The following is a 57,671-nucleotide window of genomic DNA, read 5'->3' on the forward strand; positions in this document are numbered from 1 at the left end:
GGAACATGGCGAGTTCCTGGTCCCTGTCCTCCCGTCTCCGCGGCCTGTTCCAGCGGAAGACCATCGACGAGACCACGTGGGACGACCTCGAGACCGCGTTGATCGGTGCGGATTTCGGCCCCGACATCGCGGACGAGGTCATCGAGGACCTGCACGCGCGCGTCGACCGGTACGGCACGACCGACCCGGCGGACCTGCAGCGCATGCTCCGCGAGGTGCTCGAGGAGCGCCTGTCGAAGCTCGACACCACGCTCAAGCTCAGCGCCCGTCCAGCCGTCGTGCTGGTCGTCGGCGTGAACGGCGTCGGCAAGACGACCACCATCGGCAAGTTCGCGAAGTTCCTCAAGACGTACGACCGCACCGTGCTCGTCGGCGCGGCGGACACGTTCCGCGCGGCCGCCGTCGAGCAGGTCGCCACGTGGGCCCAGCGCGCCGGCGTGGACGTCGTGCGCCCGGCGCAGCCCGGTCAGGACCCGGCTTCGGTCGCGTACCAGACGGTCGAGAAGGCCATCCACGACGGCACCGAGATCGTCGTCATCGACACCGCCGGCCGACTGCACACCAAGGCCGGGCTGATGGACGAGCTCTCGAAGATCAAGCGCGTGGTCGAGAAGCAGACCGAGATCGCCGAGGTGCTGCTCGTCCTCGACGCCACGACCGGGCAGAACGGCCTGACCCAGGCGCAGGCGTTCATCGAGGGCGCCGGGGTCACCGGGCTCGTCATCACGAAGCTCGACGGCTCCGCGAAGGCCGGGTTCGTGCTCAGCGTGCAGGAGAAGACCGGGATCCCGATCAAGCTCATCGGTCAGGGCGAGGGGATCAACGACCTGACCGGCTTCACCCCCCACGTCTTCGTGCAGAACCTGGTGGGCTAGATCCGGGTACCGTCTCCGCCGTACTGCCCGCCAGAACTAGGAGACACCCCATGCCCGCTCTGCTGATCATCGCGATCATCGTCGGCCTCGTCCTGCTCTTCAGCGGCATCTTCGTCGGTGCCCTGAAGTTCCTGCTGTGGGTCGGCATCGTCATCGTCCTGCTGGCCGTCATCGGTTGGCTGCTGCGGAGCATCCGCGGCCGCGCGTAGCGACGACCGGTCGCGTCGGCGGACGTCAGACGGCCTGGCGCCCTGGCGTCGCGTCGAGCAGGTGGGACAGGTGCGGCGGCACCGAGCCGCCACGCGCCACCGTCGCACGGGCCCACAGCCGCCCGGCGCGGTAGGACGACCGCACGAGGGGGCCCGCGAGGACGCCGGCGAACCCGATCCGCTCGGCGACCTCGCGGAGATCGACGAACTCCTCCGGCTTGACCCACCGCGCGACCGGCAGGTGCCGGGGCGACGGTCGGAGGTACTGGGTGAGGGTGATGATGTCGGTCCCCGCGTCGTGGAGCTGCTGCAGGGCGTCCTCGACCTCGGCGCGCTCCTCGCCCATCCCGAGGATCAGGTTCGACTTCGTCACGAGTCCCGCGTCGCGACCCTGCGTGATGACGTCGAGTGACCGGTCGAAGCGGAACGCCGGCCGGATGCGCTTGAAGATCCGCGGCACGGTCTCGACGTTGTGCGCGAAGACCTCGGGGCGGGCGTCGAACACCTGACCGAGCTCGTCGGGGCGTCCGTTGAAGTCGGGGACGAGGATCTCGACGCCGGTACCGGGGGAGTGCTCGTGGATCGCGCGGATGGTCTCGGCGTAGAGCCACGCGCCGCCGTCGTCGAGGTCGTCGCGGGCGACACCCGTCACCGTGGCGTACTTCAGGCCCATCTCGGCGACCGAGTCCGCGACCCGTCGGGGCTCGTCGCGGTCGAGGGGTTCCGGCCGACCGGTGTCGATCTGGCAGAAGTCGCAGCGCCGCGTGCACTGCGAGCCGCCGATCAGGAAGGTGGCCTCGCGGTCCTCCCAGCACTCGAAGATGTTCGGGCAGCCGGCCTCCTGGCAGACGGTGTGCAGCTGCTTGTCGCGGACCAGGCCGGACAGCTCGCGGAACTCGGGGCCCTGCACCGCCCGCGTCTTGATCCAGGCGGGCTTGACCTCGATGGGCGTCTCGGCGTTGCGGGCCTCGACGCGGAGCATCCGGCGGCCTTCGGGGGCGAGGGTCATGCGGCGACCTCCTGTCGCGTGCTGGTGGGACCGGCGTGACCGGCCGTGCTGATGCGGGCGCCGGCGTGCATGCCCGCGACGGCCTGTTCGATGCGGTGCCCGACCGCGGCGGCGACCTCGTCGACGGTGACGTGCCGTCCGGTCGCTCGGCTCAGGGTCGTGACCCCGGCGTCGGCGATGCCGCACGGGACGATCGCGGCGTACGGGGTCAGGTCGTTGTCACAGTTCACCGCGATGCCGTGGCTCGAGACGCCCTCGGCGACGTGCAGGCCGATCGCGCCGACCTTGTCGAGGGTGCGGCCGTGCCGGTCGTCGCCGGCGCCGTCGGACCCGGCGCCGGGTCCGTCCTCGCCCGGTCGTGGCAGCCACACGCCGCTGCGCCCGGGGACCCGTTGCGCGCTGAGCCCGACGGACGCCGCGGTGTCGAGCACCACCTGCTCGAGGTCCCGCACCCACGCGACGACGTCGAGCGGTGCGGGCAGTCGGACGATCGGGTAGGCCACGAGCTGCCCGGGACCGTGCCACGTGATGCGCCCGCCCCGGTCGACCTCGACCACTGGGGAGCCGTCCGTCGGCAGGTCGGACGGCTCGGTCCGGCGACCGGCGGTGTACACCGACGGGTGCTCGCACAGCACGACGACCCCGGGCGAACGGCCCGCGACGACGTCGGCGTGGTACGCGCGCTGCAGGGCGACGCCTTCCTCGTAGTCGAGGAGTCCGGGCCACCGGATGATCTCGAGTTCCTCCACGGGGAGCACGCTACGGCAGTTCCTGGACTGCGTCCAACAACCCGTGCGGGAGTGCAGTGGACGGACATCGTCCGCGGTCCGGGGGCCCGGCGGTGCGGCCTGTAGAATCGACGGATCATGGCGCAATTCGGCTCACTCTCCGATCGGCTGACCGAGACCTTCCGCAACCTGCGGACCAAGGGTCGTCTGTCCCCGTCCGACGTCGACGGCACCGTCCGCGAGATCCGCCGGGCCCTGCTCGACGCGGACGTCGCGCTCGAGGTCGTCAAGTCCTTCACCGCATCCATCCGCGAGCGCGCGCTCTCGGACGAGGTCAACAAGGCCCTCAACCCGGCGCAGCAGGTCGTCCAGATCGTCAACGAGGAGCTCGTCGGCATCCTCGGCGGACAGCAGCGTCGGCTCGAGTTCGCCAAGCGGCCGCCGACGGTCATCATGCTCGCGGGCCTGCAGGGCGCCGGCAAGACGACCCTCGCGGGCAAGCTCGGCAAGTGGCTCAAGAAGGACGGCCACACGCCGATGCTCGTCGCGGCGGACCTGCAGCGTCCGAACGCCGTGCAGCAGCTGCAGGTCGTCGGCGAGCAGGCCGGCGTGCACGTCTTCGCCCCGGAGCCCGGCAACGGTGTCGGCGACCCGGTGAAGGTCGCGAAGAACGCGATCAAGGCCGCCGTCGACCAGCAGTACGACACCGTCATCGTGGACACCGCCGGTCGTCTCGGCGTCGACGCGGAGCTCATGAAGCAGGCCGCGAACATCCGCAAGGCGGTCGACCCGGACGAGGTCCTGTTCGTCATCGACGCGATGATCGGACAGGACGCCGTGAACACCGCGCGCGCCTTCCAGGAGGGCGTCGACTTCACCGGTGTCGTCCTGTCGAAGCTCGACGGCGACGCCCGCGGTGGTGCGGCCCTGTCGGTCGCCAGCGTCACCGGCCGCCCGATCATGTTCGCGTCGACCGGCGAGTCGCTCGACGACTTCGAGCCGTTCCACCCGGACCGCATGGCGAGCCGCATCCTCGACCTCGGCGACATCCTGTCCCTCATCGAGCAGGCGCAGCAGGCGTTCGACGAGGACGAGGCGCGCAAGGTCGCCGAGAAGATCGCGAGCGACTCGTTCACGCTCGACGACTTCCTCGGGCAGATGCAGCAGCTCCGCAAGGCCGGCTCGATCAAGGGCATGCTCGGGATGCTCCCGGGTGCCAAGGGCATGCGCGAGGCGCTCGACAACTTCGACGAGCGCGAGATCGTCCGGACCGAGGCGATCATCCAGTCGATGACGAAGCAGGAGCGCCAGCTCCCGAAGCTCCTCAACGGCTCGCGGCGGCTCCGCATCGCCAAGGGCTCCGGCACGACCGTCACCGAGGTCAACGCCCTCGTGAACCGCTTCGAGCAGGCGGCGAAGATGATGAAGACCGTCGCGCGCGGCGGTGTGCCGCAGATGCCGGGCATGGGTCCGATCCCGGGCATGCACGGCGGCAAGAAGAAGCAGCAGCAGGGCGGCGCCAAGAAGAAGAAGGTCGGCAACCCCGCCAAGCGCGCGGCGCTGGCGTCGGGTGCCGCGGCGCAGCCGCAGCAGCAGACGCCGAGCGGCTCGGGCTTCGGGTTCGGCGGGTCGAAGAACCCCAAGGCTCCCACCGAGGAAGAGATGGCGAGCCTGCAGAAGTTCCTGGGTCGCTAGTCGCGACCGGATGACGGACAGGAGGCCCGTGGCGATCCCGCCACGGGCCTCCTGTCCGTTCGCGGGTTGCGTCTAGAGCGAGTCGCGCAGCTCGGTGACCAGGTGGCGGACGACGGCGCGGAGGTCGCCGCCGTGCTCCTGCGCGATCCGGAGCTGGCGCTGGTACGAGGCGCCGTCCGCGATCATCGTGTCGAGGTGGTGCAGCTCCTGCTGGCAGCCGAGCCGCTCCGCGATCGGGTCGAGCCGCTCGACCAGGTCGTGCACCTCATCGGTGACCAGGCGCTCGTCGCCGGCCGCGTTCGTGATGATCTCGGCCTCCATGCCGTAGCGGGCCGCGCGCCACTTGTTCTCGCGGATGAACCAGGGCTGCATCGACGGCAGCGTCTCGCCGCGGTCGAGCCGGTCGGACAGTGCGGTGACCAGGCACTGCACGAACGCGGTGACCGCGCCGACCTCGTGCAGGGTGGAGACGCCGTCGGACACGCGGTTCTCGAGCGTGCCCCAGCCCGGCGAGGGCCGGATGTCCCAGCGGAGGTCCTTGAACCCGTCGATCACGCCGGTCTTCGTCAGGTCGTCGACGACGGTCTCGAAGCCGGACCACGCGCCGATCGAGGGTGGGAGGCCGCCGGTCGGGAGCTGCTGGAACATGAGCGCGCGGTTCGACGCGTAGCCCGTGTCGGTGCCGGCCCAGAACGGGCTCGACGCGGTGAACGCCTGCAGGTGCGGGACGTACGCGAGCATCGCGTTCATGATCGGCACGGCCTTGTCGCGGTCGTCGATGCCGACGTGCACGTGGACACCCCAGATGAGCATCTGCCGGCCCCACCAGCGCGTCCGCTCGATGAGCGTCGTGTAGTGCTCGCTGTCGGCGGTGATCTCCTGCTGGTCCCACACCGCGAAGGGGTGCGTGCCGGAGCACATCACCTGGGCGTCGAGGGGTTCGGCCGCGTCGATGACCTCGCCGATGATCCCGGAGAGCTCGGACGTGGCACCGCCGACGGTCTCGTGGACACCCGTGACGACCTCGACCGTGTTCGTGAGGAGCTCCTCGGTCACCCGGTCGTGGTCCCCGAGGCGCTCCTGCACGGCGGCGATGACGGCGGGGGCGCGGGGCGCGAGGTCGCCGGTGTCCCGGTCGACCAGCGGGAGTTCCCACTCGACGCCGATGGTCGACGGGCGGGACTCGGTGAAGCGGATGTCCATGCGGCCATCCTGCCCGTGATGTTGGAGGGTCGGCACAAGGAACACGGCGCCCGGCGCGGCGTCCGGCAGAGTGGTGGCATGCGCAACGTTGCCGTGCCCGAGCTCGCCGTCGTCTCCTCGCCGTGGACCCTGGGGCCGCTGCGCCTGTCGAACCGCGTGCTCATGGGGTCGATGCACACCGGGCTCGAGGTGCTGGACGACGGCGGCGCTGCGATGGCCGCGTTCTACCGGGAGCGGGCGGCGGGCGGTGCCGCGTGCATCGTGACCGGCGGCATCGCGGTGAGCGACGAGGCCCGTGGTGGCCCGGACTTCGCGGTGTTCGGCGCCGAGGGAGCGGACGAGCGCTTCCGGGTGGCCGTCGCCGCCGTGCACGACGAGGGTGGGACGATCCTCGCCCAGCTCTTCCACGCGGGGCGCTACGCCCTGGTGCAGGGCGTGCTCGACCGGCACGGGCGGCAGCAGCGCGCGGTGGCACCGTCGGCACTGCCGTGGGCGGCCGCACGCGGGGTCGTGCCCGAGGAACTGACGGCGGCCGAGGTCGAGCGGACCGTCGAGGACTTCGCCGCGGCGGCCCGGTCGGCGCGGGCGATCGGGTTCGACGGTGTCGAGATCATGGCGTCCGAGGGGTACCTGATCAACCAGTTCCAGTCACCGCTCACGAACCTGCGCGACGACGCGTGGGGCGGGACGCCGGAGAAGCGCCGGCGGTTCGCGGTCGAGGTCGTCCGTGCGGTGCGCGCCGCGGTGCCCGACCTGGCCGTGACGATCCGGCTCTCCGGGGCCGACCTGATGCCGGGGTCGACGACCGACGCCGAGGTGGACGCGCTCGTGCACGACCTGCTGCCCCTCGGGCTCGACGGGATCTCGGTCGGCATCGGCTGGCACGAGTCCCGGACGCCCACCGTGCAGGCCGCGGTGCCGCACGGGGCGTGGCTCGCGTACGCCGAACGCATCGCCCGGGTCGTCCGGGCGTCCGCGTTCCCCGACGTGCGGGTCATCGCCTCGAACCGGATGACCGACCTGCGCGACGGCGAGGCGGTCCTCGCCGACGGCCTGCTCGACGCAGTCGCCCTCGCGCGGCCGTTCCTCGCCGACCCCGCGCTCGTCGACCGGTCCCTCGGCGGTCGATTCGACCTCGTCAACACGTGCATCGGCTGCAACCAGGCGTGCCTGGACCGGTCGATCGTCGGTGCGCCGGTCTCGTGCCTGGTGAACCCGCGCGCGGGCCGTGAGCTCGCGTTCCCGTCCCGCCCGACGGACGAACCGAAGCGGGTCGACGTCGTCGGCGGCGGTCCGGCCGGCCTCGCCGCGGCCGTGGACGCCGCGCGCCGGGGGCACCGCGTCACGGTGTGGGAGGCCGACGACCGGCTCGGCGGCCAGTTCGACCTCGCGGCGCTCGTCCCGGGCAAGGAGGACTACGCCGCGACGGTCCGGGCCGCCCGTGCCGAGCTCGAGGAACGGGGCGCCGTGGTCCGCACCGGACACGCCGCGGACGTGTCGGACCTGCTCGGCAGCGACGCCGTCGTGGTGGCGGTCGGGGTGGTCCCGCGCACCCTCGACGTCCCCGGGGGCGACCTGCCGCACGTCGTGAGCTACGAGCACGCGCTTCGGCACGGTGTCCCGGCCGGGACCGTCGCGCTCGTCGGGGGTGGCGGCATCGGCGTGGACACGGCGGCGTTCCTGGTCGAGTCGCCCGACGAGGTCGTCCGGGCACGGGAGTTCGGCGAGCGGTGGGACGTCGCGGTGTCCGACGAGGTCCTCGGCGACGTCCCGCAGCGCGAGCCGGCCGCCGAACGGGTGCTCCGGCCGGGGTCGGACGTCACGGTGCTGCGGCGGTCCGGGAAGTTCGGGCAGGGGGTCGGCATCACCTCCCGGTGGGTGGCGGTCGGACGGCTGCGGGACGCCGGCGTCCGGATGGTCGGCGGGGTGCAGGAGTACCTCCGCGTCGAGCCGGGGCGGCTCTGGATCCGCGACGAGGACGGACAGGAGCGCGCCGTGCCGGCCGACCACGTGGTGGTGTGCGCCGGGCAGGAACCGAGCCCGGCCGCAGCGGCGACCGCCGCCGACGGACTGGTGCCGCGCCTCCGCGTCGCCGGTGTGCCGTTCGCGGTGGTGGGCGGCGCCCGGGACGCGCGCGGTGTGGACGCCGTCCGGGCGACGAGCGAGGCGCTGGAGGCGGTCCGCCGACTCGCACCGTGACGATCTCCGGCGCGTCTCGGCTCGCTTCTCAGCCGGAGATCTGCAAGAATGAACGGTCGAATCGCGTCTGCTCGACCCTCTATCCAGCAGTGCGCGACTCCCTTCGAGCTTCCGCCGCGCGTGCCCCCACGCCCGCGGTTCCGGTTCAACCACAACAACACGCAACAGGAGCAATTGTGGCTGTCAAGATCCGTCTCAAGCGTCTCGGTAAGATCCGTGCGCCGTACTACCGTGTCGTCGTCGCCGACTCGCGCACCAAGCGCGACGGTCGCGTGATCGAGGAGATCGGCAAGTACCACCCCACCGAGGAGCCCTCGGTCATCGAGATCAACTCGGACCGTGCCCAGTACTGGCTCGGTGTCGGCGCGCAGCCGACCGAGCAGGTCGCGGCGCTCCTCAAGCTCACGGGCGACTGGGGCAAGTTCAAGGGCGAGGGCAACACCGAGTCCGTCGTCAAGGTCGCCGAGCCGAAGCAGGCCTTCGTGGCCGACTCGGCCAAGAAGCCGGTCCTCAAGCCGAAGTCGGAGAAGAAGGCCCCCGAGGCCCCTGCTGCCGACGCATCGGACGACGCCGAGACGACCGAGGCCTGATTCCTTGCTCGAATCCGCGCTGACGCACCTCGTCAAGGGGATCGTCGATCACCCGGACGACGTGCGCGTCGCCAGTTCCACCTCCGCGCGGGGCGAGGTCCTCGAGGTGCGTGTGCACCCCGAGGACCTCGGCCGCGTGATCGGTCGCGCCGGACGGACCGCGAAGGCGCTCCGCACCCTCGTCTCGGCTCTCGCCGACGGCAAGCGGGTGCGGGTCGACGTGGTCGACACCGATTCCTAGGGAGACGACCCAGCTCCGGGTGGGTCGAATCACGAAGGCGCACGGGCTCAAGGGCGGCATCAAGCTCGAGCTCTACACCGACGACCCGGATCGTCGGTTCACGCCAGGAGCGGAGTTCACGCTCCAGGTTCCTGCGGAGTCCCCGTGGTCGGGCAAGACGATCACGCTGGACGAGCTCCGCTGGTACAACGGCCACCCGGTCGCCTTCTTCGAGGGCATCGGGGACCGCACCGCGGCCGAGACCCTCGCACGGGCGATCCTCTGGGTCGAACAGGACGCCGACGCCGACACCGGCGAGGACGACGCCTGGTACGACCACCAGCTGGTCGGCCTCCGCGTCCTGCGGGACGACGTCGAGGTCGGGACGGTCGCACGCGTCGACCACCTGCCGGCGCAGGACCTGCTCGCGATCGACACCGCGGACCGCGGCGAGGTACTCGTACCGTTCGTCTCGGCGATCGTGCCGTCGGTCGACATCGAGGCCGGCACGGTGACCGTGACGCCGCCGACCGGCCTGTTCGAGGACCCCGAGGACACCTCGCGGCCCGAGACGATCTCCTAGGCCGCCGTGCGCATCGACATCGTCACGATCTTCCCCGAGTTCTTCTCGGTCCTCGACGTCTCCCTGCTCGGCAAGGCGCGCGTCGACGGTCTGCTCGACGTGCACGTGCACGACCTGCGGCAGTGGACGACCGACCGGCACCGCACCGTCGACGACACGCCGTACGGCGGCGGCGCCGGCATGGTGATGAAGCCGGAGCCGTGGGCCCAGGCGCTCGAGTCGGTCCTGCGCGGGGACGGCTCGTCCACCCTCGTCGTGCCGACCCCCGCCGGGACCCCGTTCCGGCAGTCGATCGCGCGGTCGCTCGCGTCGACGTCGGAGCACCTCGTGTTCGCCTGCGGGCGGTACGAGGGCATCGACGCGCGAGTGTTCGCGTGGGCGGCGTCCCGCTGCTCGGTGGTGGAACTCTCGCTCGGCGACTACGTGCTGAACGGCGGCGAGGTCGCGGCCATGGCCATGATCGAGGCCGTCGGACGCCTGGTCCCCGGCGTCGTCGGCAACCCGGAGTCCCTCGTCGAGGAGTCCCACGAGGACGGCCTGCTCGAGTACCCCTCGTACACGAAGCCCGCCGTCTGGCGGGACCTCGAGGTCCCGGACGTCCTGCTCAGCGGGCACCACGCCCGCGTCGCCGCGTGGCGGCACGAGCAGCAGGTGGAGCGGACGCGGCGCGTCCGTCCGGACCTGCTGCCGGACGCGTAGGCCGGTCGCGATCGACGGACAGGAGGCACAGTGCCGGCTGGCACCGCGCCTCCAGTCCGTCAGTGGGTGGCGTCGGACCGTTGCGCGCGACGCAGGGTGAGGACCTCGGGACCCGCGTCGGTGACGGCGACCGTGTGCTCGACGTGCGCCGCGCGCGAGCCGTCGACGCTCTTCAGCGTCCAGCCGTCCTCGTCCTGGACCAGCTCGTCGGTGCCCTGCATGAGCCACGGCTCGATGGCGACCACGAGTCCCGGTCGCAGCTTCAGTCCGCGCCCGGGTCGTCCGTCGTTCGGGACGTGCGGTTCACCGTGCATGGTGCGGCCGACGCCGTGTCCACCGAACTGCGTGTTGACGCTGTAGCCGGCGTCCTTCGCCACCCGGCCGATCGCGTACGAGACGTCGCCGAGCTTGTTGCCCGGCCGGAACTGCTCGATGCCGGCCGCGAGTGCACGCTCGACGGTCGTGACGAGGTGCTGGTCCTCGTCGCGGGGTGTGCCGACCTGCACCGTCACCGCGGAGTCCGCGACCCAGCCGTCGACGCTCGCGGCGAAGTCCAGGCTGACGAGGTCGCCGTCCACGAGCACGCGGTCGTACGGCAGCCCGTGGAGCGCCGCGTCGTTGACCGACGTGCAGAGGTTCTTGCCGAAGGGGGAGTTGCCGAACGACGGGTGGTAGTCGACGTAGCAGCTCACCGCGCCCCGGTCGGCGATCATCCGGGCCGCGACGCGGTCGAGGTCGAGCAGGGTCATCCCGACGTCGACCGTCGTGAGCAGTTCGTCGAGGACGTCGGCGACGAACCGGCCGGCGGCGCGCAGGCCGTCCAGTTCGGCGGCGGTACGGAGTTCGATCATCCGTCCATCCTGCACCGGTTGGCGGGGTCCGCGGTTCTGTGGCAAGATTGATCGCTGTGCCCTGGCTGGACTCTGCCACGGGGGAGTCGCCGTTTCCGGGTACACACCATTCTTTCCACAACCGATCCGCGGCGACCCGTGCGCGTCCGCAGAGAGTGAACCCATCATGAGCCAGCTCCTCGACCACGTCGACGCAGCGTCGCTGCGCACCGACGTCCCGGACTTCCGCCCCGGCGACACCATCAAGGTGCACGTCAACATCATCGAAGGCACGCGCTCGCGCGTCCAGGTCTTCCAGGGCGTCGTCATCGCGCGTCAGGGCCACGGCCTCGGCGAGACCTTCAAGGTCCGCAAGGTGAGCTTCCAGGTCGGCGTCGAGCGCTGGTTCCCGGTGCACTCGCCGATCATCGACCACATCGAGGTCGTCACCCGTGGTGACGTCCGTCGCGCGAAGCTGTACTACCTGCGCGAGCTGCGCGGCAAGGCGGCCCGCCGCAAGATCAAGGAGAAGCGCGACGCCTGATCGCCTTCACAGTGAGCCCCGCGAGGCGGGTGCCGCTGCGGGCCCCTCGTCCATGTACGGTTGTGCATCGACGGGGGGCCCTTTCCCGTCGTCCGGGAAGTCGTCCACCGGCGACCCGGACTGCAGTACCTGCTCGCTCCGGCGCGCACGGGTGTGAACGAGAGCGGACATGACGGACACGACGCAGGGATCGGGCCGGCGCCCGCGGACCGAGAAGAAGAAGGCGAACGGAGTCCTCACCTTCCTCCGCGACCTCGTCATCATCTTCGTCGCCGCGCTGCTCGTCTCGTTCCTCGTCAAGACGTTCCTGATCCGGTCGTTCTACATCCCGTCGGCGTCGATGGAGAACACCCTGCAGATCAACGACCGGGTGATCGTCAACGAGCTCGTGCCGGACGTCGTCAGCCTGAAGCGCGGGGACGTCGTCGTCTTCAAGGACCCGGGCGGATGGCTCAGCGGCGCCGACGTGCCGAAGGTCGCTCCGGACACGCAGCCTGCGAAGGCCATCGACTGGCTCCTGACGCAGGTCGGACTCGGCACCGGGGACAGCGACGACCACCTCATCAAGCGGGTGATCGGTCTGCCCGGCGACAAGGTGTCCTGCTGCAACGAGCTCGGGCAGATGTCGGTCAACGGCGTGCCGATCAAGGAGCCGTACCTCAAACTGCCGGTGGGGGAGACCCGCGCGTCCGGCACGAACTTCTCGGTGACCGTCCCCGAGGGCACCATCTGGGTGATGGGCGACAACCGCTACGACTCGAAGGACTCCCGGTACAACGGCGACACCCCGTCGAAGGGCTTCGTGCCGCTGTCCGACGTGACCGGACGCGCCTTCGTCATCTCGTGGCCGACGAGCCGTTGGACGTGGCTCGACGACTACCCCGACGTCTTCGCCGGCGTGGAGCAGCGGGACGAGTGACCGCCGTCCGTCCCTCCCTCCGCGTCGAGAAGCGGCTGCTGTCGGCCGGTCGCGTCACCGTGATCGGCATGGACGAGGTCGGTCGCGGCGCCATCGCCGGACCGGTCGCGGTCGGTGTCGCCGCCGTCACGCTCGACGTCGGGCGCGTGCCGCAGGGGCTCGCGGACTCGAAGCTGCTGTCGGCCGCCCGCCGGATCGAACTCGTCCCCGTCGTCCGGCGGTGGGCGCGGACCGCGGTGGGGATGGCCTCGGCGCAGGTCGTCGACGAGCAGGGCATCGTCCCGGCGCTCGGGCAGGCCGGGGCTGCCGCGCTCGGGTCGCTCGTCGCGGACGGTCTCGACCTCGAGGGCGCGGTCGTCGTGCTCGACGGGTCGTTCGACTGGCTGTCCCGCGCCGTGCCGCCGACGATGCACCCGGCGACGGGACCGCTCGACGTGGTCGTGCGGGTCAAGGCCGACCGGGACTGCGCCTCCGTCGCCGCGGCGTCGGTCGTGGCGAAGGTCGAACGGGACAGCCTGATGACGACCGCGCACGAGGACGCACCGCACTACGCGTGGGCCTCGAACAAGGGCTACGGCTCGACCGCGCACTACGACGCGATCCGCGCGGTCGGGGCGCACGAACTGCACCGCAAGAGCTGGCTGCACCAGGCCTCGGCGGTGGCGCTCGACGGCTTCGACGGACTCGAGCTCGTCGGACGCTGAGCCGGCGCGACGGTCGCCCCGTGTCGCCGTAGACTGTCGGAGCGATGGATGACGACGAATTCGACGACTACGACCGCGAGGTCGAACTGGCCCTGTACCGCGAGTACCGCGACGTCGTGTCGCAGTTCCGCTACGTGGTCGAGACCGAGCGGCGTTTCTACCTGGCGAACGAGGTCGAACTCGTGCGCCGTGACACCGAGCACGACTTCTACTTCGAGTTGTCGATGAGTGACGTGTGGGTCTGGGACGTCTACCGTTCCGACCGGTTCGTGAAGTCGGTGCGGGTGCTCACGTTCAAGGACGTGAACGTCGAGGAACTCACGTCGCGTGAACTCGAATTGCCGAAGGAACTCGCACTCGACGAGTGAACGTCGTTTTCTGTCGGAGAATGTTCTCCGGGAGAAATGCAGTGTCACGTCGGACATTCGGCGGCGCATTCCGCTAACCTGCAGTGGAAACATCCACTGACAACAGGAGCAGACATGGCACAGAAGGTCACCGTCCAGCTCGTCGACGACCTCGACGATTCCCCCATCGCCGCGGGTGAAGGCCGCACGGTCGAATTCGCGTTCGATGGTTCGAACTACGAGATCGACCTGTCCGACGACAACGTCGACAAGTTCCGCGAGGCCATCTCCGACTACGTCGCGGCCGCCCGCAAGGTGTCCGGCCGTCGCTCCGGTTCGGGCTCCGCCTCGGCACCGAAGTCGGCACCGAAGCGTGGCAACTCGGAAGAACTCGCGAAGATCCGCGAATGGGCCAAGGAGAACGGGTACGAGGTCTCGAGCCGCGGCCGTATCTCCACCCAGGTGCAGGAAGCCTACGCAGCAGCGCACTGAGTTCCAGTGCACTGATACTCCCCGGAACCCCGGACGACCTCGTGTCGTCCGGGGTTCCGTCGTTCCTCCACAACGCATTCCTGGCGCGGTGTTCTCCACCGATCCGGGAACGACCGCCGCGAGGTGATCAGTCGCCGTCATCGTGAATGGCGGAGGTGACGCCGTGGAACGGACGAACACAGGTCGCAGGGCGATCGGAGCGACGGGGGAAGCGCTGGCCGTCGACTGGCTGGTGGCGAAGGGATACCGGATCGTCGACCGGAACTGGCGGTGTCGGTCCGGTGAGGTCGACGTCGTCGCGTGGGATCGGGGCACGCTCGTCTTCGTCGAGGTGAAGACCCGCACCGGGCCGACCGCCGGACACCCGTTCGAGGCGATCACGCCGGCGAAGGCCGCCCGGCTGCGGCAGCTCGTGCCGCAGTGGTTCCGCGAGCACCCGGAGACGAGTGCGCCGTTCATCCGCATCGACGCGGTGGCGGTGCACCTCGACGGCGACCGTCACGGCGTCGAGCACGTCGAGGGCGTGCTGTGAGCGGGGTCGGACGGACGACCGCGATCGCGCTGCTCGGGGTGCGGGCGCGGTGCATCGAGGTCGAGGCGCACCTCACGAGCCAGCTGCCGGGCTTCAGCATCATCGGGTTGCCGGACACCTCGCTCGGCGAGGCCCGGGAGCGCGTGCGGGCGGCCGCGGCCAACGCCGGGTCGCCGCTCCCGGCCCGGCGGATCACGGTGAACCTGACCCCGGCCGCGATCCCGAAGCGCGGGTCGGGGTTCGACCTGGCGATCGCGATGGCCGTGCTCGCCGCCGCCGAGGTGGCACCGGACGTGTCCGAGCGGACGGCCTACGTCGGGGAGCTCGGGCTCGACGGCCGCGTGCGACCGGTGCACGGGGTCATCCCGATGCTGCTCGCCGCGCGCGAGGCCGGCATCGAGCGGGTCGTGCTGCCCGTGGGCAACCTGGCCGAGGCGCGCGTGGTCTCCGGCGTGCAGGTGGTCGGCGTGGACTCGCTGCGCGCGGCGGCGATCGCCGGGGGAGCGTTGCTGCCGCCCGTAGAGGTGGACCCGGTGCTCGCGCCCGAGCTCCCGGCCGCACCCGCCCCGGCAGCGGAGCTCGCGGACGTGGTCGGCAACCCGATCGGCGTACGGGCGGTGATCGCCGCGGCGGCCGGGGGCCACCACGCGCTGCTCCTCGGGCCTCCGGGAGCGGGGAAGACGATGCTCGCCGAGCGCCTGCACGGGATCCTGCCGGACCTCGACGACGAGGCTGCGCTCGAGCTCGCGACGGTCCGGTCGGTCGCCGGTGCCGGAGCGGCCTCGTGGACCACCCGGCCGCCGTGGGAGGCGCCGCACCACTCGGCGTCCGCGGTGTCGTTGATCGGCGGGGGCAGCGGGACGGTCCGCCCGGGCGCGGTGTCGCGCGCGACCCGAGGGGTGCTGTTCCTCGACGAGGCGCCGGAGTTCCCGCGCGCGGTGCTCGACGCCCTCCGGCAGCCGCTCGAGTCCGGCACGGTGACGGTGCACCGGGCGGCGGGCGCCGCGGAGTTCCCGGCGCGGTGTCAGCTCCTGCTCGCGGCGAACCCGTGTCCGTGCGGGAACGCCGGACAGGGCACGCAGCCGTGCGAGTGCCCGCCGTCCACCGTCCGGCGCTACCTCGCCCGGATGTCCGGTCCCTTGCTCGACCGGCTGGACATCCGGGTCCGGGTGCCACGTGTCACGACGGCGTCCATCCGGGCGGCGGACGGCGGGACACCGACGAGCGCCGAGGCCCGGACGCTCGTGGTCGGTGCGCGGGACCGAGCACGTGCGCGGCTCGACGGGACGGGATGGACGAGCAACGCGCAGGTGTCCGGGGCCTGGCTCCGCGGGGCCGGGCGGTCCGAGCCTGGTTCGACGGCGACGCTCGACCGGGCGCTCGACCTCGGCACGCTGACCATGCGGGGGTGGGACCGGACCATGCGACTCGCCTGGACGCTCGCCGACCTCGAGGGTGCCGAGCGGCCTGCGACCCACCACGTGCACGAGGCCCTCGCGCTCAGGGGTGCGCTCTGATGCGGCAGCAGGCATGGCGGGACCTGGTCGGCACCGCCCTCGGGCCCGGGGTCCACGGGGTCGACCTCGGAGAGGCGGCGGCCCGCGTGGTGTGGTCCGCGCTCGTGGAGCCCGGCGACGGCGTGGCGGGCGCGCTGCTCGCTGCGTGCGGGCCGGAGCGCGCCCTCCGCGCCGTCGAGGGGGCCGTCGGGACGGGGGACGCCGGACTCCGGGGACTCCTGTGGACCGCCCTCGAGGACGACGTCGCGGGTGCTGACGATCCCGACGCCCTCGGGACGGCGCTCCGGGCGGCCGTCGGACGTTGGGGACCGCGACTCCGGGCGCGACGTCCTACCGACACGGTCGGTGCGGCGCTCGCGGTCGGGGCGCGACTGCTCGTCCCAGGGGCTCCGGGGTGGCCGGATCGGGTGGACGACCTCGGACCGCACGCGCCGGTCGTGCTCTGGGCGATCGGCACACGGGCTGACGACCCGGCGACGCTCGCGGTCGTCGGGTCCCGCGCGAACACGGTCGCGGGCGCAGAGGCGGCGGCCGAGATCACCTCCGCCGCGGCGGACTCGGGGTGTGCCGTCGTCAGCGGAGGTGCCTACGGGATCGACGCCGTCGCGCACCGCGTCGCCCTGGCTGCGGGGGCGACCACCGTCGCGGTGCTCGCCGGAGGCATCGACCAGCTCTACCCCGTCGGCAACACCGACCTGCTCCGGACCGTCGCCCGGCAGGGCCGTCTGCTGGCGGAGTCACCGCCGGGGACCAGGCCGAGTCGCTGGCGGTTCCTGGCGCGGAACCGGTTGATCGCTGCGCTGGGCGACGCCACCGTCGTGGTCGAGGCGGGCGCTCGGTCGGGGGCGCTGAACACCGCGCACCACGCCGCGCAGCTCGGCCGGCCGGTCTTCGCGGTCCCCGGGGCGTTCTCGTCGTCGGCGTCGGTGGGGTGTCACCGGCTGGTCGCCGACGGGCGGGCCCAGATCGTCGTGCGTCCGGACGACCCGGTCCGCGCGGTCGTGGCGGAGACCTCTGTCGCTGACGTCCCGGCGCCGGGGTCGTGCTCGCCCGACGGCCGGGAGCACGACGACCCGCACCGTGCCGGGACCGCCCGCCACCGCGCTCGGACCGACCCGCTCGTCGGGGCGCGGACGGATCCCGAGGTGCTCCGTGTCCTCGACGCGCTCGGCCGGCGTCCGCTCGTCGAGCCGGAGATCGTCGTCCGTTCGGGGATGTCGCAGGCCGAGGTCGCCGACGCGCTGGCACTGGCAGAGCTGCAGGGGCTCGTGGTGCACATCGGCGGCGGGTGGGCGCGGGCGTGACGGGGATCGCGCCTACGCTGGGGCCGTGGCGGAGCAGACGGACGACCGACTCGTCGTGGTCGTGGAGGCGTTCCTCACGCACGTCCGCGCGGCCCGTGGGCTCAGCGAACAGACGGTCCGCGCGTACGCGAGTGACCTCGAGCAGCTCGTGGCCTTCGCGGACGACCGTGGCATCGCGACCCTCGACGGCGTCGGACTCGAGCTCCTCCGCGACTGGCTCTGGGAGGCAGACCAGCGTGGGCTCGCGCGGTCGACCATCGCGCGGCGCTCGTCCTCTGTCCGAGCGTTCACCCGGTGGGCGAGCGAGTCCGGGGTGCTGCCGACCGACCCGGGGGCGCGGCTCCGGGCGCCGAAGAGCGCGGCCCACCTGCCGCGGGTCGTCGGGTCCGACCAGGTGCGCGTGCTGCTCGACGGGCTCGCGAGTCGGGCCTCTGGCGACGACCCGGTGGCGCTCCGCGACCTCGCGGTGGTCGAACTGCTGTACGCCACCGCGATCCGTGTGGGGGAGCTGGTGGGGATCGACCTGACCGCGGTCGACCGGTCCCGGCTGACCGTGCGGGTGCTCGGAAAGGGCGGCCGCGAGCGCGTGGTGCCCTTCGGGGTGCCCGCCAGGGATGCCCTCGAGGCCTGGACCAGCCGCGGTCGTCCGGTGCTGGCCGCACGGGCGGCAGCGCGCACCGACGCCGCGGTGTCGTCGCCGGGGCCGGGGCCGGGGCCGGGGCCGGGCGTTCGCCCGCCGAGGCCGGGCGTCCGCGCATCGCCGCCGCTGGATCCGGATCGGACGGTGCGCTGTTCCTCGGGGACCGGGGTGGCCGACTCGGCACCCGTGGCGCCTACCGGATCGTGGCCCGTGTGCTCGAGGACCTGCCGGGGGAGGGTCCGAGCGGGCCGCACACCTTCCGGCACACGGCGGCGACGCACCTGCTGGACGGGGGAGCGGACCTCCGCGCCGTGCAGGAGCTGCTCGGGCACGCGAGCCTCGGCACGACGCAGATCTACACGCACGTCTCGTCGGCGCGCCTGCGGGAGGTCTACCGCACGGCCCATCCGCGCGCCTGATCCGGCGTCGCCGCGGAGCAGATCCGGGCCGGGCAGACCCGGCCCGAGCAGACCAGCCCGCCGAGGCTCGGCCCGAGCACGCTCGGCCCGAGCACGCTCGGCCCGAGCACGCTCGGCCCGAGCACGCTCGGCCTGAGCACGCCCGGCCCGAGCACGCCCGGCCCGCTCGTGTCACCCCGGCCAGGCGTCGTCCGGCAGCAGCACCGGCCACTCGGCGGCCGGCAGGTACGGCAGAGGGTCGACGTACCGACCGTCGACCCTCGCGCCGAGGTGCAGGCACGGGGCCGACGCCGGACAGTGCCCGACCGAGACGGTGCCGACGGTGCTGCCCTGATCAACCGCGTCCCCGGTGGAGACCGACGGGTCGACCGAGTCCAGGGTGGAGACGAGCCCGCCGCCGTGGTCGATCGACACCACGCCGCGGCCGGCCACCGAACCGGCGAACGACACCGTGCCGGAGGCCACCGCCACCGCGGGCGTCCCGATCGACGCGGCGACGTCGATCCCGCGATGCCCCGGTGAGTAGTCGTCGGCCGGGGCCTCCCACCCGCGCTCGACGATCCGTGAGCCGGTCGGCCACACCCACGGCGCCTCGTCCTGCGCGTCCGCCGCCCGCACCGCCGCTCCCGGGGACCCCGGCGCGAGCACCGCCGCACCGACCGACCGCAGCGACCCGACCGGCACCGACCCGACCGACACCGATCCGACCGGCACCGACCCGACCGGCACCGATCCGACCGGCACCGACCCGACCGGCACCGACACGCCCAGCACTGCTCCGACCAGTACCGTCCCCGTGAGTGACCCGCTCCACCGCATGCACCGAGGGTCGCAGCGCCGGACGCGATCCGCGCACGGCGCTGGCGGTCTGTGGAACGGGAGCCGCGCCTCCCGTCCGGTGGAGGAGTGGGCCGACCCGCCCGCGCACCCCGGTTGTGCCCGCGCCCCGAACGGGGAGTAGGGTCTGGGGCGCTCCGGAACACGCAACGCCGCTCGGACGGCGAACCAGCCGACCGCCGGGGCACCGTGCGCCACCCAGCACGGCGGCAAGAACCTGGAGCACCGTGTCGAACACGTCCACCCAGCACGGCGAGGACCGTGCGTTCAAGGGGAAGGTCACCCTGTTCGCCATCGCGGCGGCGGTCGGTGGCTTCCTCTTCGGATTCGACTCCTCCGTCATCAACGGAGCCGTCGACGCGATCAAGGGCGAGTTCGGCCTGTCCGAGGCCGCCAGCGGCTTCGCGGTCGCCTCGGCCCTGATCGGCTGCGCCTTCGGTGCGTACTTCGCCGGCCGCCTGGCCGACCGCTGGGGCCGCACCCGCGTCATGTTCTGGGCAGCGGTGCTGTTCTTCGTCAGCTCGATCGGCAGCGCCTTCGCGTTCGCGACCTGGGACCTCGTGATCTGGCGTCTCGTCGGCGGTCTCGGCATCGGCACCGCGTCGGTCATCGCCCCCGCGTACATCTCCGAGGTGTCCCCGAAAGCGATCCGCGGTCGGCTGGCGTCGTTCCAGCAGCTCGCGATCACCCTCGGTATCTTCGCCGCGCTGCTGTCCGACCAGATCTTCGCGGTGACCGCCGGCGGTGCGTCGGAGCAGGTGCTCGGGCTCGCCGCGTGGCGCTGGATGTTCCTGGTCGGCGTGATCCCCTCGGTGGTCTACGGCGTGCTCGCGATCACGCTCCCGGAGTCCCCGCGCTTCCTGCTCGCACAGGGCCGCAAGGAGGACGCCCGCGACGTGATGGGCAAGATCGTCCCGCGCGACACGGTGAACACGAGCCTGGAGGAGATCCAGGACGGCATCGAGAAGGAGTCCAAGGAGAAGAAGGGCTCCATCCGGGGCAACCGCTTCGGGCTGCAGCCGATCGTCTGGGTCGGCATCATCCTCGCCGTCCTGCAGCAGTTCGTCGGCATCAACGTGATCTTCTACTACTCGACGACGCTCTGGCAGGCCGTCGGGTTCAAGGAGAGCGACTCGTTCCTCATCTCGACGATCACCTCGGTGGTGAACGTCGCGGTGACCTTCATCGCGATCTTCACGGTCGACAAGCTCGGGCGGAAGCCGCTGCTGGTCGCCGGCTCCGCGGGCATGTTCGTGTCGCTGACCATGGTCGCGATCGCCTTCTCGCAGGCCACCATCGTGGACGGCGCGCCGCAGCTGCCCGGTTCGTGGGGCATCATCGCGCTGGTCTTCGCGAACCTGTTCGTGGTGTCCTTCGGCGCGACGTGGGGGCCGCTCATGTGGGTGCTCCTCGGCGAGATGTTCCCGAACCGCATCCGTGCGACCGCGCTCGGTGTCGGTTCCGCGGCGAACTGGGTCGCGAACTTCCTGGTGACCATCTCGTTCCCGGTCCTGTCCGGCTTCAACCTGACCGTGACCTACGGCATCTACGCCCTGTTCGCCCTGCTCTCCCTGTTCTTCGTGATCGCGAAGATCCCGGAGACCAAGGGCCGCTCCCTCGAGGAGATGGGCATCACGGCCGAGGGTGACACGGTGTCCGCCAAGTAACGACGCACCAGCGTCACCACGTCCTGGAGGCGCGGTGCGGGTCCGACCCGCACCGCGCCTCCAGTGCGTCCAGACCTGCTAGAGTGCTTCCAGCAGCGCGCCGAGCGCGCTGACTTCGCGCGTCCACTCGCGTCTCTCGGCCACCGGTCCCGCTCTCACGAGCGGGCGGCCGTGCGGACAGGGCGCCAGGGGTCACGACCACCGGTCGTGACCGACACAACCGCAACCGTGCGCACGGCCTGACAGCCGTGCGCCGAGAACAAGGAGGGACGGCATGGCCGTCGTCACCATCCGCCAGCTGCTCGACAGCGGCGTCCACTTCGGACACCAGACCCGTCGGTGGAACCCGAAGGTGAAGCGCTTCATCCTCGCCGAGCGCTCGGGCATCCACATCATCGACCTGCAGCAGTCGCTGGCCTACATCGACCGCGCGTACGACTTCGTCAAGGAGACGGTCGCGCACGGTGGCACGATCCTCTTCGTGGGCACCAAGAAGCAGGCCCAGGGCTCCATCGCCGAGCAGGCGACCCGCGTCGGCCAGCCGTACGTCAACCAGCGTTGGCTCGGCGGTCTCCTCACGAACTTCCAGACGGTCTCCAAGCGCCTCGCGCGCATGAAGGAGCTCGAGGAGATCGACTTCGACGACACGACGAAGGGCTTCACCAAGAAGGAGCTCCTCATCAAGAAGCGCGAGCTGGACAAGCTCCACAAGACCCTCGGTGGTATCCGCAACCTCACGCGGACCCCGAGCGCGCTCTGGATCGTCGACACCAAGAAGGAGCACCTCGCCGTCGACGAGGCGCAGAAGCTCGGGATCCCGGTCATCGGCATCCTCGACACCAACTGCGACCCCGACGAGATCACGTACCCGATCCCGGGCAACGACGACGCGATCCGCTCCGTCGGTCTCCTCACCCGCATCGTCGCCGACGCCGCGGCCGAGGGCCTGAAGACCCGCCACAACGGTGGCGACCAGGAAGAGGCCGAGCCGCTCGCCGAGTGGGAGCAGGAGCTCCTCGGTGGCGAGCAGGCCGCGCCGGCCGCGCCCGCCGCCGAGACCCCGGTCGAGGAGAACGACGCCGACGCGCAGGTCGCCGCGAAGGAGATCGGCGAGCCGATCGCCGAGGCCGACAAGAACGCCGAAGCCACCCCCGCCGAGTGACATCCGGGGGCGTCGGGCCGGTCGGCTCGGCGCCCCTTCCTTCTCTCTCCACAACTCCAGTCCAGAAAGGACTCCAGCCAATGGCCAACTACAGCCTTGCTGACGTGAAGAAGCTCCGTGAGGACCTCGGGGCCGGCATGATGGACGCCAAGAACGCCCTCGTCGAGGCCGACGGCGACTACGACAAGGCCGTCGAGCTGCTCCGCATCAAGGGCGCGAAGGCCGTCGCCAAGCGCGACGACCGTGCGACCTCCGAGGGCGTCGTCGTGGCGTCGACCGAGGGTGGCGCCGCCACCGTCGTCGAGCTCGCCAGCGAGACCGACTTCGTCGCGAAGAACGAGAAGTTCACCACCCTCGCCGACAAGGTCGTCGCCGCGGTCGCCGCCGCCGGTGCGTCCGACGTCGAGGCCGGCAACGCCGCGCCGCTCGAGGGCAAGACGGTCGCCGAGGCGATCGACGAGGCCGCCGCTGCGCTGGGCGAGAAGCTCGCGCTCCGCACGGTCGTCCGCGTCGAGGGCGACGCCTTCGAGGTCTACCTGCACAAGACCAGCCAGGACCTGCCCCCGCAGATCGCCGTCGTCATCGCCTACTCGGGCTCCGACGCGGCCGAGGCCCGCTCGATCGCCCAGCACGTCGCGTTCGCGAACCCGACGTACCTGACCCGCGACGAGATCCCGGCCGAGGCGATCGAGAAGGAGCGTGCGACCGTCGAGGCGATCACGCGCGAGGAGGGCAAGCCGGAGGCCGCCCTGCCGAAGATCGTCGAGGGTCGCCTCAACGCCTACCGCAAGCAGGTCGCGCTCCTCGAGCAGGACTACGCGAAGGACAACAAGCTGTCCGTCGCGAAGGCCGCCGAGAACGCCGGCATCACGATCCAGGGCTTCGCCCGCGTCAAGGTCGGCGCGTAGCGAACCCGTGACGGGGCTCGGAACCACATCGGTTCCGGGCCCCGTTTCTGCGCGCGCTGCGACACGCGCGGAACCGGTACGGAGGCACGACCTCCTCCGCCGGACCGGCTCCGGCCGGGTAGATTCCCACGAGACATTCGACGAAGGGTGCGCCACATGACGAACGAGAAGACCGGACGCCGCCGGGTCCTGCTGAAGCTGTCGGGGGAGGCGTTCGGGGCCGGGTCCCTCGGGGTGAACCCGGACGTCATCAGCACCATCGCCAAGGAGATCGCCGCGGCCGCGCAGGACGTCGAGGTCGCGATCGTGGTCGGCGGCGGGAACTTCTTCCGCGGCGCCGAGCTCTCGCAGCGCGGCATGGACCGCGGTCGCGCCGACTACATGGGCATGCTCGGCACGGTGATGAACGCCCTCGCGCTGCAGGACTTCCTCGAGCAGGCCGGGGCGGCCACGCGCGTGCAGTCCGCGATCAGCATGACCCAGGTCGCGGAACCCTACATCCCGCGCCGCGCGGAGCGTCACCTCGAGAAGGGCCGCATCGTGATCTTCGGTGCCGGTGCCGGTCTGCCGTACTTCTCCACCGACACGGTCGCCGCGCAGCGTGCGCTCGAGATCGACGCACACGAGGTCCTCGTCGCGAAGAACGGCGTCGACGGCGTCTACACGGCGGACCCGAAGAAGGACGCCACGGCCGAGAAGCTCCACCACGTGACGTACCAGGACGCGCTGCTCCAGGGTCTCAAGGTCGTGGACGCCACCGCGTTCTCCCTCTGCATGGACAACGGCATGCCGATGCACGTGTTCGGCATGGAGGGCGAGGGCAACGTGGCCGCCGCGATCCGCGGGGAGCGGATCGGCACGGTGGTCAGCAACTGACCCCGGCCGCTGACTAGACTCGACAGCAGTACCGAAGGAGAACCACCGTGATCAGTGATGTCCTGACCGAAGCCACCGAGAAGATGGCGAAGGCCGTCGACGTCGCCAAGGACGACTTCGCGACCGTCCGCACCGGACGCATCAACCCCGCGCTCTTCCAGAAGATCCCGGTCGACTACTACGGCACGCCGACGCCGCTCGCGCAGCTGGCGTCCATGCAGACGCCCGAGGCCCGCACGCTCGTCGTCACGCCGTACGACAAGTCCGCGCTCAAGGAGATCGAACGCGCCATCGCGACGTTCCCGAACCTCGGCGCCAGCCCGTCGAACGACGGCGAGATCGTCCGCGTGACGATCCCGGAACTCACCCAGGACCGCCGCAAGGAGTTCGTGAAGCTCGTGCGCGGCAAGGGCGAGGACCACAAGGTCGTCGTCCGGAACATCCGTCGTCGCGCCAAGGACGACCTGGACGCGCTGAAGGGCGAGATCTCCGACGACGAGATCGCCCGCGCCGACAAGGACCTCGAGACCCTGACGAAGAAGCACGTCGACCAGATCGACGACGCGCTGAAGAAGAAGGAAGCCGAACTCCTCGAGGTCTGATGCGTCTCCCCGACCCGGGCGGCGACCGCCCCACGCAACCGCGCCCGTCCGCGAAGAAGGGGCTCCGACAGGACTTCGACGCCCGTGCCCGCGCGGCGCGCGCCGACTTCGAAGCGCAGCTCAAGCAGCGCAAGGCGGAGTTCGGCGCGCGCAACGAGGCGCTGACGGCGCGCACCGGTCGGAACCTGCCGGCGGCGATCGGCATCGCTCTGGCCTTCGCGGTCGTCATGCTCGCCGCGCTCCTCATCTGGAAGCCGGCGTTCATGGTCGTCGCCGCGTTCCTGCTCGGTGTCGCCGTGTACGAGCTCGCGAGCGCCATGCGGTTCGCGGGGCGCGACGTGCCGCGGATCCCGAGCGTCGCGGCCGCGGTCGGCATGGTGCCGCTGGCGTTCCTCGGCGGACAGGTGGCGGCGCTCTTCGCGGTGCTCGGCGGGATCGTCCTCATCGTGGTCTGGCGGCTCGTCGAGGTCGCCTTCGCGCGCGAGAAGCCGCCGGCCGGGCACGTCGCCCGTGACCTGACGAACGGGCTGTTCGTCCAGGCGTACATCACGCTCCTCGGGGCGTGCATCGTCCTGCTGTCGGCGCAGCCCCGCGGTGAGCTCTGGGTGATCGCGTTCATCCTGGTGGTCGTCGCGGTCGACACCGGGGCCTACGCCACGGGGCTCAACCTGGGCAAGCACCCGATGGCGCCGCGGATCAGCCCGAAGAAGACCTGGGAGGGCTTCGCGGGATCGGTCGCGGCGAGCATCCTCGTCGGGATCGTCGTCGTGTGGCTCCTGCTCGGGCTGCCGTGGTGGACCGGCATCGTCCTCGGCGTGCTCATCTCCGGGTCCGCGACCCTCGGTGACCTCACCGAGTCGATGATCAAGCGCGACCTCGGCATCAAGGACATCTCGTCGTTCCTGCCGGGGCACGGGGGACTGCTCGACCGGATCGACAGCATCCTGCCCTCGGCCGCCGTCGCGTACGTCCTGTTCCTGATCGTCGTGCACTGACCGTCGTGCACTGACAGGCGTGCTCGGGGCGCGTCCAGCCAGCGCCAGGGTCGGGTGCTGGCAGAATGTCGCCGTGGCCACCACCTTCCCCACCGCAGACCGCCGCGCCCTCGGGTACGACGTCGACGAGGTCGACCGGTTCCTCGAGGACGCCCGCCGCGCCTACACGGCCGCCGACACGGCGCCGGGGATCGAGGCGGCGAAGATCCGCGCCACCGCGTTCTCGATGCGCAAGGGCGGGTACTCCACGGCGCACGTCGACGCCGCCCTCGAGCGACTCGAGGACGCGTTCGCCGCCCGGGAGCGCGAGCGGGAGATCGCCGACGTCGGCAAGAAGGCCTGGTACGCCGAGGCCCGCTCGAAGGCCTCGGACGTCGTCGCCCGCCTGGAGCGTCCGGACGGGCAGCGCTTCGCCCGCACGAGTCCGCTCGGGACCGGGTACCACCCGAAGGACGTCGACGCCTTCGCCCAGCGCCTCGCCGGGTACTTCCGCGACGGCAAGCCGCTGAGCCTCACCGAGGTCCGGTCGATCGTCTTCCGACCGAAACACGGCGGCTACCGCGAGGCGCAGGTCGACGCGCTGCTCGACGCCGTCGTCGAGGTCATGCTCGCCGTCCGCTGACGACTCCCCGCATCGTCTGGCCCGGTGATCCGGCGACGCGCTGGGTGCCGGTGCTTCCGGTTGCGTGACCATTCCGTTATCCTGGTCGGACTCATGGGCAGGCACACGGCAGACTTCAGCTCCGACCGCGGCAGCAGCGAGCTCCTCGACCACACGGTCGTCGGTGAGCGTCGCGCGGCACGTGAACGACTCCGCACGGCGGAGCACGCGGTCCTCCACGCGGCCCCCGCGGTCGCGACGGCGTCCATCCCCGCCGCACCCGTCAGCGCCCCGGCGCGCTCCACGTTCGACGCCGCGGTCCCGCGGACGCCGGCCGACCCGCGGGTCGTCAAGCAGCGCCGTGCCGTGCAGCAGCGCCGAGCGGTCGCCGCCGCACCGAAGCCCGCCCGCAGCGTGAACACGTTCATGCGCAAGCGCGCGACGATCCCCGCGCTCTCGTTCTTCGCCGTGTTCGGCTTCGTGGGCGGCTCGCTCTTCAACCCGATGCAGCCGGACGTGGCGCAGGCGGCCGTCTCGGCACCCGTGCTCGTCAAGGCCCCGGTGGAACCGCAGCAGTACACCGCGCACGGCACCTACGGCGACTTCGAGGTCTCCCGCGACGGCTACGGCGTCACGGTCCCCGCGCCGAAGGTGACCGCCCCGCCGGCGACCGAGACCGACGACACCGCGGACACGACGGCCACCAAGAAGGTCACCGCGACGAACACCATCGCCGCCCAGGCCGCCACGCCGAACCCCGGCAGCGCGCAGGCCATCGCCCAGGAGATGGTCGCGGCCCGCGGCTGGGGCTCCGACCAGTTCAACTGCCTGGTGCTGCTCTGGAACAAGGAGTCCGGCTGGCGCGTGAACGCCTACAACCCGAGTGGTGCGTACGGCATCCCGCAGGCGCTCCCCGGCAGCAAGATGGGCACGGTCGGCGCCGACTGGCAGACGAACCCGGCGACGCAGATCACCTGGGGCCTCAACTACATCTCGGGCGTGTACGGCACGCCGTGCGGCGCCTGGGGCCACAGCCAGTCCTACAACTGGTACTGATCGGCGCCGGGGGTGCCGCGCAGCAACCGACCGCGGCGTCCCCGCGGTCACGGACCCGAGCCCGAGGACGAACCCACGGGCTTCGACCGGCTCATGTCGTCCTGGAAGCGGACCGAGGTCCGGCGTGGCCGTACGTTCACCGTGCAGCCCGTCTCGGCGGCGTCCGCGCAGAAGGAGTACGTCTGCCCGGGCTGCGGCGGCACCGTCCTGCCCGGCACCGCGCACGTGGTCGTCTGGCGCGCCGACGGTGTCCTCGGTGACGAGGCCGACCTGGCGTCGCGCCGCCATTGGCACAACCACTGCTGGAGCATCGCATGAGCACCGAGATCCGCTCGAACACCGAACTGCCGGCACAGCGGACCGACGTCGAGCTGTACACGGACGACCACCTGACGCTCGTCGGTGAGCTCGCCGAACCGCTGGGACGCCCCGCTCGCGGCACGATCGTCACCCTGCACCCGCTGCCCACGGCGCAGGGGTTCATGGACTCGCACGTCCTGAAGAAGGCCGCGGCCCGCCTGCCGGAACTCGCCGACATCGCGGTCCTGCGGTTCAACTTCCGGTCGGTCTCCTCGCCACGCGGGACGTCCGAGGGCGCCTTCGGCGACGGTGTCTCCGAGGGCTTCGACCTGCGCGCCGCCGTCCGCGAGGTCACCGCGCGCGGGCTCCCCACGCCGTGGCTCGTCGGGTGGTCCTTCGGCACCGAGGTCGTCCTCAAGCACGCGCTCGAGCACGTCGCGGCCGGCACCGTCGCCGGGGTGGTCCTGCTGTCGCCGCCCCTGCACCGCACCTCGGACGAGGAACTCGCACGCTGGGCGTCCGTCGACGTGCCCGTGGTCGCGCTCGTCCCGGAGCACGACGACTTCCTGCGCCCGGACGAGGCCGCGCGTCGCTTCGCTCCTGCGCCGAACGTCCGGGTCGTGCCGATCGAGGGCGCGAAGCACCTGTGGGTGGGGGAGCGGTACGTGCGGATCGTGCTCGACACGATCGCCGACCTCGTCGTGCCCGGCAGCGCGCCGCTGCCGACGCACACCGACCTGCCGGTCCGTTCCGCCTGACGGCCCACCCGGCCGTCCCGACGACGAGGCCCGGTCTGGAGGCGCGGGTCGCGCCTCCAGACCGGGTCACCGTCAGTGGGTGGTGACGTCCGTCGCGGTGTCCGTGTCCGCGTCCGTGTCGCGACCGGCGTCCGGTGCGCCGGAACCGAGCAGTCCGGTGGCGTGCGTCAGCACGCCACGCAGGTTCTCGAGGTAGCCGGCGACGGCATCGCGCTCGGTCCGGATCGCCGCCAGGCGGTCCTCGGCCTCGGCCTCGATCGCGGCGGTGCGCTCCTCGGCGTCGGCGACCATGCGGTGCACGCGCTGCTGGGCGTCGGCGACGATCGTCCGGGCGTGCTCCTGCGCGTCGGCCGTGCTGGAGCGCTCGAGGTCGTCGGCTTCCTGCTGCAGGCGCTCGGCGCGTTCGCGGGCCTCGGTTGCTCGGCGGGTCGCCTCGGCGAGCTGCAGGTTCGCCTCGTCGAGGTACTTCTGCGTCTCGGTGACGGTCTCGTGGTGCTTCTGCAGGTACTCCTGCTCGGCGTCGTCGCGGCGGGCGGCGAGCTCCGACTCGAGCGCCGTGCGGGCCGCTTCACGCTCGCGGGCGATCTCGGAGCGGACCTCGTCGCGCTCCTTGGCGAGGACCGCGCGCATCGTCTCGACCTCCTGCTGGAGGGCGGCGCGCTCGGCTTCGAGGTCGGTGAGCTCGGCGCGGCGACGGTCGGCGACCTCGGCGTCCAGTTCGGCGTGCTCGCGCTCCCGGCGGGCGGCGAGCTCGTCGGCGTGCTCACGGGCGGCGCGCTCCGCGGCGGCGTCGGCCTCGGCGCGCTCCCGCTCGATGCGAGCGCTGTGCTGCTGCAGCTCGTCGGCGATGCGGTCGGAGGTCTCCTGCACGAGGCGGGCGTTCTCGACGCGGGTCTGCTCCTCGTCGACGCGCAGCTGGGCGCGGAGGGCCTCGGCCTCCTGCTCCAGCGCCGCTCGGGCACGGGCGAGCTCGCGCTCCCAGCCGGCACGGGCGGCGGCGAGTTCCTCGTCGTGCACGCGTCGGCGTTCCCCGAGCTCGGCGTCCAGGTCGGCGCGGCGGGTCGCGGTCTCCGACTCGAGGGCGGCGCGGCCCTCCTCGAGCGCCAGGGCGTGTTCGCGCTGCTGCTCGTCGCGCTCGCGGTGCCAGGCCGTGCGACCCTCGGTGACCTCGCGGTCGAGGGCCGTGCGCCGGTCGGTCTCCTCGCGCTCGAGGTCGGCCGTGCGACGGGTGTGCTCCGCCTCGAACACGCTGCGGCGGTGCTCGGTCTCGCGGTCCAGTTCCTCGGCCGCGGCGCGGGCCTGCGCGGCGTCGCGCTGCGCGGTCTCGCGGAGCTCGGCGACCTCGTGCTCGACGCGGGCACGCAGGGCGTTCGTCTCGCGGATGGCGACCGAGCGGACCTCGGCGGCCTCGGTGACGGCGGCGCCCCGGATCGCGGCGGCCTCGTTGCGGGCGTCCTGCGTGAGCAGGCCGGCCTCGGCGCGGGCACGCTCGATGGTGTCGGCGGACTCGGCGCGGGCGCGGGACAGCTCGTCGGTGGCGCGGCTCCTGGCGTCCTCGAGCGTCTCGGAGGCCTCTTGCCGGGCCTCGCGGAGCAGGCGGTCGGCCTCGTTCCGGCTCGCGGCACGCAGGCGCTGGGCGTCGATGTCGGCCTGGCTGATGAGGCGCGTCGACTGCTCCTCGGCGACCCGGAGCGTCGACTCGAGGCGCGTGCCGAGTCCGCTGTAGGTCGGGGTCCCGGCCTCGTCGAGCTCGCCCTGCAGGTCGGAGACGCGGGTCTGCAGGAGACGGATCTCCTTCGCGGCCTCGGCGCGGTCGTTGTTCGACTTGATGAGCTCCCGGCGCAGGTCGCCCAGGGCCCGGTCCACGTCGTCGCGGCGGTACCCGCGCAGCTCGGTCCCGAACTCGGCCTCGTCGTTCGCCACGTGTTGCTCCTGGGGGTCGGCGGAGGGCCAGCCCTTGGCCCGCGGACGATTGTAGTGGCGGCGCCACCGGCGGGGCTGAGCCGGGCTCGCCGCCGGCTCCCGACCGGCGCGGTGTGCGGTGCGCGCTCGAGGTGGGCGGCCCGTGAGCGTTCGGCTCAGCGAGCAGGGATGCGATGTCCAGGGTCGCTCGCTATCCTGGAGCGCTGATTCGCGCGCCGACATCCCCCACCCCGGCGCGGTAGGGAGAAGATCCGTGCGATTCGTCCTGGCGATCGTCAGTTTCGTCATCGGTCTGCTGCTCGTCGGGCTCGCTGTCGGCCAGCGAACCGTCTTCGCGCCACCGTCCTCGCTCGTCGCGCAGTCGACGAGCAAGGCATCCGCCCCGGTGACGGTCATTCCGGGGACGACGCTCAACGCCAACCCCGGGTACCAGCGCATCAACGTCTCCGGTTCCGGCGACGTCTTCGCCGCCTACGGCAAGACGAGCGACGTGCAGGCCTGGATCGGCGACGCGAAGCACACCACGCTCCGGTTCGACGCCGAGCAGGACCGCCTGGTCGGCAAGACGACCGGCAGTGCCTCGAGCGTCCCGGACCCGTCGGGCAGCGACCTCTGGTACCAGGAGTGGCCCGGTGCGGGGCAGTTCACCGTGCGGCTGCCGTCGGACGTGTCGCTCGTGGTCCTCGGCAACGGGAAGGACGCTGCACCGACCGACGTGTCCGTGACCTGGCCGCGGGACACCGCGACCCCGTCGGTCGGCCCACTGCTCGTCGCGGGCGGCCTGTTCCTCGTCGGCGGCGTCGCGCTGCTCGTCTGGGCGTTCCTGCACCAGCGTCGGGGGCGCGGTCCGCGTCGTCGCAGCGGTGGGACGAGGCCGCCCCGGGTGCGCGCGTCCCGCCGGGCCGCCGCAGCGGGTGCCCAGGTGCCGAGCCGCGGTCGTCGTGGGCGCCGTCCGCTCATCGCCGTACCGATCGTGCTCGTCGGCGCGCTCGGGCTCGCCGGCTGTTCGTCCGACTACTGGCCGCAGGGCGGTTCCGCGGACGTGACCGCCACGCCGACCGCATCGGCGACCGCGGGTGCCGAGCAGGACGAGCCGACGGCAGCGTCGAAGCAGCAGATCCAGAAGATCGTGCAGCGCGTCGCCGAGGTGGCACAGAAGGCCGACGAAGCCAAGGACGCGTCGCTCCTCGAGTCGCGCTTCACGGGTGCCGCGCTCGACTTCCGGAAGGCCAACTACGCCATCCGCGCGAAGGACGACAAGGCGGCGGCCCCGCCGGCGATCTCCGCGCAGCAGGTGTGCGTCGCGCTCCCGCAGCAGACGGACACCTGGCCGCGCACGGTGTTCGCGATCGTGGCCGAGGACTGCACCGCGAAGACCGCCCCGCAGGCGCTCACGATGGTCCAGGCGAGCGCACGCGACGAGTACAAGGTCGCGTACGACGTGTCGCTCGAGGCCGCGGCGCAGGTGCCGAGCCTCGCGCCGACGTCCCTCGGTGCCGCGCAGCTCGCCGGCAACACGAAGCTGCTCCGCATCGCGCCGGACGACATCGCCGCCGCCTACGGTGACGTGCTGTCGAAGGACAGCGAGAGCTCGTCGGCGTCGCTGTTCGAGTCCGACGGCGACGGCCTGCGGTCGACCATCGGCAAGGCGTACAAGGACAAGAAGTCCGAATCGCTGCCGGACACCGCCAAGATCGAGTACTCGTCCCAGGTCCCCGACGACAGCGCGATCGCCATCGCGACCGACGGTGCCGGTGCGCTCGTGTCCGCCGACCTGGACGAGATCGAGAAGGTCACGCCGACCGCAGCCGGTGCCGAGGTGAACACCGAGGGTGCCGTCAAGGCGCTGTCGGGCGTCGACTCCAGCACGAAGGGAATCAGCGCCACGTACAGCGTGCAGCTGCTCTTCTCCGTGCCGCCCGTCGGAAGTGATGACAAGGTGGTCCTGCTCGGGTTCACGCAGGGCCTGACCGCAGCGAGTGAGGTGCAATGACCAACGTCCCCCCGACCCCGTCCGGTCTCCGCGGAGCCGTCGACCTGTCGTCGCTCGTCGACCGGGCCCAGCGTCCGGCAGCCCCAACCGCCCCGGTCGCCCCCGCTCCGGGGGCACCGCAGGGCGCGACCGCAGGTGCAGCGCCGTCGACGACCGAGCCGGCCGTCCCGTCGCTCGTGCTCGACGTCACCGACCAGACGTTCCAGGACGTGCTCGAGCTGTCCTCGGTCGTCCCGGTGATCGTCGACATCTGGGCCGAGTGGTGCGGGCCGTGCAAGCAGCTCTCACCGATCCTCGAGCAGCTCACCGCCGAGTACGACGGTCGTGTCGTGCTCGCCAAGGTCGACGCGGACACCAACCCGCAGCTCGTCCAGGCGTTCCAGGCGCAGTCCATCCCGACCGTCGCGGCGGTCATCGGCGGGCGCCCGCTCGGGCTCTTCGTCGGTGCGCTTCCCGAGGCGCAGGTCCGCGACGTCTTCGAGCAGGTCGTCGCCGCCGCCGAGCAGAACGGCGTGACCGGGCGTGTGCGCGTCGACGGCCAGTCCGGAGACGTCGCCGCGGAGCCGCAGGGTGAACCCGAGCCGGAGCCGCTGCCGCCGCACCACCAGGCCGCCTACGACGCGATCGAGCGCGGTGACTACGCCGCCGCCGTGCAGGAGTACAAGACCGCGATCGCGCAGGACCCGAACGACCAGATGGCCGTCGCCGGTCTCGCGCAGGTGTCGCTGCTCGACCGGCTCTCCGGCCGCACAGCGGACGAGATCCGGAGCGCTGCTGCCGCTGCGCCCCAGGACGTCGAGGCGCAGCTCGCCGTGGCCGACCTGGACGTCAGCGGCGGGCACGTCGAGGACGCGTTCGGGCGCCTGCTCGACCTCGTCCCCACCGTGTTCGGTGCCGAGCGCGAGGCCCTTCGCGTCCGACTCGTGGAGTACTTCGAGCTCGTCGGTGTGGACGACCCGCGGGTCGTCGTGGCGCGTCGTCGGCTCGCGAACGCGCTGTACTAGCGCGCGGTCCTCGCGCGACGTCGCCGAGACGCCGCCGATCCGCCGAGACGCCGCCGGATCCGGCGGCGTCTCGGCGTTCCGGGACCGTCTCGCTGCTGCGGGACCATCTGGTGGGGCCGATGCCGTCGCACGGGTGCGCACCATGTGACGGACGGGAGGCGCGGTGCCAGCCGGCACCGCGCCTCCCGTCCGTCAGGGGGACGCGTCAGCGAGCCAGGCGCAACCAGACCGCACCGAGCGGCGGCACCACGAAGTGTGCCGAGGCGGGGCGGCCCGCCCACGGGGTCTCGTCCGCGGTGACCGAGCCGAGGTTGCCGACCCCGGATCCGCCGTACTCGACGGCGTCGGTGTTGAGCACCTCGTCCCACTGGCCGGCCGACGGCAGGCCGAAGCGCCGCTCCACGGGCACGCCCGAGAAGTTCACGAACACGGCCAGTCGGTCGTCGCCGTCCTTGCGCAGGAACCCGAGTGTGGAGTGCGGGGCGTCGCCGCCCTCGATCCACTCGAATCCCTCGGGCGAGGAGTCGTGCGTCCACAGCGCCGGCGTGTCCTTGTAGACGCGGTTGAGCGAGGCGACGAGGTTCTGGACGCCGAGGTGCCCCGGGTCGTCGAGGAGCCACCAGTCGAGGCCGCGGGCCTCGGACCACTCGGACGGCTGCGCGAACTCCTGGCCCATGAAGAGCAGCTGCTTGCCGGGGTGCGCCCACATGTAGGCCAGGTAGGCGCGGACGTTCGCGAGCTTCTGCCACTCGTCGCCGGGCATCTTGCCGAAGAGCGAGCCCTTGCCGTGCACGACCTCGTCGTGGCTGATCGGCAGCGTGAACTGCTCGCTGAACGCGTACACGAGCGAGAACGTGATCTCGTCGTGGTGGTAGCTGCGGTGGACCGGCTCGCGCTCGATGTACTCGAGGGAGTCGTGCATCCACCCCATGTTCCACTTCTGGCCGAAACCCAGACCGCCGGCGCTCGTCGGCTGGGTCACGCCCGGCCACGAGGTGCTCTCCTCGGCGATCATGACGATGCCGGGGTAGCGCTTGTACGCCGTGGCGTTCGTCTCCTGCAGGAAGGAGATCGCCTCGAGGTTCTCGCGGCCCCCGTGCACGTTCGGCAGCCACTCGGTACGGGAGTAGTCGAGGTACAGCATCGACGCGACGGCGTCCACGCGCAGACCGTCGATGTGGAACTCCTCGAGCCAGTACAGCGCGTTCGCGACCAGGAAGTTCCGCACCTGCGGCTGCCCGAAGTCGAACACGTAGGTGCCCCAGTCGAGCTGCTCGCCGCGTCGGGGATCGGGGTGCTCGAACAGGGCGTACCCGTCGAACTTCGCCAGCGCCCACTCGTCCTTGGGGAAGTGGCCTGGGACCCAGTCCATGATCACGCCGATGCCCGCGGAGTGCAGTCGGTCGATCAGGTAGCGGAGGTCGTCCGGCGTTCCGAACCGGGCGGTCGGGGCGTAGTACCCGGTGACCTGGTAGCCCCACGAACCGCCGAAGGGGTGCTCGGCGAGGGGGAGGAACTCGACGTGCGTGAACCCGAGGTGCTGCACGTGCCCGATCAGCTGGTCGGCGACCTCGCGGTAGGACAGCCCCGGACGCCAGGAGCCGAGGTGCACCTCGTACACGCTCATCGGGGCGTCGTGCGTGGTGCTCTGCGCGCGGCGTTCCATCCAGGCGGTGTCGCCCTCGGACCACGTGTAGTCAGACGCGGTGATCACGGAGGCGGTCGCCGGCGGCACCTCGGTCCGACGGGCGAAGGGGTCCGCCCGCTCGACCCAGCCGGAGTCGGTCAGGATCTGGAACTTGTACCGCTGCCCGACCAGGGCACCCGGCCAGAAGAGCTCCCACACACCGATGTCGCCGAGGCGGCGCATCGCGGTGGTGCGACCCTCCCAGCCCTCGAAGTCGCCGATCACCCGGACGGCCGTGGCACGGGGCGCCCAGACCGTGAAGGCCACGCCGTCGACGCCGTCGATCGTGGTGACGTGGGCGCCGAGGTGGTGCCAGAGCTGCTCGTCGCGACCCTCGCCGAACAGGTGGAGGTCGAGCTCACCGATGGTCGGCGCGAAGCGGTAGGCGTCGTCCGTGGTCCAGGTCGCGTCGTCGGCGTCCGTGGACTCGTCGAAGTCGTAGTCGGCCTCGACCCGGTAGCGGCCGAGGGTGCCGGGCGTCGCACCGGCCCACATGCCGTCGCCCTCGTGGGTGAGTTCGACGTCGTCGCCGTCGGGGCGGACGATCCGGACCGACGATGCGAGGTGTCGGACGACCCGGACGCTCGTCCCACCGTCGACCGGGTGCGGCCCGAGCACGTCGTGCGGGCGGGACCAGCGGCCCTCGGCGACCTGCTGCCGGAGCCAGTCCTCGACCGGGGCGGGCCGCGGTCCGTCGGGCGACGGCGCACCGGAGTCGGTGCTCGGGGTCGGCGCGGTGCTCGTCGTCGCGGTGGTGCTCGCCGCTGTCGGCTCCTGGGACCCGGACGGAGCGGTGGCCTGTCCGCCGAGCGTCGCGGACTCGGGAACGCCGCGGTCCGGAGCTTCGGGGGAGACCTCCGGCGCGCCGGGGAGGTCCTCGCCCGGAGCGGACACGCGCGGTTCGTAGCGCGGCTCGTCGGCGCCGCCTGAGGCGTCGGCGGGCGGCGTCACGGTCGGACGACGCACGGGCGGCGGGGGCGGCGGCACCGGCGGGACGCTCGGGCCCTGTCCTCGGTCGGCGGCGGGCGTCGATGCCGGGCTGTCAGGAGCGCTGGCGGAGTTCGGCTGGTCGGCACCCATCGGCGGGGTCCCCTTCGGGTCACGGTCGGTCATCGGTGGGGTCCCTCCACGACGAGCAGGTGCACGGGCTCCTGGAACGCGTCCAGGCGGACGTAGTTCGACGAGCCCCACACCCAACGCTGGCCGGTCACGACGTCGCGGACGTCGAACGGCTGCTCGGTCGGTAGTCCCAGGGCAGCGAGGTCGAGGTGCACCGTCGTCTCGCGGGCGGAGTGCGGGTCGACGTTCGCCACGACGATCACCGTGTCGGCGCGGCCGGAACGGATGAACTCGCCGGGCAGGTGCTTCGAGTACACGACGATCGCCGGGTCCTCTGCCGCGTGCACGTGCAGGTTGCGCAACTGCCGGAGCGCGGGGTGCGCCTGCCGGAACCGGTTGAGCATCGTGACGTAGGGCGCCAGGCTCGCCCCCTCGGCCTCGGCCAGGGCGAAGTCACGGGGCTTGTACTCGTACTTCTCGTTGTCGATGTTCTCCTCGGAACCCGGGCGGGCGACGTCCTCGAAGAGCTCGTACCCGGCGTACATGCCCCAGGTCGGCGCCCCCGTCGCGGCGAGCGCAGCCCGCACCTTGTAGCCGGCACGGCCGCCGAACTGCAGGTACTCGGTGAGGATGTCCGGCGTGTTCACGAACAGGTTCGGGCGCAGGTAGGCGCTCGTCTCGTGGCTGAGCTCGGTGAAGTAGTCCTCGATCTCGTCCTTCGTGTTCCGCCACGTGAAGTACGTGTAGGACTGCTGGAACCCGGCCTCGGCCAGGGCACGCATCATCGCCGGGCGGGTGAACGCCTCGGCCAGGAACACAGTCTCGGGGTGCTCGTCGCGGACCTCGCGGATGACCCGCTCCCAGAACCACAGCGGCTTGGTGTGCGGGTTGTCGACGCGGAAGATCCGGACACCGAAGGCGATCCAGTGCCGGAGGACCCGGAGGACCTCGGTGACGATGCCCTCGGGGTCGGAGTCGAACTGGATCGGGTAGATGTCCTGGTAGCGCTTCGGCGGGTTCTCGGCGGTGGCGATCGATCCGTCGGCGCGGACCGTGAACCACTCCGGGTGCGCCTGCACCCAGGGGTGGTCGGGGGAGCACTGGAGGGCGAAGTCGAGCGCGACCTCCATCCCGGTGTTCTTCGCCGTCTCGACGAAGTCGCGGAAGTCGTCCTCGGTCCCCAGGTCCGGGTGGATCGCGTCGTGACCGCCCTCCGGCCCGCCGATCGCCCACGGGCTGCCGGGGTCGTTCGGACCAGGGGTCAGCGTGTTGTTCGGGCCCTTGCGTGCGGTGGTGCCGATCGGGTGGATCGGCGGCAGGTAGACGACGTCGAAGCCCATGCGGGCCACCGCGGGCAGACGTCGGGCCGCGGTGCGGAAGTCGCCGCTCTTCCACGACCCGTCGGGGTTCTTCTTCGCGCCCTCGCTCCGGGGGAAGAACTCGTACCAGGCGCCGACACCGGCGCGGGTGCGCTCGACGTCGAGCAGCTGGGTCGGGGAGTGCGTGCGGAGCGAGGTGAGCGGTGCGTCCTCGACCTCGCCGGTGATCCGCGGGTCGTCGACGGCGGCGAGTCGTTCGGCCGGGTCGAGCTCGGTGTCCCGGACCCGCTCGGCGGCACGCGCGGCGGCGGTCGAGTCGGTCTCCGCCGCGAGTCGGTCGAGCAGCACCGCCCCGTCGAGGAGCGTGGCCTCGGTGTCCACCCCGGCGGCGATCTTCAGGCGTGCCCCGTGGATCCAGGTCGCCCAGTCGTCGGAGAACGACTCGACATGCCACGTCCAGACGCCCGTGTGGTCGACCTGCACGGTCGCCTCGTACCGGTCGGTGCCGGCGCCCACCAAGGTCATCGGGACGGTGCGGGTGCCGCCGTCGGGGCGCTCCAGCACGAGGTCGGCGCCGATGACCCCGTGTCCCTCGCGGAAGACGGTCGCACCGAACGTGATCACCTCGCCGTCGAAGGCCTTCGACGGGAACCCGTTCGGGGTCGTCGGCGTGAGTCGGGTGATCGGGATGCGCCCGATCTTCGGTCGGCGGGGTCGGTCTGCAGTGGCCACGGAGCCGACGCTACCCGGCTGCGGGGCCAGCGTTCCCCGGAAGACGCGGCCTGTGCACGACCGGGCGCGCCGTGCGGCCTGTGGAGGAGGACGGCGCCGTGCACGTTCCTGCCCATCGCAGCCGACGTGGGAAGCCGATCCGCGCATCGGGAGTCGGAAGGAACGACCTCCGACGAGCGGATCGTCCTCCGACGCTCGGGACCGCCTCCGACGCGCGGATCGGTACCGGAAGGCGCCCGGCCCGACGCGCGGATCGGCCCCAGGCGCCCTACGCCACCTCGAACACGTGGATGCCCGGGCCGTAGGCGGTGAAGACCTGCCCGGCCGGGCGGACCCGCTCGTGGTCCCGGTGCTTCTCGCTCGACCAGGCCAGGCGGTACCCGACGACGTCGTCGCGGACCGGCAGCGTCAGGTCCCGCGTCCGCCCGCTGCCGTGCACGACGACGAGCACCCGGTCGGCCGGCTCGTGCACCGGGGTCGACTCGGCGAACCACTGCACCGCGCGGTGGATCGGCTGGTCCCACCCCTCCGGGGTCATCGCACCGCCGTCCGGCCCGTACCAGGACATCCGCGTCGCTCCCGGGGTCTCCTGCCCCTCGACGCCGTAGCGGGTGGGGCGGAGCGCCGGGTGTGCGGCCCGGAGCCGGGCGAGTGCGGCGACCGCCTCGGTCATCGACTCGGCGTCCTCGTCGTCGGACCAGTCGACGGGCGTCAGGTCCTCGGACACGACGTACGCGTTGTTGTTGCCGTGCTGCGTGCGGCTCCGCTCGTCGCCGGCGGTGAGCATCGGGACGCCGGCGGACAGCATGAGCGTGCCGACGAGGTTCCGCATCGACCGACCCCGGGCGGCGCGCACCCCGCGGTCGGCGGTGTCGCCCTCGATGCCGTGGTTGAACGAGCGGTTGTCGTCCGACCCGTCGCGGTTCTCCTCGCCGTTCGCCTCGTTGTGCTTGCGGTCGTGCGAGACCAGGTCGAGCAGGGTGAAGCCGTCGTGGGCGGTGACGAAGTTCACGCTCGCCGTCGGACCGCGGTCCGGACCGAACAGCGCACGCGACCCCGTCAGCGCCCCGGCGAGCGCTCCGATCCCCGCGGAGGGCGCACCGTTCCGCCGTTCCTCGGCGATGTCCGTCAGCCAGAACTGCCGCACGGTGTTCCGGAAGCCGTCGTTCCACTCGCTCGTCCGGGCACCGAACGCCCCGGTGCGCCACCCGTCCGGTCCGACGTCCCACGGCTCGGCGACGACGAGCACGTCCTGCAGGTCGGGGTGCCGGCGGATCCGGTCGAGCAGCGGGTGCGCCGCGTCGAAGACGTGGCGGTCGTCGCGGGCGAGCGCGGCCATCAGGTCGAACCGGAAGCCGTCGACCTGGACCTCGCGCGCCCAGTAGCGGAGGCTGTCGACGACGAGGTCGGCGATGGCGTCCGTCGAGGTGTTCAGCGTGTTCCCGCACCCGGTCGTGTCGTAGTACGCGTCGCCGTCCGGGGTCCACCGGTAGTGGGACGCGCCGTCGAGTCCGCGGAGCGACGAGGTGGGACCGCCCAGGCCCTCCTCTGCGGTGTGGTTGTAGACGACGTCGAGCACGACCTGGATCCCGGCCTCGTGCAGGAGCCGGACCATGCCCTTGAACTCCCGCAGGACCCCGGAGGCGCCGGCGGCCCGCGCCTCGGCGGAGGCGTGCGCGGCGTGCGGGGCGAAGAAGCCGAGGGAGTTGTACCCCCACGCGTTCTCCCGACCGGCGTCGCGGAGCCACGCCTCGGAGTCGAACGCGTGCACGGGCAGCAGCTCGATCGTCGTGACGCCGATGCGGTGCAGGTGCGCGATCGTGCTCGGGTGGGCCACGCCCGCGTACGTCCCGCGCAGGTGCTCGGGCACGTGCGGGTTCGCCGCGGTCAGCGTGCGGACGTTCGCCTCGTACACGACGGCCCGGTCGAGCGGTACGACCGGCTTCACCACGCCGCCCCAGTCGAACGCGTCGTCGACGACCTCGCTCGTCCAGCGCGCAGAGCCGGAGCCGCCGCCGGAGCCGGCGTCGGCACGCACGATCCCGCGGGCGTACGGGTCGAGCAGCGGTCGCGACGCGTCGAACCCGTGCCGCGGCCCGTCCGGTCCGTCCACGAGCAGGTGGTAGCGGTCGCCCGGTCGGACGTCGGGTGTGGCGGCCGCCCAGCGGTCCGTCCCCGTGACCGGCTCGAGCGGGTACCACGTCGGCTGCGCGTCACCGGGGCGCTGCACGACCAGGGTCACGGCGGTCGCGTCCGTGGAACGGACCGAGAACCGCGGCTCGCCGTCGCCGAGGCGGAAGCCGGGGGTCTCGTCGATCGCGGTCTCCTGCATGCCACCCAGGGTACGAGAGGCCGCGCGTATCCTGGACACGCTCGACCGGGGGCCACCGCGCGCCCCGCCGCCCACGTCCAGGAAGTCCCGTGCCCGTCTACCTCGACCACGCCGCGACGACGCCGATGCTGCCCGCAGCGCTCGCCGCGTTCACCGACGCGCTCGGCACCGTCGGGAACCCGTCGTCGATCCACAGCGCCGGACAGCGCGCGAAGATGCTGCTCGAGGACGGCCGCGCCGCCGTCGCGGCGTCGCTCGACGCCGAGCCGGTCGAGGTCGTCTTCACCTCCGGCGGCACCGAGAGCATCAACCTCGCCGTGAAGGGCCTGTACTGGGCCCGCCAGCAGGACCGCCCACGGCCGCGGATCGTCGTCCCGGCGGGGGAGCACCACGCGACGGTCGACACCGTCGAGTGGCTCGAGCGCCACGAGGGAGCGGTCGTCGACGTGGTCCCGTTGGACGCGCAGGGTCGCGTCGACCTCGCCGGCCTGGAGGCGCGACTCGCGGACGCCACGGACGTCGCCCTGGTCACGTTCCTGTGGGCGAACAACGAGGTCGGCACCCTGCAGCCGGTGCGTCGCATCGTGGAGACCGCGCACGCCGCGGGCGTGCCGGTGCACAGCGACGCCGTCGCCGCGTACGGCCAGGTGCCGGTCTCGTTCCGGGACTCCGGGCTCGACGCGCTGAGCGTGTCGGCACACAAGATCGGCGGACCGGTCGGCATCGGTGCGCTCGTCCTCGGACGTCGTGCCACGGTCGAGCCCCTGATCCACGGCGGCGGCCAGCAACGGCAGGTCCGGAGCGGCACCCAGGACGCGTCGGCCGCGGTCGCGTTCGGCGTCGCCGCGTCCACCGCACACACGGACCTCTCGCCCCTGCGGGACCGGCTCGTGGCCGGTGTGCAGCGGGCCGTCCCGTCCGCGCGGTTGATGGGTGACCCGGTCGACCGGCTGCCGGGCAACGCGCACTTCACGTTCCCGGGCTGCGAGGGCGACTCGCTGCTGTTCCTGCTCGACGCCGCCGGGGTCGCGGTGTCCACCGGTTCGGCGTGCCAGGCCGGCGTGCCGGAGGCCTCGCACGTGCTGCTCGCGATGGGGCTCTCCGAGCAGGACGCCCGCGGCGCGCTGCGCATCACGCTCGGGCACACCTCGACGCAGGCCGACGTCGACGCGTTCCTCGCCGCACTGCCGGACGCGGTCGTCCGGGCCGGTGCCGCGGGGATGGCCGCACGCACGCCCGTGCTCGGCCGCTGACCCCGATGCAGCTGAGACCCGCCGACGCTGCTTCCGGCGGTCAGGCCGGTTCGTCGACGAGCGCGACGAACCGGGTGCCCACCCCGTGCACGGCGTACCGGGCGTGTCCCGGTGCGGGTGCCGGCGCGTCCTCGGGGTCGTGCCGGTCGCACACGAGCAGCGTCCACTCCGGCCACCACTTCTTCGGTCGAGCCGTCTCGGTGTCCCCGCAGATCGAGCAGGTGAGGTCCGTCCAGACCTTCCTGGCCCCCGTCCGGTTCGCCCGCGACTGCACGAGCCAGGCGGGCGGGTCCGACTCGATCGCCGACAGCTCCGCCTCGGAGAGGTGGGCGGGGAGCCCGTGCCGGCTCGCCATCTCCATGGGGATGTCGAGCCGGACGGCGGCGTCGCGTCGTGAGACCATCCGACCAGGGTAGGCGGCGTCGGACGCGACCGGCGTGGCGGCGGTGGGGCGTGCCTCCCGGTCGGCGGCCCCGGACGCACGCCGGTAGGATCGGTGACCATGGTCGAACTGGACTTCTCCGAGCAGCTCTCCGCCCTCCGCGAGACGTTCGGCAACATCCGCTCGGTGGTCGACGTCGACCGCCTGCAGCGTGAGATCGCCGAACTCAGCGAGCAGGCGGGTGCCCAGGACCTCTGGGACGACGTCGAGCACGCGCAGCAGGTGACGAGCGCGCTCTCGCACCGGCAGGCCGAGCTGCGGAAGATCACCGACACCGAGCAGCGCATCGACGACCTCGAGGTCCTCGTCGAGATGGCGAACGAGGCCGACGACCAGGAGTCCGCGGACGAGGCCGCCGCCGAGCTCAAGGCCATCCAGAAGACGATGAGCGACCTCGAGGTGCAGACGCTCCTCGACGGCGAGTACGACGACCGCCCCGCGGTGATCACGATCCGTGCGGGTGCCGGCGGGGTCGACGCGGCGGACTTCGCCGAGATGCTCCTCCGCATGTACCTGCGCTACGCCGAGCAGCACGGCTACAAGACCACCGTGATGGACACCTCCTACGCGGAGGAGGCGGGCATCAAGTCCGCCACGTTCGAGGTCGACGCGCCGCACGCGTTCGGCACCCTGTCGGTCGAGGCGGGCACGCACCGCCTGGTCCGGATGTCGCCGTTCGGCGCCGCCGGCAAGCGCCAGACGTCCTTCGCGGCGGTCGAGGTCATCCCGCTCATGCCGGAGACCGCGGTCATCGACATCCCCGAGAACGACATCCGCGTCGACGTCTTCCGGTCCTCGGGCCCCGGTGGGCAGTCGGTCAACACGACCGACTCCGCCGTCCGCCTGACCCACATCCCGACCGGCACCGTCGTCTCGATGCAGAACGAGAAGTCGCAGATCCAGAACCGTGCCGCGGCCATGCGCGTCCTGCAGTCGCGCCTGCTCCTGCTGAAGCAGGAAGAGGAGAACGCGAAGAAGAAGGAGCTGGCGGGCAACATCACCGCGAGCTGGGGCGACCAGATCCGCTCGTACGTCCTCGCGCCGTACCAGATGGTCAAGGACCTGCGGACCGAGCACGAGGTGAACAACCCCTCAGCCGTGTTCGACGGCGACCTGGACGGCTTCATCAACGCGGGCATCCGCTGGCGCAAGCAGGGCGACGACGACTGAGGGCCGCCGCGGCGGACCTGAGCCGCGCGCCTCGGCGGTTTTCCGGACCGGGCGACCTACCCTGATCCGGTCATGATCAAATTCGACCACGTCACCAAGGTCTACTCGGGCAACCCGAGTCCGGCGCTCGACGACGTCTCCCTCGAGATCCTCAAGGGTGAGTTCGTCTTCCTCGTCGGTGCCTCCGGCTCCGGCAAGTCGAGCTTCCTGCGTCTCGTCCTCAAGGAGGAGAAGCCCTCCCGGGGGCAGATCCACGTGCTCGGGCAACGCCTGGGCGCCCTGTCGTCGCGCAAGGTCCCCTACTTCCGTCGCAACCTCGGCGTGGTGTTCCAGGACTTCCGCCTGCTGCCGAACAAGAACGTCTTCGACAACGTCGCGTTCTCCCTGCAGGTGATCGGCAAGAGCAAGGGCTTCATCAGCGAGGCCGTCACCGACGTGCTCAAGCTCGTCGGGCTCGCCGGCAAGGCGACGCGCATGCCGCACGAGCTCTCCGGTGGTGAGCAGCAGCGTGTCGCGATCGCCCGCGCGGTCGTGAACAAGCCCGCGGTCCTGCTCGCCGACGAGCCGACGGGCAACCTCGACCCGACGACCTCGGCCGGCATCATGGCGCTCCTCGAACGCATCAACCAGGGAGGCACCACCGTGCTCATGGCGACGCACGACGCCAGCATCGTGAACCAGATGCAGCGCCGGGTGATCGAGCTCTCCAACGGCACGATCCTCCGTGACGAGCAGTCCGGCGGGTACCAGACGCAGGCGATCCCCGTGCAGCGCGGCGCCGGCGTCTCGAACACCACCGGCATCCAGACGATCCCGGGGCTCATCCGATGAGGCTCGGGCTGGTCATGTCCGAGGTCGGGTCCGGTCTCCGCCGGAACGTCTCGATGGTGGTGTCCGTCGTCCTCGTGACCTTCATCTCGCTGACCTTCGTCGGCACGGCGATCCTGCTCCAGATGCAGATCAACCAGATGAAGGGCTACTGGTACGACCGGGCCCAGGTCGCGGTGTACCTCTGCACGGACACCGACACCACGGGCAACTGCACCGGGGCGAAGGTCACGGACGAGCAGCGGCAGCAGGTCGAGGCGCAGCTCGACTCGTCGACCCTCAAGCCGTACATCGAGAAGACGTACTTCGAGGACCAGGCGCAGGCGTACGACCGGTTCAAGCAGCAGTTCAAGGACTCGCCGGCGACCGAGTTCGTCAAGCCGGAGTACCTCAACGAGACCATCTGGGTGAACCTGAAGAACCCGTCGCAGGCCGACGTGCTCCAGGAGAGCCTGTCGAAGGTCGCCGGTGTGCAGAGCGTCGTCGACCAGCGCGGCTACCTGCAGCCGATCTTCAACCTGCTGAACGCCTCGTCGTACACGGCGATCGGCATCGCGTCGCTCATGCTCGTCGCCGCCGTCCTGCTCATCGCCACCACGATCCGGCTCTCCGCGTTCAGTCGACGTCGGGAGCTCGGCATCATGCGGCTGGTGGGAGCGTCGAACCGGTTCATCCAGACCCCGTTCGTGCTCGAGGGGGTCATCGCCGCGGCGATCGGCGCGGTCCTGTCGGGTGGCGCGATCCTGGCGGTGGTCTGGTTCTTCGTCCGGAACTACCTGTCCCAGCGGTTCCCGCAGACGTCCTTCATCGGCATGTCCGACGCCGCGGTCGTCGTACCGGCCGTGATCGTCGTGGGCGTGCTGCTCGCGGGCATCTCGGCGTCCATCGCGATCCGGCGGTACCTCCGGGTCTGATCGCCCACACGCCACGCGGGACGGGGTCGACGCGCCGGGAAGGTGCGCGGCCCCGTCGCTGTTCACTAGGCTGGAGGGCTGCGCCAGGACGGGCAGCAGGACCAACACCTCGGAAGGGAACACCATGGCGAAGGAACGCGGCGAGAAGATCGTGGCGACGAACCGTCGCGCGCGCCACGACTACCTGATCGAGGACACGTACGAGGCCGGCATGGTCCTGTCCGGGACCGAGGTGAAGTCGCTCCGCGAGGGGCGGGCCTCGCTCGTCGACGGCTACGCCTTCATCGACGCCGGGGAAGCCTGGCTCGACGCCGTGCACATCCCGGAGTACACCGAGGGCACGTGGAACAACCACACGCCGCGGCGGAAGCGCAAGCTGCTCCTGCACAAGCAGCAGATCGTGAAGATCTCGCACAAGACGGCGCAGGGCGGCTACACACTGGTCCCGCTGCAGATCTACTTCCACGACGGTCGCGCGAAGGTCGAGATCGCGGTCGCCAAGGGCAAGCGCGAGTTCGACAAGCGTCAGGCGCTTCGGGAGAAGACCGACAAGCGCGAGGCCGAGCGGGCGATGCGCTCGCGGAACCGCCTCGGCGAGTGACAGACCTCCCCTTCGTCGGCTAGACTGGGGGACCGCTCCGATCCGGAGCACTTGACAACTCCACAGCGCGACAGCGGCTCGCACGTTCCGGCCTGTACGGGGATGATCGGTTTCGACATTGCCTGTGTGCCGACGGGAAGCGGGCCGAGGACCCACGGTCATCTCGTGAACGATCCGTGGAAAACAACAAGTGCCAATTCCAAGCGCACTGACTTCGCTCTCGCTGCGTAAGCAGCCCAGCACATGAAGTCCGTCGGCCAGGTGACCGTCCCCTAACCTGATCCCGGCGTCATCCAGAGGACTTGCTGCACGGTTGCGCCTCAGGGCCGTGCGGGACTTGCACTGAGACTGGGCTCGTCGTTCTAGAAGCCGGTAGCAAAGGACGGAGCCGAGCAGAACGCCTCATCCGGATACGCCCGTAGAAGACGTCGAAGCGCAGCGATGGACGGGGGTTCGATTCCCCCCATCTCCACCGATCGCCGGACGTCGAGCCGCTGTCGCAGTGCTCCTCAAGGGTCAGTGCCCGTGAAGGGTCAGTGCCCGCAAAGGCGCTGGTGTTGTCTGAACGCCCCGTCGTCGTCCCCTGGACGATGCCGGGGCGTTCGCTGTTCGCGGGAGCGCTGGCGACTACTGTCCGGATCAGGTTCGGGAGGGACCCGGACCGGTGCACGAGAGGGTGTGTCGCGTGGTGCAGGAGATCGCGATCCGTGTCCGGCTGCGAGAGCAGGAACGCGTGGGGTTGGCGGAGTACGAGCGGATCGTCGGGTCGGTGGCCTCGGTCGCGGCCGTCGTCGCGTGGCTGCCGATGCCGGAGTCTCGGCTGGTGCTCCGGGGTCGCGGCGCCGAGCCCGTGCGCCTCGAGACCCTGTCGTACGGGTCGGTGTTCGAGATGCTCGTCGTCCTGGACCAGCGGTCGCCCGCGGTCGAGCGTGCTGCCGCCGCGGTCGCCGCCCTGGTCGACGCCGTCCGGGACGAAGCCGTCGCCGACGACGCGGCCGGGGTGGCCGGGGAGCTCGACCGGCTCGACCGTGCGGCGCCGCGGGGTCGGTCGGGCGTCGAGCGGAGCCTGCGCGCGTTCCTCGAGGGGGCACGGTCCGACGTGCTCGCGCGGCGGACGACGACGCGGGTGCGTGCGGCCCAGGCGCTGCTCCGGCTCGCTGAGGACGGGGCGGAGATCATCGTCGAGCGGGTGGACGACGCGCTGGCGCCCGAGGTGAGCGAGGCGCCGGTCGAGGCGGCCGCGGAGACCGGCAGTGTCGTCGTGCTCGCCGAGCCGGGGGCGCCGGACGACACCGAGCTCGGTGGCGAGGAGGATCAGGACGTCGAGAAGCAGCAGAAGAAGAAGAAGAAGAAGAAGTCCGACAAGAAGAAGCCGGGCAAGAAGCAGGACGAGGAGCAGAGCGAGAAGAAGGACGGGAAGACGAAGAAGGACAAGGGAAAGGGCAAGGAGAAGCACAGCAAGAAGAAGCACAGCAAGAAGTCCTGACCCGTCCGGCCGGAAGGCTGTGGAATTGTACAGTGCTCTTGTTTCCATCGTGTTAAACAATCCGCCACCGGGGCCCGCGCAGTGCCAGCATCGTGACGCGCGACTCCGTCCGATGGGGTCGCCCCGTCGAACGGAGCTGCAGTGGACACCACCACGACCCAGGCGCTGCCGGACTCCGGCCTGAAGCGCAACGTCGGTTTCATCGGGCTCATCTGGGCCTCGACCGGATCGATCATCGGCTCCGGCTGGCTGTTCGGGTCGCAGGAGGCCCTGAAGACCGCCGGCCCGGCCGCGATCATCTCGTGGGTGATCGGCGGGGTCGCCGTCCTCGTCCTCGCGCTCGTGCACGCCGAGCTCGGCGGCATGTTCCCGATCGCCGGCGGCACGGCCCGCTTCCCGCACATCGCCTTCGGCGGGATCGCGGGAGCGTCGTTCGGCTGGTTCTCCTGGCTGCAGTCCGTGACGGTCGCCCCGATCGAGGTCGAGGCGATGATCAAGTACGCGCAGCACTGGCAGTTCGCCCACCCGTGGCTGCACACCGTCGTCGTGGGCGGCGAGACGCAGCAGCTGCTGACCGGTGCGGGGATCGCCGTCGCGATCGTCCTGATGGCCGTCGTCACGGTGATCAACCTGCTGAGCGTCCGGATCCTGGCGAACACGAACTCCGCCGCGACCTGGTGGAAGGTCGCGATCCCGCTGCTCGTCATCATCGTGCTGGCCTTCAGCGGCTTCCACGGCGAGAACTTCACGGCGGCGGACGGCTTCCTGCCGCAGGGGGCGAAGGGCATCCTCGCCGCGGTGTCGACCTCGGGCATCATCTTCGCGTTCCTCGGCTTCGAGCAGGCGGACCAGCTCGCGGGCGAGGCGAAGAACCCGAAGCGCGACATCCCGCGCGCCGTCATCGGCTCCGTGGTCATCGGGCTCGTGATCTACCTGCTGCTCCAGGTCGTGTTCCTCGGCGCGCTGCAGTCCGGGGCGGTGCAGGGCTCGTGGGCGACCGCCGACTTCACGAAGTACACCGGCCCGTTCGCCGACATCGCGATGGCCGCGGGGCTGACCTGGCTCGCGGTGGTCATCTTCGTCGACGCGATCATCTCCCCGGCGGGCACCGGCCTGATCTACGTGACCGCGACGACGCGCATCTCGTACGGCCTGAGCCGCAACGGCTACTTCCCGAAGGCGTTCGAGTGGACGACGAAGGCCGGCGTGCCGTGGGTCGGCCTCGTGACCGCGTTCGTCGTCGGCTGTGCGTGCTTCGCCCCGTTCCCGTCGTGGCAGGGGCTCGTCAGCCTCATCACGAGCGCGTCGGTGCTCATGTACGCCGGGGCGCCGCTGGCCCTCGGGGCGTTCCGGAAGCGCATCCCGGAGGTCGAGCGCCCCTACCGGATGCCGATCGCGTCGGTCCTGTCGCCGGTGGCCTTCATCATCGCCAACCTGATCATCCTGTGGACCGGGTGGGACACCGACTGGAAGCTCGGCGTCGCGATCCTCATCGGCGCGGTCGTCATCGTCCTGAACAACGTGTTCCGCGGTGCGACCAGCGTCCGCCCCCGGTGGGACTGGAAGGCGGCGCAGTGGCTGCTGCCGTACCTGGTCGGGATGGGCCTCATCGTGTTCCTCAGCGACTTCGGCCCGCTGACGCACCCGGTGTTCCCACTCTGGGTGGACATCGTCGTCGTGGCCGTGTTCTCGCTCGTGGTCTACTTCTGGGCGATCGCCTCGGCGTCCCCGCGGGAGGAGATCCTCCGCACCGCCGCGGACGTCCGGGACGTCGAGGAGTCCAACGTCCTCGAGCCCGTCCGCCACTAGAAGTCGAACAGGTTCCCCCGCAGACCCCCGTCCCCGTACTCCCGCCGCAGCAGCCCGCGGCGTCGGAGCACGGGGACGAGGTCGCCCGTCATCCGGTACACCTGAGCCGGGTGCAGGTCGCCGGACAGGATGAACCCGTCGTTGTCGGCGTCGGCGCCGAGCTCCTCGGCGAAGTCCGCGAACTCCTCGGCCGTGCCGACGAACCCATCCCGGGTGCGCAGCCGCCCGAGCCGTGCCTTCCGGGTCAGGAGCTCCCGCAGCGGCGCGTCCGGGGTGTCGCCGAGCAGGCCGCGGATCGTCCCGGCGGAGACGTGCTCGCCGAACGTCCCGGCGGGCACGGGCGCGTCGAGGTCGAGCACGGTCAGGTCCGTCTCCGAGTCGCTCGACCACGCCACGGCCGCGGCCAGCAGCGCCTCGTCGGTCGGGTGGGCGGACGCGTCGACGAGCCGGTCGGCCTCCTCCGCCGAGGCGACGAGGACCGGCTTCACCACGAACAGCACGCGCACGTCGTCGGCGCTCCGACCGGCGTCCGCCGCGGCGGCGAGCACGCGGGCGCGGTACTCCCGGACGGCGGCGGCCGACAGCGGCGCGAGGGCGAGCTGCACGTCCGAGTGCGTCCCGGCGAAGCCGAGCCCGCGTCCGGAGCCGCCGGGGGAGACCACGACCGGGTCCGTGTCGAGCGGCAGCGCGTTGAGCGGTCCGTCGGCGGTGAAGTACGCGCCCTCGTGGTGGAAGGCGTCGAGCGCGTCCCCGTCCGCGAAGTGCCAGTCGGGAAGGGAACCGACGTACCCGTCGCCCCACGAGTGCCAGAGCCGCCGCAGCAGCGTGATCCACTCCTCGGCCCGGTCGTACGCGGCGTCGTGGGGGAGCGGCGCCGCGCCGACGTGCCGGGCACTCCCGGTGTCCGTGACGACGTTCAGGCCGAACCGGTCCGACGACAGGTGCGCGAGCGTGGCGGCCTGCCGGGCGGCCAGGTACGGCGGGGTGATCCCGGCGTTCACCGTCGGAGCGATGCCGATGTGCGAGGTGGCGGCGAACAGGTACGGCGCCAGCAGCAACGGGTCGTGCTTCGGGCCGCCGTAGGCCTGCCGGATGCGCAGGTCCAGGGTGGACGGGTTGCCGAGGGAGATCGCGTCCTCGGCGATCACCAGGTCCATGCCGGCCTGCTCGAGGGCGCGAACAGACTGCTGGTACAGGTCCGGCTTGGTCCAGTCGTGGCCCCAGTCCCAGTCCGCCCGCCCCCACGCCTGCGGGCCGAAGCCCCGCGAGAAGAAGTACCCGAAGTGCTGCAGGTCCGCCATCTCACGCCACCTGCGTCGCCGCACGGCCCGCGGCGGACGCGCCACGGGCCTCCCGGCCGGCCGTGGAGCCGACCACCCTGCGGACCGCGGCGAACCCGCGCTCCAGGTCGCGGAGCAGGTCCGCGACGTCCTCGATCCCGACGGACAGGCGGACGAGGCCGTCGTCGATGCCCTGCGCGGCCCGCTCGGCGGGCGTCCGACCGGCGTGCGTCGTCGTGGCGGGGTGCAGGACGAGCGAGCGGACGTCGCCCAGGTGGGTCATCCGGCTGAACAGCTCGACGGCGTCGATGAAGGCCCGCGCCGCCGGCTCGCCACCGGCGAGCGTGAAGGCGAAGACGGACCCGGCTCCGCGGGGCAGGTAGCGCTGGGCGAGGTCGTGGTACGGACTGGAAGCGAGGCCCGCGTGGTCGACGCTCGTCACCTCCGGCTGCTGGTCCAGCCAGGTGGCGACCGCCAGCGCGTTCGCGCAGTGGCGCTCGACGCGCAGGCTGAGGGTCTCGATGCCCTGGCGGAGCAGGAAGGCGTTGAACGGCGACGGTGTCGGACCGATGCGGGACGCGATGACGTCCCGCGCGTACACCACCCAGGCGCGGGGGCCGTGGACGTCGACGTAGCTGCGGCCGCCGAGGGCGTGCTCGGGCGTCGTCAGGTGCGTCCACCGCTCCGGGGCGGCGGACCAGTCGAACGTGCCGGCGTCCACGACGACCCCGCCGAGGCCGGACCCGTGGCCGGACAGGAACTTCGACGCGGAGTGCACGACGACGTCAGCGCCGTGCTCGACCGGACGGACGAGGTACGGCGTCGCGAGGGTGTTGTCGACCACGAGCGGGACCCCGGCGCGGTGGGCGGTGGCGGCGACCCCGGCGATGTCGAGCACGTCGTTCTTCGGGTTCGGGATGGTCTCGGCGAAGAAGGCCTTCGTGTTCGGACGGACGGCCGCGGCCCACGCGTCGAGGTCTCGGGCGTCGGCGACGAAGTCCACCTCGATGCCGAGCCGGCCGAGGTTCTGCAGGAGCAGCCCGCGGGTGCCCTCGTAGATGCTCTGCGCGCTGACGACGTGGTCGCCGGCCTGCAGCAGACCGAGGAACGCGACCGTCGCCGCCGCCTGGCCGCTCGCGACGAGGATCGCCTCGGCGCCGCGCTCGAGCAGGGCGATGCGCCGTTCGACGTCGGCGTTCGTCGGGTTGCCGAGGCGCGTGTACGTGTAGCCGTCGTCGTTGCCGGCGAAGCGGTCGCGGGCCTGGTCGAAGTCCTCGAACAGGAAGCCGGAGGTCATGTGCACGGCGGGGACCCGGGCGCCGTGGTCGGCGTCGGGCCGGAACCCGCCGTGGACCTGTTCGGTGGTGAAGCCGTGGCCGTCGTGTGACATGGGGTCCCTCCGGGTGTGGGTCGTGCGGGTACTCTCGCACCCCGACGGCCGCCGTGGGGGCTGTGCGGCGCCCGGTTACGCCCGCGTGCTGCCGTGCCGCGGGTCAGAACAGGGCGCGGACGCCGGTGGCCAGGGTGTCCCAGACGACGAGCAGCGGGTCGCGGGCCAGCCACACCGCGACGGCGTTCACGGCCACGAACAGCACGAACCACACCGCGGCGGGCAGGCGCATCTCGGCCGCTGCGATGTGGAAGTCCGTCTGCACGCGGGCTCCGGTCAGCAGCCACCGCGCGACGGCGACCACCGAGCGGACCCCGTCCACGACGAACGCCGCCCCGACGCCGGCGACGACGAGCACCGTGGCCTCGGAGGGACGCAGCGCCACCCAGAGCGCGAGCGCGTCGAAGCCGACGACCACGAGCAGCCCGAACCAGTTCCGGACGAACGCCAGGGCGACGAGCCCCACCACGCCGAGCACCACGACCGGCAGCCACCGGGAGCCGTGCAGCACCCCGGCGAGCAGCAGCACACCCGCCCACACCGGCGCACTGTAGCCAGCGAACAGGTTCGCGATCCGGACCGCCCACCGCACCGCGGCGGGGACGCGGCCGAGTCGGACCCAGGCCTCGCCGGAGCCGTCCGGGTGCAGGTCGATCCGCTCGATGCGTCCGCCGAACGGCACGACCACGACGCAGTGCCCCACCTCGTGCACGATCGTCGCGGCGATCCGGGCGACGCGGCCGAGGAACGGCACGAAGGGCAGCAGGGCGCCGACCAGGACGGCGACGAAGACGAGCGGCGGGGCAGCGGTCACGGCGACCAGGATGACAGGGCGCACCTCGGACCCAGCCGGACGCGACCGACGCTCGGCCGGGCCCAGCCGACGCTCGGCCAGGCCCAGCCGACGCTCGGCCGGGCCCAGCCGACGCCCGGCCGGACGCTCAGCCGGGCAGGACGGCGACGAGCACCACGACCACCGTGACGAGGACGACGAGTGCGGCCGTGACGGCGACGGACACCGTCACCCGGTTCACCCGGGTGTGACGGGCCATGCGCCCCCCACCGCCCGCGCGGTGCCCCGCGGCTTGTCGACGTCGCACCCCGCCTGCAGCGCGAGCTCCCGGGCGAGCATCTGCAGCGGGACGACCGCCTCGACCGGCCCCCACGGAGCGGTCCCGCGGCCCCAGGCGAGGTCCGCGGTCGCGTTCCGGGACGCCGTGAGCGCCGGGACGTCGGAGTCCGCGCCGCCGATGGTCACGACGAGCGCCCCGCGGGCCCGGACCTCGGCGACGTCTGCCCGGAGCCGGTGGTCGCCGTGGTCGACGACGACGACCGGGATGCCCTCGTCGACGAGGGCGAGCGGGCCGTGCTTGAGTTCGCCGGCGGGGTGCGCCTGGGCCCACCGGTAGCTCAGCTCCGTGGTCTTCAGGGCGCCCTCCGCCGCGTACGGCAGCCCGGGACCCCGGCCGAGGAACAGGAAGCCCGGGGCGTCCCGCACCGTCGCGGCGAGCAGCGGCACCCGGTCGGCGGCGACCGCCGCCGCGGCCGCCATCCGTCCGGGCAGCTCGGCGAGTTCGTCGACCAGGGCGGCCGCCCGGGCGGGATCGAGCCGCCCGGAGGCGACGAGCGCCGAGACGACCGCGGTCACGCCGACGACCACCTGCGCCGTGAAGGTCTTCGTGGCGGTGACCCCGACCTCGGGCCCCGCGTCGCAGTCGAGCACCGCGTCGGCGCGGCGGGCGAGCGAGGAGTGCACGTCGTTCGTCAGCGCGAGGACCGGGTTGCGGTCCTCGAACCGGTCGAGCGCCCGGAGCACGTCGGCGGTCTCACCGGACCGGCTGATCGCCACGACGAGCGTGCCCGGTGCGAGGACCACCTGGTCGGACTCGCTCGCCGCGACGACGTCGGTCGGGACCCCTCCGAGTCGTCGGAGCACGCCCGCGACGACCTGCCCGGCGTGCAGCGACGTCCCGCACGCCACGACCGCCAACCGGTCGAACGCGGGTAGCCCGAGACCGGCCCAGGTGCTCCCGTCGACGGTCCGGCGGCCGACCCGGTCCAGGATCGTGGCGACGATCGCCGGCTGCTCGCCGATCTCCTTCGCCATGTGGTCCGCGTGGTCCCCGCGGTCCGGCGTGTCCGTGGCGAAGGGCGCCGGCGTCGGGAACGGCACGGGGACCGCCAGCCCACCGGACGACCACGACCACGCCTCGCCGAGCTCGACGACGTCCCCGTCGCGCAGCGGCACGAACGTCTCGCACCACGGCGCGATCGCCCCGACGTCGCTCGCCACGAAGTCCCCGCGGTCCGACCGGGCGACGACGAGCGGCGACCGATGAGCCGCCGCGACCATCCGGCCGTCCCGGGCGTCCAGGACGACGACCGCCCAGGACCCCTCGAGCTGCGCCGTGGTCAGCTGCACCGCGAGCATGAGGTCCGGGTCGACGGTCAACGCCCGCTCGACCAGGTGCGCCACGACCTCGGAGTCGCCCTCGGAGCGGAACACGTGCCCCTGCGCCTCGAGCGAGCTCCGCAGGCACCCGGCGTTCGCGATCGTGCCGTTGTGCACGATGCTGATCCGCCCGGAGCAGTCCGCGTGCGGGTGGGCGTTCCGCTCGCTCACCGCGCCGCGGGTCGCCCACCGGGTGTGCGCGATCCCCGCACCGGTCGCCGCGCTGGCCACGGGGACCGTCGCCGCGTGCTCGGCCACGCGCGCCCGCAGGTCGCCGACGCGGGACACGGAGCGGACCGTCTCGATCGTCCCGGCCGCCGTCCGCACCGCCACGCCCACCGAGTCGTACCCCCGGTACTCGAGCCGCTCGAGACCGTCGAGCAGGTAGGGGGTGGCGTCGTCGGTGACACGGGCCGCGATGATGCCGCACATCTGGTGTCCGATCGGTGGGACTGCTGGGGGAGTTCGGCACCGACCGCCGTCGGGTCTGCCGCGCATCCGGGTCCGCCGGCCGGACCGCCGCCCGCCCCCGGATCAGGCGGGGGCGGACGACGGCGTTCGTGGCCGACGGTTCGGGTACCGGACGAGGGTCCGCGGACGGGTCCCCTCCAGGGGGCACGACGGTCGGTGCAGGAGCAGCCTCCACCGCGGCGGAGGCCCCGGCAACGGCCGCCCGCCCCTCTTGCGGTTCCCCGCCGCCGCGGTGCGCCGCGGCGACGGTCGTGCGGTCTCCCGCAACCGGACCCGGCGGTCACCAGGGTGGGACGACGACGGACGGGAGGCCCGGTACCAGCTGGTACCGGGCCTCCCGTCCGTCAGGGGGTCGCGTCCACGTCACCGCGGTGGCGGACGCGACCCGTCACGTGAGCAGCGCCACCAGGTGCGAGCGCGAGCGCGCGCCGACCTTGCGGTAGATCTGCGTGAGCCGCAGCTCCACCGTCCGCTGCGACATGAACAGCGACGAGGCGATCTCGCGGTTGCGGTAGCCCTCCGTCACCTTCTGCACGACCGCGCGCTCCTCGGCCGTGAGCGTCGTGAGCACCGCCGACGCGTCCGGCACGCTCCGCGGGGATCCCGGCGCCTGCGCGCTCGGGACGGAGCGCACCGACGACGGGGCCGCGAAGGACGGCATCGCCGCACTCGCGACCGGCGTCACGAGCGGCCGCCGGAGCCCGGCTGCCTCGTACGACGCCGCCGCAGCGGCACCGAGCCGCGGACGCTCCGCCGCGGTGCCGACGCAGGCGAGCGCGGCGAACGTGCGGGCCCGCTCGTACTGCGAGTCGTGCGGCTGGAACAGCTCCAGCGCACGGCGCCGCGCGGCGTCGCGGGTCGTGTCGTCCGCGACGAGCGCCAGGCTCCTGGCGAGCACCAGGGCACCCCACCGCGACGGCCGGGCGTGGTGGTCCGCCGCGAGCCGTGCCGTCACGGTGCGTGCGTCGTCCGTCCGACCGGCCCGGACGTAGCCCTCGACGAGGTCGCCGAGGTGCCGGAGCATCGTCGGGTTCCGCATCGAGCGGCCCACGGCGTCCGCGGCCTCGAGGGCGACCACGGCCTCCTCGACCCGGCCGTCCAGCAGGAGCACCCGCCCACGGAGCGCGTGCAGCTTCGCCGTCGTGGCCCACAGCTGGTTCGTCGACCGCTGCGCGAGGCACCGGTCCACCACCTCGAGGGCCTCGTGGGAGCGCCCCTCGGCGAAGTGCCGGTACGCGATCGCGAGCGCCCGGGAGGCCTCCGGCGGACGCCGGTCCGCACCGGCCGCGGCGTCCCAGACGTCGATCGCCCGGAGCGCCTGCCGGTAGTTGCCGGAACGCAGCTCGTTCTCGGCGGACAGGTAGCGGGCGGCCTCGGTCCAGACCGCCTGGGTCTCCTGGCTGCGGGCCATCGCCAGGGCGAACACCCGGCGGGCGCTGCGGTGGCGCTCGCCGAGGCTCAGGGCGTGCGCGACGAGGAGCAGCGCGGGGTCGGACAGTGCGAGCAGCTGCGACGTCGCGAGGCCGTCGTAGAGCTCGGTGTCCGGCGCGAGCGTGCCGTCGATCGCGTCGACGAGGTGCGACACCGCGGTGGCGATCTCCGCGGTGTGCACGTCGACCGCCGGGCGGAGCGCCTCGACCCGGGCGAGCAGGTCGCGGGCCTGCTCGAGGTCCCAGGACTCGGCGCGGAAGCTCGCGACGGTCGCGAGGAGTCCTGCCGCCGCGGGCGCTTCGGGTGCGTCCGGGGCGACGGGCACGAGCAGCTCGTCCGCGTGCACGACCTCGCCGCGCAGGTACTGCACGGAGTACAGCAGCCGCAGGCGGCGGACCTCGTCGGCGGTCCGGCGGAACGGCCGGATCGCGGCGAGGTACCGTGCGGCGAGCCCGAGCATGCGGTTCGCGAGCATCGCCTCGGCGACGCCCAGGAGCGCCGCGCGCTCGTCCTCGCAGCCGGAGCCGACGTGCAGGGCGCGCTCGGCGAGGGCCACTGCGGCGTTCGGCACGCCGTCCGCCACGTAGCCCGCGGCCGCGGTCAGCAGACCGACCACGTCCGGGACGTCGTCGACGAAGCTGCGGTGCCAGGTCGCCGCACGGGGGTCGGACTCCGCGACCACGCCGGCGAGCTCGGTGTGCCCGGCGCGCCGCTGTCGAGCGGACATCCGCCACCAGAGCACCGATCGCACGAGCGGGTCGCGGACGGTGACGCTCTGGCCGCGCACCGCGACGAGCCCGGCGTCGGCCAGGTCGTCGACGGTGTCCCGGTCCCACGCCGCCGTGCGTGCGACGGGGGCGAGCGCGAGGCGGGCGAGGACGTCCAGATCGCGTCCTCCCTCGCTCTCGTGCTCGAGGGAACGGTCGGCGATCGCCTCGCCGGTCGCCGTCGGACGCAGGGGGAGCAGGAGCGGCTCGGTGCCGGTCCGCTGCTCCGGGGTGAGCGCGTCGACCTGCTCGCGGAGGGCGCCGGGGTTGCCCCCGGTCTCCTGGGCGAGCACGGCGAGAACGCCCTCGTTCGCGTCCGCGGGCGCCATCGAGCGCGCCGCGACCAGTGCTTCGTCGGCGGTCAGCGGTTCGAGCCGCAGCGTCGGCAGGGACGCGAGCGGCCCGTCCGACGGGACCGAGCGGACCGTGGCGACCAGGCGCAGGGCCGTGCCGGCCAGCCGACCGGCGAGGAACGCGATGAGCTCCTGGCTCTCCGCGTCCATCCGGTCGAGGTCGTCGATGAGGACGACCGTCGGCGGCAGGGTCAGCGTCTGCACGGCCTCGAGGAAGTCGTGCGCCGCAGCGAGTCCGCCCGAGCCGGAGCCCGGGGCGTCGGACTCCAGGAGCAGGGCGATGTGGGCCGACGCACGGGGGTCGTCGAGCGCGGTGAACAGGGAGGTCACGCCGGCGAGCGGCCAGCGGGACTCGGTCCCGTTGACACCGACGCGCACGACGGGGAGGGCGACGCGGTTCGCGACCGCGTCGAGGACGCTGCTGCGTCCGGAACCAGGGTCGCCGACGACGACCATCGCGCACTCACGAGGGAGTGCTGCGAGGGTCGCGATCCGGTCGACCTCGAGACGGCGACCGGTGAGTGCCATGACTCACCGGCCCCCGGGTGTCGCGGCGGCGAGGGTGCGCGCGCCAGGATGGACGGGAACGAGATGCGGACGACGAGTGAGGGTGCACTCGGTTCCGCGCGGGAACGATGAAGACATCGTCTGTACCACCCCTCGGGTTAGGGTTTCTGGACGAGACACGACGGGTCCGACACCGCTCTCGGACCTAGGGAATCCGAGGCAGTCTCCGACCTGACGCTGCCGTCACAGTAACCCAGGTCCGGCACCACTTCGAGGGCCGCGGCGACGAGTTGTCCGCTCGCGTTGTCCCCAGTCCGGGGGGTCGTCCGGCGGGGCGTCCAGCGCGGCACACCGGGGGAGGCGTCGGGCTGGGGTACACGCCGTGGCGGTGCGTCGGGACCGTTCCCTTCCGCTCCGGGCCGCGCCGTCGGACGTGCCCCGGTGGAGG

General features: G+C 72.1%; 50 protein-coding genes, 1 other RNA gene and 1 pseudogene. 37 read left to right on the forward strand and 15 right to left on the reverse strand.

What is annotated here, in order from left to right:
* The first annotated feature begins 5 nt into the window (after window positions 1–5).
* Window positions 6–875 (forward strand): signal recognition particle-docking protein FtsY, encoded by an 870-nt coding sequence (gene ftsY / locus HUN59_RS08350; protein WP_174778087.1) that lies wholly within the window; start codon window positions 6–8, stop codon window positions 873–875.
* A gap of 50 nt (window positions 876–925) precedes the next feature.
* On the forward strand, window positions 926–1,084 hold the full coding sequence (locus HUN59_RS08355) for a DUF4175 domain-containing protein (RefSeq protein ID WP_141862001.1): 159 nt from the start codon (window positions 926–928) through the stop codon (window positions 1,082–1,084).
* Between the two features lie 25 nt (window positions 1,085–1,109).
* Here HUN59_RS08355 and lipA read toward each other — a convergent pair whose 3' ends face one another.
* On the reverse strand, window positions 1,110–2,093 hold the full coding sequence (lipA, locus tag HUN59_RS08360; protein ID WP_174778088.1) for a lipoyl synthase: 984 nt from the start codon (window positions 2,091–2,093) through the stop codon (window positions 1,110–1,112).
* Entirely contained in the window at window positions 2,090–2,842 is a 753-nt protein-coding gene (gene lipB, locus HUN59_RS08365; RefSeq protein WP_174778089.1) for a lipoyl(octanoyl) transferase LipB, read from the reverse strand. Before lipB ends, lipA begins: the two co-directional genes overlap by 4 nt.
* A gap of 117 nt (window positions 2,843–2,959) precedes the next feature.
* Here lipB and ffh point away from each other — a divergent pair, with 117 nt between their 5' ends.
* A complete protein-coding gene (gene ffh, locus HUN59_RS08370) occupies window positions 2,960–4,516 on the forward strand; it encodes a signal recognition particle protein (protein WP_058742024.1) in 1,557 nt (518 codons plus the stop codon).
* A gap of 72 nt (window positions 4,517–4,588) precedes the next feature.
* On the opposite strand, the gene HUN59_RS08375 is transcribed toward ffh, so the two are convergent.
* A complete protein-coding gene (locus tag HUN59_RS08375; RefSeq protein WP_174778090.1) occupies window positions 4,589–5,719 on the reverse strand; it encodes a glutamate--cysteine ligase in 1,131 nt (376 codons plus the stop codon).
* 78 nt (window positions 5,720–5,797) lie between these two features.
* On the opposite strand from HUN59_RS08375, the gene HUN59_RS08380 reads away from it, so the two are divergent.
* From HUN59_RS08380 to trmD, 5 genes are all read left to right on the forward strand, one after another.
* On the forward strand, window positions 5,798–7,918 hold the full coding sequence (locus HUN59_RS08380) for an FAD-dependent oxidoreductase (RefSeq protein ID WP_174778091.1): 2,121 nt from the start codon (window positions 5,798–5,800) through the stop codon (window positions 7,916–7,918).
* 176 nt (window positions 7,919–8,094) lie between these two features.
* Window positions 8,095–8,508, forward strand: coding sequence for a 30S ribosomal protein S16 (rpsP, locus tag HUN59_RS08385; RefSeq protein WP_058742027.1), 414 nt, complete (start codon window positions 8,095–8,097; stop codon window positions 8,506–8,508).
* A 4-nt stretch (window positions 8,509–8,512) separates the two neighbouring features.
* Complete coding sequence (locus tag HUN59_RS08390) at window positions 8,513–8,749, forward strand: RNA-binding protein (RefSeq protein WP_022902329.1); 237 nt, start codon at window positions 8,513–8,515, stop codon at window positions 8,747–8,749.
* Window positions 8,750–8,768: 19 nt separating this feature from the next.
* Window positions 8,769–9,311: a ribosome maturation factor RimM gene (gene rimM / locus HUN59_RS08395; protein WP_174778092.1), complete on the forward strand. Its 543-nt coding sequence runs from the start codon at window positions 8,769–8,771 to the stop codon at window positions 9,309–9,311.
* Between the two features lie 6 nt (window positions 9,312–9,317).
* Window positions 9,318–10,010 carry a tRNA (guanosine(37)-N1)-methyltransferase TrmD gene (gene trmD / locus HUN59_RS08400; protein WP_174778093.1) on the forward strand — a complete coding sequence of 231 codons (693 nt, stop codon included), beginning with the start codon at window positions 9,318–9,320 and terminating at the stop codon, window positions 10,008–10,010.
* A 59-nt stretch (window positions 10,011–10,069) separates the two neighbouring features.
* On the opposite strand, the gene map is transcribed toward trmD, so the two are convergent.
* Window positions 10,070–10,861 (reverse strand): type I methionyl aminopeptidase, encoded by a 792-nt coding sequence (map, locus tag HUN59_RS08405; RefSeq protein WP_174778094.1) that lies wholly within the window; start codon window positions 10,859–10,861, stop codon window positions 10,070–10,072.
* A 166-nt stretch (window positions 10,862–11,027) separates the two neighbouring features.
* On the opposite strand from map, the gene rplS reads away from it, so the two are divergent.
* The 9 genes and pseudogenes from rplS (at window position 11,028) to HUN59_RS19645 (ending at window position 18,258) form a co-directional block, all read left to right on the forward strand.
* Complete coding sequence (gene rplS / locus HUN59_RS08410; protein ID WP_058742031.1) at window positions 11,028–11,384, forward strand: 50S ribosomal protein L19; 357 nt, start codon at window positions 11,028–11,030, stop codon at window positions 11,382–11,384.
* A 169-nt stretch (window positions 11,385–11,553) separates the two neighbouring features.
* Window positions 11,554–12,303 carry a signal peptidase I gene (lepB, locus tag HUN59_RS08415; protein ID WP_058742032.1) on the forward strand — a complete coding sequence of 250 codons (750 nt, stop codon included), beginning with the start codon at window positions 11,554–11,556 and terminating at the stop codon, window positions 12,301–12,303.
* Entirely contained in the window at window positions 12,300–13,007 is a 708-nt protein-coding gene (locus HUN59_RS08420) for a ribonuclease HII (protein ID WP_174778095.1), read from the forward strand. Before lepB ends, HUN59_RS08420 begins: the two co-directional genes overlap by 4 nt.
* A 44-nt stretch (window positions 13,008–13,051) precedes the next feature.
* Window positions 13,052–13,375, forward strand: a complete 324-nt coding sequence (locus HUN59_RS08425) for a DUF2469 family protein (RefSeq protein ID WP_058742034.1) — start codon at window positions 13,052–13,054, stop codon at window positions 13,373–13,375.
* A gap of 114 nt (window positions 13,376–13,489) precedes the next feature.
* A complete protein-coding gene (locus HUN59_RS08430; RefSeq protein ID WP_058742035.1) occupies window positions 13,490–13,846 on the forward strand; it encodes a histone-like nucleoid-structuring protein Lsr2 in 357 nt (118 codons plus the stop codon).
* 163 nt (window positions 13,847–14,009) lie between these two features.
* Window positions 14,010–14,378, forward strand: coding sequence for a YraN family protein (locus HUN59_RS08435; protein WP_114850075.1), 369 nt, complete (start codon window positions 14,010–14,012; stop codon window positions 14,376–14,378).
* A complete protein-coding gene (locus HUN59_RS08440; RefSeq protein ID WP_174778096.1) occupies window positions 14,375–15,895 on the forward strand; it encodes a YifB family Mg chelatase-like AAA ATPase in 1,521 nt (506 codons plus the stop codon). The genes HUN59_RS08435 and HUN59_RS08440 overlap by 4 nt, the downstream gene beginning before the upstream one ends.
* A complete protein-coding gene (gene dprA, locus HUN59_RS08445) occupies window positions 15,895–17,199 on the forward strand; it encodes a DNA-processing protein DprA (protein WP_174778097.1) in 1,305 nt (434 codons plus the stop codon). Before HUN59_RS08440 ends, dprA begins: the two co-directional genes overlap by 1 nt.
* A 25-nt stretch (window positions 17,200–17,224) precedes the next feature.
* A pseudogene (locus HUN59_RS19645) lies at window positions 17,225–18,258 on the forward strand (tyrosine recombinase XerC).
* A gap of 171 nt (window positions 18,259–18,429) precedes the next feature.
* On the opposite strand, the gene HUN59_RS08455 reads toward HUN59_RS19645, so the two are convergent.
* Entirely contained in the window at window positions 18,430–19,023 is a 594-nt protein-coding gene (locus HUN59_RS08455) for a M23 family metallopeptidase (protein WP_217483637.1), read from the reverse strand.
* Window positions 19,024–19,322: 299 nt separating this feature from the next.
* Between HUN59_RS08455 and HUN59_RS08460 the strand changes: the two genes are divergently transcribed.
* The 10 genes from HUN59_RS08460 to HUN59_RS08505 all read left to right on the forward strand — a co-directional run bounded on the left by HUN59_RS08460 (window position 19,323) and on the right by HUN59_RS08505 (window position 28,020).
* Window positions 19,323–20,762 (forward strand): sugar porter family MFS transporter, encoded by a 1,440-nt coding sequence (locus HUN59_RS08460; RefSeq protein WP_174778099.1) that lies wholly within the window; start codon window positions 19,323–19,325, stop codon window positions 20,760–20,762.
* Between the two features lie 274 nt (window positions 20,763–21,036).
* Window positions 21,037–21,924, forward strand: coding sequence for a 30S ribosomal protein S2 (rpsB, locus tag HUN59_RS08465; protein ID WP_058742041.1), 888 nt, complete (start codon window positions 21,037–21,039; stop codon window positions 21,922–21,924).
* 80 nt (window positions 21,925–22,004) lie between these two features.
* Window positions 22,005–22,832, forward strand: coding sequence for a translation elongation factor Ts (tsf, locus tag HUN59_RS08470; RefSeq protein WP_058742042.1), 828 nt, complete (start codon window positions 22,005–22,007; stop codon window positions 22,830–22,832).
* Window positions 22,833–22,988: 156 nt separating this feature from the next.
* Window positions 22,989–23,708 carry a UMP kinase gene (pyrH, locus tag HUN59_RS08475; protein ID WP_058742043.1) on the forward strand — a complete coding sequence of 240 codons (720 nt, stop codon included), beginning with the start codon at window positions 22,989–22,991 and terminating at the stop codon, window positions 23,706–23,708.
* A 47-nt stretch (window positions 23,709–23,755) separates the two neighbouring features.
* A complete protein-coding gene (frr, locus tag HUN59_RS08480) occupies window positions 23,756–24,310 on the forward strand; it encodes a ribosome recycling factor (RefSeq protein WP_114850068.1) in 555 nt (184 codons plus the stop codon).
* Window positions 24,310–25,305 (forward strand): phosphatidate cytidylyltransferase, encoded by a 996-nt coding sequence (locus tag HUN59_RS08485; protein ID WP_174778100.1) that lies wholly within the window; start codon window positions 24,310–24,312, stop codon window positions 25,303–25,305. The genes frr and HUN59_RS08485 overlap by 1 nt, the downstream gene beginning before the upstream one ends.
* A gap of 73 nt (window positions 25,306–25,378) precedes the next feature.
* A complete protein-coding gene (locus HUN59_RS08490) occupies window positions 25,379–25,927 on the forward strand; it encodes a DivIVA domain-containing protein (protein WP_058742046.1) in 549 nt (182 codons plus the stop codon).
* Between the two features lie 93 nt (window positions 25,928–26,020).
* Window positions 26,021–26,962, forward strand: a complete 942-nt coding sequence (locus HUN59_RS08495) for a lytic transglycosylase domain-containing protein (RefSeq protein ID WP_254630025.1) — start codon at window positions 26,021–26,023, stop codon at window positions 26,960–26,962.
* Window positions 26,963–26,974: 12 nt separating this feature from the next.
* The gene (locus HUN59_RS08500; RefSeq protein ID WP_231049008.1) at window positions 26,975–27,280 is read left to right on the forward strand and encodes a hypothetical protein; all 306 of its coding nucleotides are present in this window, start codon (window positions 26,975–26,977) and stop codon (window positions 27,278–27,280) included.
* A complete protein-coding gene (locus tag HUN59_RS08505) occupies window positions 27,277–28,020 on the forward strand; it encodes an alpha/beta hydrolase (protein WP_174778101.1) in 744 nt (247 codons plus the stop codon). The genes HUN59_RS08500 and HUN59_RS08505 overlap by 4 nt, the downstream gene beginning before the upstream one ends.
* A gap of 72 nt (window positions 28,021–28,092) precedes the next feature.
* Here HUN59_RS08505 and HUN59_RS08510 read toward each other — a convergent pair whose 3' ends face one another.
* On the reverse strand, window positions 28,093–29,943 hold the full coding sequence (locus tag HUN59_RS08510; protein ID WP_174778102.1) for a hypothetical protein: 1,851 nt from the start codon (window positions 29,941–29,943) through the stop codon (window positions 28,093–28,095).
* Window positions 29,944–30,196: 253 nt separating this feature from the next.
* Here HUN59_RS08510 and HUN59_RS08515 point away from each other — a divergent pair, with 253 nt between their 5' ends.
* Both HUN59_RS08515 and HUN59_RS08520 read left to right on the forward strand, forming a co-directional pair.
* The gene (locus tag HUN59_RS08515) at window positions 30,197–31,936 is read left to right on the forward strand and encodes a hypothetical protein (RefSeq protein ID WP_174778103.1); all 1,740 of its coding nucleotides are present in this window, start codon (window positions 30,197–30,199) and stop codon (window positions 31,934–31,936) included.
* On the forward strand, window positions 31,933–32,940 hold the full coding sequence (locus tag HUN59_RS08520) for a tetratricopeptide repeat protein (RefSeq protein WP_174778104.1): 1,008 nt from the start codon (window positions 31,933–31,935) through the stop codon (window positions 32,938–32,940). The genes HUN59_RS08515 and HUN59_RS08520 overlap by 4 nt, the downstream gene beginning before the upstream one ends.
* A gap of 205 nt (window positions 32,941–33,145) precedes the next feature.
* Here HUN59_RS08520 and glgB read toward each other — a convergent pair whose 3' ends face one another.
* The 3 genes from glgB to HUN59_RS08535 all read right to left on the reverse strand — a co-directional run bounded on the left by glgB (window position 33,146) and on the right by HUN59_RS08535 (window position 40,069).
* A complete protein-coding gene (gene glgB, locus HUN59_RS08525) occupies window positions 33,146–35,740 on the reverse strand; it encodes a 1,4-alpha-glucan branching protein GlgB (protein WP_254630026.1) in 2,595 nt (864 codons plus the stop codon).
* Window positions 35,737–37,737 (reverse strand): alpha-1,4-glucan--maltose-1-phosphate maltosyltransferase, encoded by a 2,001-nt coding sequence (locus HUN59_RS08530; RefSeq protein WP_204622584.1) that lies wholly within the window; start codon window positions 37,735–37,737, stop codon window positions 35,737–35,739. The genes glgB and HUN59_RS08530 overlap by 4 nt, the downstream gene beginning before the upstream one ends.
* Window positions 37,738–38,005: 268 nt before the next feature.
* Complete coding sequence (locus HUN59_RS08535; RefSeq protein WP_174778105.1) at window positions 38,006–40,069, reverse strand: glycogen debranching protein; 2,064 nt, start codon at window positions 40,067–40,069, stop codon at window positions 38,006–38,008.
* Between the two features lie 89 nt (window positions 40,070–40,158).
* Here HUN59_RS08535 and HUN59_RS08540 point away from each other — a divergent pair, with 89 nt between their 5' ends.
* The gene (locus tag HUN59_RS08540) at window positions 40,159–41,322 is read left to right on the forward strand and encodes a cysteine desulfurase family protein (protein WP_174778106.1); all 1,164 of its coding nucleotides are present in this window, start codon (window positions 40,159–40,161) and stop codon (window positions 41,320–41,322) included.
* A gap of 40 nt (window positions 41,323–41,362) precedes the next feature.
* On the opposite strand, the gene HUN59_RS08545 is transcribed toward HUN59_RS08540, so the two are convergent.
* Window positions 41,363–41,725 carry a hypothetical protein gene (locus HUN59_RS08545; RefSeq protein WP_174778107.1) on the reverse strand — a complete coding sequence of 121 codons (363 nt, stop codon included), beginning with the start codon at window positions 41,723–41,725 and terminating at the stop codon, window positions 41,363–41,365.
* Between the two features lie 99 nt (window positions 41,726–41,824).
* On the opposite strand from HUN59_RS08545, the gene prfB reads away from it, so the two are divergent.
* From prfB to HUN59_RS08580, 7 genes are all read left to right on the forward strand, one after another.
* Entirely contained in the window at window positions 41,825–42,934 is a 1,110-nt protein-coding gene (gene prfB / locus HUN59_RS08550) for a peptide chain release factor 2 (RefSeq protein WP_058740698.1), read from the forward strand.
* Between the two features lie 72 nt (window positions 42,935–43,006).
* On the forward strand, window positions 43,007–43,765 hold the full coding sequence (ftsE, locus tag HUN59_RS08555; RefSeq protein WP_058740697.1) for a cell division ATP-binding protein FtsE: 759 nt from the start codon (window positions 43,007–43,009) through the stop codon (window positions 43,763–43,765).
* Window positions 43,762–44,676, forward strand: coding sequence for a permease-like cell division protein FtsX (gene ftsX, locus HUN59_RS08560; RefSeq protein ID WP_058740696.1), 915 nt, complete (start codon window positions 43,762–43,764; stop codon window positions 44,674–44,676). The genes ftsE and ftsX overlap by 4 nt, the downstream gene beginning before the upstream one ends.
* 124 nt (window positions 44,677–44,800) lie before the next feature.
* Window positions 44,801–45,277 carry an SsrA-binding protein SmpB gene (gene smpB, locus HUN59_RS08565; RefSeq protein ID WP_058740695.1) on the forward strand — a complete coding sequence of 159 codons (477 nt, stop codon included), beginning with the start codon at window positions 44,801–44,803 and terminating at the stop codon, window positions 45,275–45,277.
* A gap of 98 nt (window positions 45,278–45,375) precedes the next feature.
* Window positions 45,376–45,752: a transfer-messenger RNA gene (gene ssrA / locus HUN59_RS08570) on the forward strand.
* Between the two features lie 210 nt (window positions 45,753–45,962).
* Window positions 45,963–46,763: a hypothetical protein gene (locus tag HUN59_RS08575; protein ID WP_174778108.1), complete on the forward strand. Its 801-nt coding sequence runs from the start codon at window positions 45,963–45,965 to the stop codon at window positions 46,761–46,763.
* A 141-nt stretch (window positions 46,764–46,904) separates the two neighbouring features.
* Entirely contained in the window at window positions 46,905–48,572 is a 1,668-nt protein-coding gene (locus HUN59_RS08580) for an APC family permease (RefSeq protein WP_217483638.1), read from the forward strand.
* Here HUN59_RS08580 and HUN59_RS08585 read toward each other — a convergent pair.
* From HUN59_RS08585 to HUN59_RS08605, 5 genes are all read right to left on the reverse strand, one after another.
* On the reverse strand, window positions 48,569–49,873 hold the full coding sequence (locus HUN59_RS08585; RefSeq protein WP_174778109.1) for an LLM class flavin-dependent oxidoreductase: 1,305 nt from the start codon (window positions 49,871–49,873) through the stop codon (window positions 48,569–48,571). The two genes, HUN59_RS08580 and HUN59_RS08585, sit on opposite strands and share 4 nt — an antisense overlap.
* A 1-nt stretch (window position 49,874) precedes the next feature.
* Entirely contained in the window at window positions 49,875–51,242 is a 1,368-nt protein-coding gene (locus tag HUN59_RS08590; RefSeq protein ID WP_174778110.1) for an O-acetylhomoserine aminocarboxypropyltransferase/cysteine synthase family protein, read from the reverse strand.
* Window positions 51,243–51,345: 103 nt separating this feature from the next.
* The gene (locus HUN59_RS08595) at window positions 51,346–52,056 is read right to left on the reverse strand and encodes a M50 family metallopeptidase (protein ID WP_174778111.1); all 711 of its coding nucleotides are present in this window, start codon (window positions 52,054–52,056) and stop codon (window positions 51,346–51,348) included.
* A 216-nt stretch (window positions 52,057–52,272) separates the two neighbouring features.
* Entirely contained in the window at window positions 52,273–54,126 is a 1,854-nt protein-coding gene (gene glmS / locus HUN59_RS08600; protein ID WP_174778112.1) for a glutamine--fructose-6-phosphate transaminase (isomerizing), read from the reverse strand.
* A gap of 427 nt (window positions 54,127–54,553) precedes the next feature.
* A complete protein-coding gene (locus tag HUN59_RS08605) occupies window positions 54,554–57,244 on the reverse strand; it encodes a helix-turn-helix transcriptional regulator (protein ID WP_174778113.1) in 2,691 nt (896 codons plus the stop codon).
* Window positions 57,245–57,671 lie beyond the last annotated feature (427 nt).

The organism is Curtobacterium sp. Csp2 (assembly GCF_013347165.1).

What these genes read in the sequence shown, in the direction of transcription:
- ftsY (WP_174778087.1), top strand. Translation starts at nt 6, where the DNA reads ATGGCGAGTTCCTGGTCCCTGTCCTCCCGTCTCCGCGGCCTGTTCCAG.
- HUN59_RS08355 (WP_141862001.1), top strand. Translation starts at nt 926, where the DNA reads ATGCCCGCTCTGCTGATCATCGCGATCATCGTCGGCCTCGTCCTGCTC.
- lipA (WP_174778088.1), bottom strand. Translation starts at nt 2,093, where the DNA reads ATGACCCTCGCCCCCGAAGGCCGCCGGATGCTCCGCGTCGAGGCCCGC.
- ffh (WP_058742024.1), top strand. Translation starts at nt 2,960, where the DNA reads ATGGCGCAATTCGGCTCACTCTCCGATCGGCTGACCGAGACCTTCCGC.
- HUN59_RS08375 (WP_174778090.1), bottom strand. Translation starts at nt 5,719, where the DNA reads ATGGACATCCGCTTCACCGAGTCCCGCCCGTCGACCATCGGCGTCGAG.
- HUN59_RS08380 (WP_174778091.1), top strand. Translation starts at nt 5,798, where the DNA reads ATGCGCAACGTTGCCGTGCCCGAGCTCGCCGTCGTCTCCTCGCCGTGG.
- map (WP_174778094.1), bottom strand. Translation starts at nt 10,861, where the DNA reads ATGATCGAACTCCGTACCGCCGCCGAACTGGACGGCCTGCGCGCCGCC.
- rplS (WP_058742031.1), top strand. Translation starts at nt 11,028, where the DNA reads ATGAGCCAGCTCCTCGACCACGTCGACGCAGCGTCGCTGCGCACCGAC.
- lepB (WP_058742032.1), top strand. Translation starts at nt 11,554, where the DNA reads ATGACGGACACGACGCAGGGATCGGGCCGGCGCCCGCGGACCGAGAAG.
- HUN59_RS08425 (WP_058742034.1), top strand. Translation starts at nt 13,052, where the DNA reads ATGGATGACGACGAATTCGACGACTACGACCGCGAGGTCGAACTGGCC.
- HUN59_RS08430 (WP_058742035.1), top strand. Translation starts at nt 13,490, where the DNA reads ATGGCACAGAAGGTCACCGTCCAGCTCGTCGACGACCTCGACGATTCC.
- dprA (WP_174778097.1), top strand. Translation starts at nt 15,895, where the DNA reads ATGCGGCAGCAGGCATGGCGGGACCTGGTCGGCACCGCCCTCGGGCCC.
- rpsB (WP_058742041.1), top strand. Translation starts at nt 21,037, where the DNA reads ATGGCCGTCGTCACCATCCGCCAGCTGCTCGACAGCGGCGTCCACTTC.
- tsf (WP_058742042.1), top strand. Translation starts at nt 22,005, where the DNA reads ATGGCCAACTACAGCCTTGCTGACGTGAAGAAGCTCCGTGAGGACCTC.
- pyrH (WP_058742043.1), top strand. Translation starts at nt 22,989, where the DNA reads ATGACGAACGAGAAGACCGGACGCCGCCGGGTCCTGCTGAAGCTGTCG.
- HUN59_RS08485 (WP_174778100.1), top strand. Translation starts at nt 24,310, where the DNA reads ATGCGTCTCCCCGACCCGGGCGGCGACCGCCCCACGCAACCGCGCCCG.
- HUN59_RS08495 (WP_254630025.1), top strand. Translation starts at nt 26,021, where the DNA reads ATGGGCAGGCACACGGCAGACTTCAGCTCCGACCGCGGCAGCAGCGAG.
- HUN59_RS08505 (WP_174778101.1), top strand. Translation starts at nt 27,277, where the DNA reads ATGAGCACCGAGATCCGCTCGAACACCGAACTGCCGGCACAGCGGACC.
- HUN59_RS08520 (WP_174778104.1), top strand. Translation starts at nt 31,933, where the DNA reads ATGACCAACGTCCCCCCGACCCCGTCCGGTCTCCGCGGAGCCGTCGAC.
- glgB (WP_254630026.1), bottom strand. Translation starts at nt 35,740, where the DNA reads ATGACCGACCGTGACCCGAAGGGGACCCCGCCGATGGGTGCCGACCAG.
- HUN59_RS08535 (WP_174778105.1), bottom strand. Translation starts at nt 40,069, where the DNA reads ATGCAGGAGACCGCGATCGACGAGACCCCCGGCTTCCGCCTCGGCGAC.
- HUN59_RS08545 (WP_174778107.1), bottom strand. Translation starts at nt 41,725, where the DNA reads ATGGTCTCACGACGCGACGCCGCCGTCCGGCTCGACATCCCCATGGAG.
- prfB (WP_058740698.1), top strand. Translation starts at nt 41,825, where the DNA reads ATGGTCGAACTGGACTTCTCCGAGCAGCTCTCCGCCCTCCGCGAGACG.
- ftsE (WP_058740697.1), top strand. Translation starts at nt 43,007, where the DNA reads ATGATCAAATTCGACCACGTCACCAAGGTCTACTCGGGCAACCCGAGT.
- ftsX (WP_058740696.1), top strand. Translation starts at nt 43,762, where the DNA reads ATGAGGCTCGGGCTGGTCATGTCCGAGGTCGGGTCCGGTCTCCGCCGG.
- smpB (WP_058740695.1), top strand. Translation starts at nt 44,801, where the DNA reads ATGGCGAAGGAACGCGGCGAGAAGATCGTGGCGACGAACCGTCGCGCG.
- HUN59_RS08585 (WP_174778109.1), bottom strand. Translation starts at nt 49,873, where the DNA reads ATGGCGGACCTGCAGCACTTCGGGTACTTCTTCTCGCGGGGCTTCGGC.
- HUN59_RS08590 (WP_174778110.1), bottom strand. Translation starts at nt 51,242, where the DNA reads ATGTCACACGACGGCCACGGCTTCACCACCGAACAGGTCCACGGCGGG.
- glmS (WP_174778112.1), bottom strand. Translation starts at nt 54,126, where the DNA reads ATGTGCGGCATCATCGCGGCCCGTGTCACCGACGACGCCACCCCCTAC.
- HUN59_RS08605 (WP_174778113.1), bottom strand. Translation starts at nt 57,244, where the DNA reads ATGGCACTCACCGGTCGCCGTCTCGAGGTCGACCGGATCGCGACCCTC.